Below are 57,671 nucleotides of genomic sequence, written 5' to 3'. Positions count from 1 at the left end.
CCTTGGCCGCGAGACCGAGCGCACCCGCCGCGGGCAGTGCGATGCCGGCCAGTACGGCGCCCGAGAGGACGCTGACACCGAGGAACTTGGCGATCTGCTGACCGATGGACAGCCCTCCGCCCGAGCGCGTGTTTCCCATGGGTGCAGCCTACGTTCTGAATCGCCGGACAGGCGTATATGCCTTGGCCTAAGCTGCACTCAACTGTCACAGCGGCTGTCGCACCGGTGCGGTTTCAGAGGAGATTCCCCCAGTTCTCCATGTTTACCCCTGTTCCCCCTGTTCACCCAGTCCTCTCTGTTCCCCCAGTTCTCTCAGTCTGGTCACTTCCGTCGTCCCCGAATCCGACGGATCCGTGTCCGAATCCGCCTCATGCGTCACCTTGTGCCCGTTGTGACTCAGCTAATGCCTCCCGTTTTGTCGGGTTCATCGCGCATGTCCGCAGCTCACTCCGTCGGGTGATCTGCCGCTTACGCATAGTCCGTTCGGGCCATTCAAGATTGGGCCCCACGGGGGTGTTGCACAGTCGAGACCTTCCGTAACGTCCTCAACTGGCGGCGGTGAATATGCCGCTGCCGCCGTGGGGGAGCCTCGATTCGGGAGAGGACGGCGCCGGCATGGGCTGGGTAACCGACTGGAGTGCGCAGGCGGCCTGTCGCACTACCGATCCGGATGAACTGTTCGTACAAGGAGCGGCGCAGAACAGGGCCAAGGCGGTGTGCACCGGATGTCCGGTGCGGACCGAGTGCCTGGCCGACGCGCTCGACAATCGCGTCGAGTTCGGTGTGTGGGGCGGCATGACCGAGCGGGAGCGACGCGCACTGTTGCGCAGGCGCCCCACGGTCACCTCCTGGCGCCGACTGCTCGAGACCGCACGTATCGAGTACGAGCGCAGCGCGGGAATCCTGCCCGTGGGCGTCGACGTCGACATGGACGTCGACGAGATCGGCGAGCAGGAGCACTACGAGAGTTACGCAGCGGTGGGCTAGCCCACCGCGAGACGCCAGCGAGACGTCAGGCGAGGCGTCAGGCAGCTCCGGTCGGGCGAGTGCCACCGGCCGCGAGTCGGTCTCCGATGTCCCGTAGCCCTGCGAGGTCGTGCACATCGCCGGGCAGGGCGGCTACTTCGGTGACCGCCACCTCGGGGTGGAGCGCGGTGAAGCGGTCGCGGGTGCGCTGCTCGCGCGCCAGCAACTGCATGCGCTCGGCGTGCAACCGCAGCAGGCCTGTGGTCAGGTGCTGGGCGTGCGCGTCAACGGTGTCCGTGCCGTCGGTGCCGTCTGCGCTGTTTGTGCCGTCCACAGAGTGCGCGGGCTCGGGCTCGGGAGATCCACTGGGCGTCTCGGGGGAGTTCTGCACTCCTACCTTCCCGGCGTCCTGATCCACAATGCGGCGTTCGTCAAGATTTTCCGCAGCGGCGAGCGCCCGCTCGGCGGACAGCTGAGCGGCGCCGCTGCCGTGCACGCGATTCAGTACGAGCCCGGCGAGCGGCATCTTCTCGGCGGCCAGCCGCTCGACGAAGTACGCCGCCTCCCGTAGCGCGTCCCGCTCCGGGGCCGCCACCACGAGAAACGCCGTCCCTGGTGCCTGCAGCAGCTGATAGGTGGCGTCCGCGCGGGTGCGGAAACCGCCGAACATGGTGTCCATGGCCGCCACGAAGGTCTGTACGTCGCGCAGGAACTGACCGCCCAGCAGCTTGCCGAGCGTCCCCGTCATCATCGACATACCGACATTGAGGAACTTCATCCCGGCCCGCCCGCCGACCTTCGCCGGAGCCATCAGCACGCGGATGAACTTGCCGTCCAGGAACGACCCGAGGTTCTTCGGCGCGTCCAGGAAGTCCAGCGCGGAACGCGAAGGCGGAGTGTCGACCACGATCAGGTCCCACTCCTCGCGGGACCGCAACTGACCCAGCTTCTCCATCGCCATGTACTCCTGCGTGCCCGCGAACCCGGCCGACAGGGACTGGTAGAAGGGGTTCTCCAGGATCGCCCGGGACCGCTCGGCGTCCGCGTGCGCCTCGACGATCTCGTCGAAGGTGCGCTTCATGTCCAGCATCATGGCGTGCAGTTCACCGGGACCGTCCACGTCCTTGACCCGCCGTGGCGTGTTGTCCAACGAGTCGATGCCCATGGACTGCGCCAGCCTGCGCGCGGGGTCGATGGTGAGGACGACGACCTTGCGGCCGCGCTCCGCCGCGCGCAGTCCCAGCGCCGCCGCGGTGGTGGTCTTGCCCACGCCGCCGGCGCCGCAGCACACCATGATGCGGGTCTCGGGATCGTCTAGCAGCGGGTCGACGTCCAGCGGTACGGCCGGTGTCAGGCTCATCGGCTGGCCCCCTCCTTGGCGTGGTGCGCGTGGCGCGCGTGCTGCGCGAGCTGGGCGTGGTGCGCGAGCCGGGCGTGCTGCGCGTGGTGGTACGCGGTTGGGTGCGCGGGGCGGCTCACAGGTCTTGCCCGCGCGCTCACAGGCCTTGCTTCCGCAGTTCGGCCGCGAGCCGGAACAGCCCCGCCAGGTCGATGCCCTCGGCCAGCAGCTCCAACTCGTGCACGGGAAGCCCCAGCTCAGCCAGCTCAGCCCGCTGCCGACGCTCCAGGGCGACCCGCTCCTCGTAGTCGGCGGCCTGCGCGAGCAGCGGTTCGACCAACTGCTCGGCCCGGCCGCCCTTACGCGCCCCGCCAAGGCCCGCCCGGGAGAGCGCCTTGGCGATGTCCTGGCGGCGTACGTCGGTGGGCACCGGCGCGTCCAGGACGGCGGGGCGCACCATGTTCACCAGGACCCGGCCCGCGGGCAGCCCGGCGGCCTTGAGCTCCGCCATGCCGTCCACCGTCTCCTGGACCGGCATCTCCTCCAGCAGCGTCACCAGATGCACCGCCGTCTCCGGCGACTTGAGCACCCGCATCACGGCCTGCGCCTGATTGTGTATCGGGCCGATCTTCGCCAGCCCGGCCACCTCGTCGTTCACGTTCAGGAAGCGGGTGATGCGGCCGGTCGGCGGGGCGTCCATGACGACGTAGTCGTACGCGAACCGGCCCTGCTTGTCCTTGCGGCGTACGGCCTCGCAGACCTTGCCGGTCAGCAGGACATCCCGTACACCGGGCGCGATCGTGGTGGCGAAGTCGATCGCGCCGATCTTTCTCAGGGCCCGGCCCGCGCCGCCGAGCCGGTAGAACATCTGCAGATAGTCGAGCAGCGCCAGTTCGACGTCGATGGCGAGTGCGTACACCTCCCCGCCGCCGGGAGCGACCGCGACCTTGCGCTCCTCATAGGGCAGCGCTTCGGTTTCGAAGAGCTGCGCGATGCCCTGTCTGCCCTCGACCTCGACCAGCAGGGCGCGTTTGCCCTCGGTCGCGAGGGCGAGCGCGAGGGCGGCGGCGACCGTGGTCTTACCGGTACCGCCCTTGCCGCTGACGACCTGGAGCCTGCTCACGTATGCGAGCCTAACCAGTCGTGCCGTGGGCTACGCATGGGGCTGTCCGTGGCAGGCATTACAGTCGCCGTATGACCAAGTGGGAATACGTGACTGTGCCGCTGCTCGTCCACGCGACCAAGCAGATTCTGGACACCTGGGGCGAGGACGGCTGGGAGCTCGTCCAGGTCGTGCCCGGACCGAACAACCCCGAGCAGCTGGTGGCCTACCTGAAGCGGGAGAAGCAGGCATGAGCGCCGTTGAGGAGAAGCTCGCCGCGCTGGGGCTGACGCTTCCGGAGGTCGTCCCGCCGCTCGCCTCGTACCAGCCCGCCATCCAGTCCGGTGTGTACGTGTACACCTCGGGCCAGCTCCCGATGGTGGACGGCAAACTGCCGGTCACCGGCAAGGTCGGCGCCGAGGTCACCGCCGACGAGGCCAAGGAACTGGCCCGCACCTGCGCGCTGAACGCGCTGGCGGCGGTCAAGTCGGTCGCCGGGGACCTGGACCGTATCGTCCGGGTCGTGAAGGTCGTCGGCTTCGTCGCGTCGGCCGCGGACTTCACCGGCCAGCCGGGTGTCATCAACGGCGCCAGTGAGCTGCTGGGCGAAGCGCTGGGCGACAAGGGCGTGCACGCCCGCAGCGCGGTGGGCGTGGCGGTCCTTCCGCTGGACGCTCCGGTCGAGGTCGAGGTCCAGGTCGAGCTGGCCGAGGTCTGAGCGGCAGCCACGACTGAGCGGCAGCAACGCCTGAGCGGCAGCAACGCCTGAGGGGAGCAGCGCCTGAGGGGCAGCTCCTGAGGGGCAAAGAATGTTGCCCCTCGAACATCAACGCGCCACCGGATAGCCTCCGGCCATGGCTAATGGTCAGTGGTACCCACCGGAGTGGCCCGACCGCATCCGTGCCCTGGCGAACGGCACGCTGCGCCCCGCGCTCCCCAAGCGCGCGGCGACGGTCATGCTGCTGCGGGACGCGGACATGGCGGCGGGCACGGTGGCGGACACGGCGGCGAGCGGACCCGCCGTTCACATGCTGCGCAGACGCGCCTCCATGGCCTTCGCCGGAGGCGCGTACGCCTATCCGGGCGGCGGCGTCGACCCGCGGGACGACGACCACCTGGTCGGCTGGGCGGGCCCGGCGCTCAGCGCCTGGGCCGAGCGCCTCGGCGTCGCGGAGACCGAGGCACAGGCTGTCGTCTGCGCGGCGGTGCGTGAGACGTTCGAGGAGGCGGGTGTACTCCTCGCGGGCCCGACCGCCGACAGCGTCGTCTCGGACATCACCGGCGCCGACTGGGAGGCCGACCGCGAGGCACTGGTGGCCCGCGAGCTCTCCTTCGCCGAGTTCCTGGACCGACGCGGGCTGGTGCTGCGCAGCGACCTGCTGGGTGTGTGGGCGCGCTGGATCACCCCGGAGTTCGAGCCGAAGCGCTACGACACCTGGTTCTTCGTGGCCGCGCTCCCCGAGGGCCAGCGCACCCGCAACGCCTCGACCGAGGCGGACCGTACGGTGTGGATCAGCCCGCAGGACGCCACGGCGGGCTACGACAAGGGCGAGCTGCTGATGATGCCGCCGACGGTCGCGACGCTGCGCCAGCTGCTCCCGTACGCCACCGCCGCCGAAGCCCTCACCGCGTCGGCGGACCGCGACCTGACCCCCGTACTGGCCCAGGCCCGACTGGAGGGCGACGAAGTGGTGCTCAGCTGGCCGGGGCACACGGAGTTCACCAAGCACATCCCCACGGCGGAGGGTTCCCCGTGACCGACGCGGCCGCACTGCCCGGACAGCCGCGCGGCGAGGTCGTCTCGGGCCCCGCCACCGCGCGGGCCGTCAACGTCCTGGCCCCGAACCCGTCCGCGATGACCCTGGACGGCACCAACACCTGGATCGTCGCCGAGCCGGACTCCGATCTCGCGGTGGTCATCGACCCGGGCCCGCTGGACGACGGCCATCTACGGCGCGTGATCGAGACCGCCGAGAAGGCGGGCAAGCGCATCGCGCTGACCCTGCTCACCCACGGTCACCCGGACCACGCGGAAGGGGCCGCCCGCTTCGCCGAACTCACCCGTAGCGACGTCCGCGCCCTCGACCCGGCGCTGCGTCTCGGCGACGAGGGCCTGACGGCGGGCGACGTCATCGATACGGGAGGCGTGGAGCTTCGGGTGGTACCCACGCCGGGGCACACCGCGGACTCTCTCTGCTTCCATCTGCCCGCCGACCAGGCGGTTCTGACGGGCGACACCATTCTCGGGCGCGGTACGACGATGGTGGCGCACCCGGACGGCCGCCTCGGCGACTACCTGGACTCCCTGCGCCGGCTGCGCTCGCTGACCGTGGACGACGGGGTGCGTACGGTGCTGCCGGGCCACGGGCCCGTACTGGATGACGCTCAGGGCGCGGTCGAGTTCTACCTGGCGCACCGGGCGAGTCGGCTCGCCCAGGTCGAGACGGCCGTGGAGTCCGGGTACCGCACGGCGGGTGAGGTCGTCGCGCATGTGTACGCGGACGTGGACCGCTCGCTGTGGCCGGCAGCGGAGCTGTCGGTGCGGGCGCAGCTGGAGTATCTGCGGGAGCACGGCTTGGTCTGAGGCGGGGGCGCGGCCTTGGTCTGAGGCGGGCGCGGCCTGATCTGACTCCTGGTGACGCGCCTGGTGACATGGCTCGTGACATGGCCTCGTGACATGGCTGGGGCCCCACCGACGGGTGGGGCCCCAGCCATGTCACGCATGTCATGTGCGCCGACCGCGTCAGCGCGAGCGCTTGGCGAGCCGCTCCACGTCGAGCAGGATCACGGCGCGTGCCTCCAGGCGGAGCCAGCCGCGGCCCGCGAAGTCGGCCAGGGCCTTGTTGACCGTCTCGCGGGAAGCGCCGACCAGCTGGGCCAGCTCCTCCTGCGTGAGGTCGTGTACGACGTGGATGCCCTCCTCCGACTGCACGCCGAAGCGGCGCGACAGGTCCAGCAGGGCGCGTGCGACGCGGCCGGGGACGTCGGAGAAGACCAGGTCGGACATCTGGTCGTTGGTCCTGCGCAGGCGCCGGGCGACGGCGCGCAGCAGGGCGGTGGCGACCTCCGGCCGGGCGTTGAGCCAGGGCTGCAGGTCGCCGTGGCCGAGGCCGAGCAGCTTGACCTCGGTGAGGGCGCTGGCGGTGGCGGTGCGCGGGCCCGGATCGAAGAGCGAGAGCTCGCCGATCAGCTCGCCGGGGCCGAGGACAGCGAGCATGTTCTCGCGGCCGTCGGGCGACGTGCGGTGGAGCTTCACCTTGCCCTCGGTGACCACGTACAGGCGGTCTCCGGGGTCGCCCTCGTGAAACAGCGCTTCGCTGCGTGCGAGCGTCACCTCACTCATGGAGGCGCGGAGCTCCGCGGCCTGCTCGTCATCGAGCGCCGCGAAGAGCGGGGCGCGCCGCAGAACGTCGTCCACGAGTTCTCTCCTATCGACCTGCATCAAGGGACCGTAGTCCCCATTTTGCCGGACGGTCCAAACAGTGTGATCAGTCACAAGGATGCCGTACGGGTGTCGCATGGCGTGAGACAGGGGGCCCAATCGGGGCCTGTTCTTCGGGGTCCGGGGCGGATGTCGGTGCTCGGCCTTAGGCTGGCCGAGTGTCCAATACCCCGGTGAGAGCACAGGCCATGGGGGCTGTGAAGGTGGCCGAGCGCTGCGATTCCGCTGTGGGCGAACAGGCTCCAACAGGGTCAAAGAATGCCGCGAAACGGACAGGGGGAGTGGCGTGAAACCAGCCGAACAGAGGTCCGGCGAGCCCGCCAAGGCACCCGCACAGAGCACCAAGACCACCAAAGCCAGCAAAGCAAGCAAGCCACCGGCCAAGACCGCGAAGGCACCGGCCAAGGAGTCCGCGAAGGCACCGGCCAAGGAGTCCGCCAAGCCACCGGCCAAGAAGTCCGCCAAGCCACCGGCCAAGAAGTCCGCCAAGCCACCGGCCAAGGAGCCCGCCCGGCCCGCCAAGCCCGCCAAGCCCGAGTCGCGGCTAGCCCTCGTCCGCCGCGCCCGCCGTATCAACCGCGAACTCGCCGAGGTCTACCCCTACGCCCATCCCGAGCTGGACTTCGAGAACCCCTTCCAGCTCCTGCTCGCCACGGTGCTCTCCGCCCAGACCACCGACCTCCGGGTGAACCAGACGACGCCCGCCCTCTTCGCCCGCTACCCCACGCCTGAGGACCTGGCGGCTGCTGATCCGGAGGAGGTCGAGGAGCTGATCAGGCCGACCGGCTTCTTCCGCGCCAAGACCAAGTCGATCATGGGCCTCTCGGCCGCCCTGCGGGACCGCCACGGCGGCGAGGTCCCGGGAAACCTGACGGACCTGGTCAAGCTCCCCGGGGTGGGCCGTAAGACCGCCAATGTCGTCTTGGGTAACGCGTTCGGCGTCCCTGGCGTCACTGTGGATACCCACTTCGGGCGGCTGGTGCGCCGCTGGAAGTGGACCGACGAGGAGGACCCCGAGAAGGTCGAGGCGCTGGTCTGCGAGATCTTCCCGAAGAGTGAGTGGACGATGCTCTCGCACCGGGTGGTCTTCCACGGCCGCCGCGTCTGCCACTCTCGCAAGCCCGCCTGCGGGGCCTGCCCGATCGCGCCGCTCTGCCCTTCCTACGGCGAGGGCGAGACGGACCCCGAGAAGGCCAGGAAGCTGCTGAAGTACGAGATGGGCGGCTATCCGGGGCAGCGCCTGAAGCCCCCCGCCGACTACCCGGGCAAGCCCGCACCGTCCCTGGGGGCCGGGTGAGGACGCCGGAATCCACGCGGCGAAACGCCCGCACCACGCGGAACGTTCCGTGTGCTCCCAGGCGTTGCACTCTCAGGCGTTTCACCCCCCGGCATGAGCCAGGGACGAACGAGGGTGCTTATGACGCGTGCCAGTGAGAAGCAGGATGGTCCGGTCGACGTGCCGGTACGACGTGCCGGGCTACCGCCCTGGCTGGAACCGGTGGCTCGCGCGTCGGAGAGCATCAAGCCCGGGCAGCTCAGCCGCTTTCTGCCGCCCGAGAGCGGAGCTGGGCGGCAGTCGGCCGTACTGATCCTCTTCGGCGAGGGGGACCAGGGGCCCGAGCTGTTGCTTATGGAGCGCGCCAGTTCGCTGCGCTCGCACGCGGGACAGCCTTCCTTCCCCGGTGGCGCCCTCGACCCCGAGGACGGCGACCCGCACGCCTCGGGTCCGCTGCGCGCCGCCCTGCGGGAGGCCGAGGAGGAGACGGGGCTCGACCCGGAGGGCGTGCAGATCTTCGGCGTACTGCCCAAGCTCTACATCCCGGTGAGCGGCTTCGTGGTCACGCCCGTACTGGCCTGGTGGCGGGAGCCCAGCGCGATCGGCGTGGTCGACCCGGGCGAGACGGCCCGGGTCTTCACGGTGCCCGTGGCGCATCTCACGGACCCCGAGCACCGGGTCACCGCCGTACACCCCAGGGGGCACCAAGGTCCCGCATTTCTGGTCGGATCGGCCCTGGTCTGGGGCTTTACGGCCGGGGTGATCGACCGGATTCTGCACTACTCGGGTTGGGAGAGACCCTGGGACCGCTCCCGGCAGGTCCCGCTCGACTGGCACGCGTGACAGGGTGGCCTCCGTGAATGTGCTGGACATCCTGTTGCTGGTCGCCGCCGTGTGGTTCGCGATCGTGGGCTATCGCCAGGGCTTCGTCGTCGGCGTTCTGTCGGTGATCGGGTTCCTGGGCGGTGGTCTGGTCGCCGTGTATCTGCTGCCGGTGCTCTGGGACGCCTTCACGGATTCACCGGAGTTGAGTACGACCGCGGCTGTCGGCGCGGTCGTGGTGGTCATCGTCTGCGCCTCCATCGGCCAGGCCTTCACCACCCACCTCGGCAACAAACTCCGCAGATACATCACCTGGACCCCCGCCAGAGCCCTGGACGCCACCGGTGGCGCCCTGGTCAACGTGGTCGCCATGCTGCTGGTCGCCTGGCTGATCGGCTCCGCGCTGGCCGTCACCACCCTGCCCACGCTCGGCAAGGAGGTACGCAGCTCCAAGGTGCTCCAGGGCGTCTCCCGAGCCCTGCCCGCCCAGGCCGACACCTGGTTCGCGGACTTCAGCTCCATCCTCGCGCGGAACGGCTTCCCCCAGGTCTTCAGCCCGTTCGCCAACGAGCCGATCACCGAAGTCCAGCCCCCCGACCCGGCGCTGGCGAACAGCGAGGTCGCCGCCCGCGCCATGCGCTCCATCGTCAAGGTCACCGGCACGGCCCCGAGCTGCGGCAAGTCCCTGGAAGGCACCGGCTTCGTCTTCGCCGACCGCCGGGTGATGACCAACGCCCATGTCGTCGGCGGTATCGACGAGCCGGTCGTTCAGATAGGCGGCGAGGGCAAGCTGTACGACGGCAAGGTCGTGCTCTACGACTGGGCGCGCGACATCGCCGTCATCGATGTGCCGAACCTGAAAGCACCCCCGCTGAAGTTCGCTGACAAGAGCGCCGTCAGCGGAAACGACGCCATCGTCGCGGGCTTCCCGGAGAACGGCCCGTACGACGTCCGATCCGCCCGCGTCCGCGGCCGTATCAACGCCAACGGCCCGGACATCTACCACCGCGGCACCGTACGCCGCGATGTCTACTCGCTCTACGCGACCGTGCGCCAGGGCAACTCCGGTGGACCGCTGCTCACTCCCGACGGCGAGGTGTACGGCGTGATCTTCGCGAAGTCACTGGATGACCCGGACACCGGCTATGCGCTGACCGTCGAGGAGATCCGCGAGGACATCAGCCTCGGCCGCACGGCGAACCGCCAGGTCGACACTCAGGGCTGTGCCCTGTGACGTCGACCTGTGAGGTCCGAGAGGTCTGAGCGGTCCTGAGAGCGTGTCTCAGGTGCGTGCCTCAGGCGGGTGTCTCAGGCGCGGGTATGCCGCAGCCGCGCCGAGACCCAGCGGGCCCTGCGGCGGAGGATGCGTGGGATGCCCAGCACCCGGGGATCGTGCCCTTGGTGTTGCGGGCCGCCCCTTGGGTGCGGATAGTTCACCGCGGTGGCCGTGCGGCGATTGCGTGCTGCGTCACTGAAGTCGTGCGTCCAGCCCATACCCCGACGTCTGCCCGTGCCCCATGGTCGATAACCGCCCTCAGAGACCCCAATTGGCCTATGCGGCGGGCAAGTGGCCGTTCGGGGAACAGCCGTTCACATCGGGCGTCAGCGGTCGGGTTCGGGGTCCTTCAGCCAGTTGACCAGCTCGGTCGAGAACGCCACCGGGTCCTCCTCGTGCGGGAAGTGCCCCAGCCCGTCGAACAGCCGCCAGCGGTACGGCGCCTCGACGTACTCGCCGGACCCCGCCGCGCTCCGGGTGCGCAGCACCGGGTCGAGCGAACCGTGCAGGTGGAGCGTCGGTACGCGTACCGGCCGCTTCATCCGCCGGTTGAACTGGATGCCGTCCGGCCGGGCCATCGAGCGCACCAGCCACCGGTACGGCTCGATCGAGCAGTGCGCCGTCGAGGGGATGCACATCGCCCGCTGGTACGTCGCCACGGCCTCGTCGTCCGGCAGCCGCGGCCCCGACCAGTCCCGGATCAGCCGACCCGTCAGCGCCCCGTCGTCCGCGACCAGCTGACGCTCCGGCAGCCACGGCCGTTGGAAGCCCCAGATGTACGAGCCCGCTGAGGTCTGCTTGACGTCGGTCAGCATCGCCGCCCGCCAGCGCCGCGGATGCGGCATGGAGGCGACCGCGAGGCGGCGCACCAGCTTCGGCCGCATCACGGCAGCGGTCCATGCCAGATACCCGCCCAGGTCGTGCCCGACGAGCGCGGCGTCCGGCTCGCCCAGCGAACGGATGACCCCGGTGATGTCGAGCGCGAGGTTGGCGGGGTCGTATCCGCGCGGGGTGCGGTCGCTGCCGCCCGTGCCGCGCAGGTCCATCGCCACCGCGCGGAAGCCCGCGTCGGCGAGCGCGGTGAGCTGGTGCCGCCAGGTCCACCAGAACTGCGGGAAGCCGTGCAGCAGCAGTACCAGCGGCCCGTCGCCCGCCTCGGCGATGTGGAAGCGAGCGCCGTTGGCGGCGACGTCCCGGTGGGTCCAGGGTCCGTCGATACGTACGGCCGAGGAGGGCGCCGAGGGGAAGGAATGCGCGGCGGGGTCCGTCATGAGGACGAGCGTGCCACAGGTGTGGTCCCCACCGCCGTGTCGCTGAGTTCATCGCTGGCCACGACGGTGGCCGGGCGGGGATGCGGCTTGACGTTCCCCAGTACGGCGGCCGTCTCCTTGGCCGACGCGGCGGTCTTCTGCGCGCCCTTCCCCTGCTTGGCCTTCTTGGCGAAGATCACGCCGATCAGGGCGAGCAGCCCCGCGACCACCACGTTGGCCGCGAAGGAGAGGAGGAAGCAGACCGACAGATGCCAGCCGCTCCAGGCTTGGATGCCGTACGCGAGCGCGAAGCTCAGCATCGGCAGCGAGAAGATCAGGACCGCGATGGCGGCGACGAACGCGGCGCCGCCCACACCGATGCGCTTGACGTCGGTGCGGAGCTGGGCCTTGGCCAGCGCGATCTCGTCATGGACGAGACCGGACAACTGGTCGGTCGCCGCGGATACCAGCTTTCCGAGGCTGCGGTCTCCGTCTTCGGCTGCGCTCATCGCGGTCCCCTCTTCTCTTCTGCTCTTCCGCGGCCTTCTCTTCTGGGGCCGCCACTGGCATCAGATCATGCCGGACTGTGGCCCCCGACGCCTTCCTGGGCTCGCGCTTCTGCCAGCTTGCGGTGTTCGGCGGCCTTCTTCTCGTAGATCGCGGCCATCCGGAGGTGGTAGTCGGGCTTGTCCATCTCGTAGATGTCCGGAATGCCGTCGGCGTCGTCGTCGCGCTCCTCGTCCGCGACGAGCTTGCGGTACTTGGCGTTACGGATCTTCAGCAGGATGGTCGCCGCTACGGCGGCGACCAGCGAGCCGACCAGGACGGATGCCTTGATCTCCTCGGTCATCGCGGCGTCGTCCTTGAAGGCCAGCTCCCCGATGAGCAGCGAGACCGTGAAGCCGATACCGGCGAGGGTGGAGACCGCGAACACATCGGGCCAGGCGAGGTCCTTGCTGAGCTTGGCCCGGGTGAACCGCACGGTGAGCCACGTACCGCCGAAGATGCCGAAGGACTTGCCGAGGACCAGGCCGAGCACCACACCCAGCGTCTCGGGCCGGGTGAAGACGTCCGACAGCGCTTCGCTGGAGACCGCGACACCGGCCGAGAACAGGGCGAACATCGGCACCGCGAAGCCCGCGGACAGCGGGCGCACCATGTGCTCGATGTGCTCGCCGGGGGACTGGTCCTCGCCCTCGCGGGTGGTGCAGCGCAGCATCAGGCCCATCGCGACACCGGCGATGGTGGCGTGGACGCCGCTGTTGTACATCAGGCCCCAGATGGTGAGGGCCAGCGGGATGTAGATGTACCAGCCGCGCACGCCCTTACGGAGCAGCAGCCAGAAGATGGCAAGGCCAACGACGGCGCCCGCGAGGGCCGCGAAGTTCAACTTGTCACTGAAGAAGACCGCGATGATCAGGATCGCGAAGAGGTCGTCGACGACGGCAAGCGTGAGCAGGAAGGCGCGCAGCGAGGACGGCAGCGAGGTGCCGATCACCGCGAGTACGGCGAGGGCGAAGGCGATGTCGGTGGCGGTCGGGACCGCCCAGCCGCCCAGGGAGCCGCCCCCGGTCACGTTGGTCAGGACGTAGACCAGCGCGGGGATGGCCATACCGCACAGGGCGGCCGCCACCGGCAGGATGGCCGCCTTGGGGTCGCGTAGGTCACCGGCGACCAGCTCGCGCTTGAGTTCGACACCGGCGACGAAGAAGAAGATGGCCAGCAGGCCGTCGGCCGCCCAGTGCTGGATGGACAGGTCCAGATGCAGGAACCCGGGGCCGAAGTGGAAGTCGCGGACCGCCTCGTAGCTCTCCCTGAGCGGGGTGTTCGCCCAGATCAGCGCGGCGATCGCGGCCGCGAGGAGGAGAACGCCGCCGACGGTTTCGGTGCGTAGCAGGTCGGCGATGAAATTCCGCTCACGAAGTGAGGGGCGTCCGAGAGCTTGGTCCTGGTCGCTTTGGGTGTTGCTGGGGGCGGGCGCGGCCACGGGTGGGGACCTCCGGGTCGGTTCGGCAACGGGATCGCTTGCTGCATTGCCGACCAGACTTCCCGGCACACCTTGTGGATCTGTCGCGTCGGCAACACGGGAGCAACCTTTCGAACCCTTGTTGCGTTGTTGACGCGGCCCCACCCTACCGGGTGTGGGCACGGGCTGACCTGGCAATTAGCACTTTATGCGCTAAACGGGCACCCGGCGCGTTGCCGGATGCCCGCCCAGGACGCCTGTGAGGGGCTGTTGGAGATCAGTCCTCGCTGCCCGCGCTCGGCAGTTTCGTCTGGATCAGAGCCATCACCGACGAGTCCGTGAGGGTGGTCACGTCGCCCAGCTCGCGGTTCTCCGCGACATCGCGCAGCAGCCGTCGCATGATCTTGCCGGACCGGGTCTTGGGCAGCTCGGCGACCGGCAGGACGCGATTGGGCTTGGCGATCGGGCCGAGTGTCGCGCCGACGTGGTTGCGCAGCTCGTCGACCAGGCCTTCGGTCTCGGCGGCCGTACCGCGCAGGATGACGAAGGCCACGATGGCCTGACCGGTCGTCTCGTCAGCGGCGCCGACCACCGCGGCCTCGGCGACCGAGGGGTGCGAGACGAGGGCCGACTCGACTTCGGTGGTCGAGATGTTGTGCCCGGAGACCAGCATCACGTCGTCCACGCGGCCGAGCAGCCAGATGTCGCCGTCGTCGTCCTTCTTGGCACCGTCACCTGCGAAGTACTTGCCTTCGAAGCGTGACCAGTAGGTGTCGATGAACCGCTGGTCGTCGCCCCAGATGGTGCGCAGCATGGACGGCCACGGCTCGGTCAGCACCAGGTAGCCGCCACCGCCGTCGGGTACCTCCCGCGCCTCGTCGTCCACCACGGTGGCCGAGATCCCGGGCAGGGCGCGCTGGGCGGACCCTGGCTTGGTCTCGGTCACGCCCGGCAGGGGCGAGATCATCATGGCGCCGGTCTCGGTCTGCCACCAGGTGTCCACGATCGGGCACGTCCCGCCGCCGATGTGCTCGCGGTACCAGATCCAGGCCTCCGGGTTGATCGGCTCGCCGACGGAGCCGAGCACCCTGAGGCTGGAGAGGTCGAACTTCGCGGGGATGTCGTCGCCCCACTTCATGAACGTTCGAATGGCGGTCGGCGCGGTGTAGAGGATGCTGACGCCGTACTTCTGGACGATCTCCCAGAACCGGCCCTGGTGCGGGGTGTCGGGGGTGCCCTCGTACATCACCTGGGTCGCGCCGTTGGCCAGCGGCCCGTAGACGATGTACGAGTGCCCGGTCACCCAGCCGACATCGGCGGTGCACCAGTAGACGTCGGTCTCCGGCTTGAGGTCGAAGACGGCGTGATGGGTGTACGCGGCCTGGGTGAGGTAGCCGCCGGAGGTGTGCAGGATGCCCTTCGGCTTACCCGTGGTGCCCGAGGTGTAGAGGATGAAGAGCGGGTGCTCGGCGTCGAAGGCCTCGGGGGTGTGCTCGGCGCTCTGCCGCTCGGTGATCTCGTGCCACCACACGTCCCGGCCGTCGTCCCAGGTGACGTCCTGGCCCGTGCGACGCACCACCAGGACGTGCTGGACGCGGTCGACGCGCTCGACGGCGGCGTCCACCGCGGGCTTGAGCGCGGCGGGCTTGCCACGGCGGTAGCCGCCGTCCGCGGTGATGACGACCTTGGCGTCGGCGTCCTCGATACGGGTGGCCAGCGCGTCCGCCGAGAAGCCGCCGAAGACGACGGAGTGCGTGGCGCCGACGCGGGCGCAGGCCAGCATCGCCACGGCTGTCTCGGGGATCATCGGCATGTAGATGGCGACCCGGTCGCCCTTGTGTACGCCCAGTTCGGTCAGGGCGCCGGCGGCCTTGCTGACCTCGTCCTTGAGCTCGGCGTACGTGATGCTGCGGCTGTCGCCCGGCTCACCTTCGAAGTGGATGGCGACCCGGTCGCCGTTACCCGCTTCGACATGGCGGTCCACGCAGTTGTACGCGACGTTGAGCTTTCCGTCGGCGAACCACTTGGCGAACGGCGGATTCGACCAGTCGAGGGTCTCGGTCGGCTCGTTCGCCCAGCTCAGCCGCCGCGCCTGCTCGGCCCAGAAGCCGAGCCGGTCAGCCTTGGCCTGTTCATACGCCTGAGCCGTGACGTTGGCGGTCTGGGCCAGCGCGGCGGGCGGCGCGAACCTGCGCTCTTCCTTGAGCAGGTTGGCCAGGCTTTCGTTGCTCACGACATCTCCCTTTCCCAGGGTGTCCGTTGTGTCCCAGACCACAGCTCATCAGACGCGTACCCCCGGTGACAAGGGTCTACGGCAAATTGGTTTAGACCTGTGTGGCTGTCTGGGTTGTCCAAGTGGTGCGGGTTGCGCGCATGGTGCGGCTCCGAAGGCCGGGGCCATACGTTTTCACGGACGGGAAGGGGCGTTGGTTCAGGCTCGCTCCAATGCGGTGGGAGCTACGCGGTCGAAGAGGGGGTCGGTGTCGGCGAGCAGGTAGGCCTGGGCCTCGCCCACATGGAAGTACATGCCGTGGAGCTGGAGCGAACCCTGGGCGAGGCCGTGCGCCACCGCGGGGTGGGAGCGCAGATGCTCCAACTGCTGCAACACGTTGGTCAGGCAGAGCTGCTCGACCGCGTCGGCCGGCTCCCGGCCCGCGATCTGCGCCCAGGAGTGGCTCCTGCTCGCCATCCGCTCCAGGCTGGGCACGCCATGCCGCAGCCAGCGCCGCAGCGGTGTCTGGTCCTCGCCCGGAGGGCTGCTGAGCAACGCCTGCATGGCCCCGCAGCCGGAGTGCCCGCAGATGGTGATCGACTCCACCTTCAGGATGTCCACCGCGTACTCGATCGCCGCCGCCACCGAGTCGTCCCCACTCTCCTGCCCGGGCAGGGGGACGAGATTGCCCACATTGCGCACGACGAAGAGGTCCCCGGGGCCGCTTGAGGTGATCATCGAGGTGACCAGGCGGGAGTCGGCGCAGGTGAGGAAGAGCTGCGAGGGCCGCTGCCCCTCGATGGCGAGCCGCGCCAGCTCGCGGCGGACCAGCGGTGCCGTATCGCGCTGGAACGCGCCGATGCCGCTGGCCAGTTGATGCCTGCGCTGGGGAGCCTCGGCCGGGCGGTCGCAGCGGTGGTTGCGCCAGGGTGTCCAGGGGCGGCAGCAGGTATGGGAGCCGGACGCCGGCTCGGCGATGCGGCTGCCGGAGCGTCCGGTGAGCTCGGCGGTCCCGCCACGCGCGATATGCGACTCCTTCCAGTCCTGAAGGGTCTCGTAGGCCGCGTGGTCCATGAAGGAGCCGTCCAGTTCCACCACGGCGTCACAGCCGTGCGGCACCAGATGCAGTGAGCGGCTCAGCCGGGGCACCGCGAGGAACGTCAACTGCCCTCGCACCCGCACTTGGTGGATGCCGTGCTGTTCGGTGTGGGTGATCCGGGTGCGGGCCAGCCGGTTCAAGGCCACGGCCACGCCCAAGGCCACGCCGATCGCCACGCCTTCCAGGACACCAAGGAAAGCCACCGAGAGTGTGGTGACCGCGTACACCAGGACTTCCCGGTGTCGGGTGACGGTCCGGATATGCGTGAGGGACACCATCTGTACGCCCACGGCCATCACCAGCGCGGCCAGCGCGGCCAGTGGGATCAGATCGAGCACCGGCACCAGCAGCAGCGCGGCGATCACGATCCACAGGCCGTGCAGCATCGTGGAGTTGCGGCTGACGGCGCCCGAGTTCACGTTCGCGGCGCTGCGCACCGCGACCCCGGTGATGGGCAGGCCACCTAGCGCACCGGAGACGACGTTCGCCGCGCCCTGGCCGCGTAGTTCCCGGTCGAGGTCGGCGCGGGGCACGGGTGGTCCCTTGCGTGCGGTGGCCAGCTTGTCCACCGCGACCGCCGACAACAGCGACTCCACGCTGCCGACCAGGGTGATCGTGAGGACGGCCGCGATCAGGCCCAGGGCCGGGCCCTGGGGGAGTCCGACCAGCGCGTGGCTCTGCCACGACGGCAGTTCGACCCGGGGCAACCGCAGCCCGGCCGCCGCGGCCACCGCGGTCGCCGCTGCCACGGCGGCGAGCGGTGCCGGAACCTTCCGTACAGCTCGCCCCGTCGACCCGCGAAGGCGGGGCCAGGCCAGCAGCACCAGTAGCGTCAGCGCGCTCACCGACAGGGCGACCGGGTGCGGATCGGCCAACTGGGCTGGCAGCTCCCGTAGATTGTCGACGACGGAGCTGTGCGGATTGCCGCCCAGCACGATGTGCAGTTGTGCGACGGCGATCGTGACGCCGATACCGGCCAGCATGCCGTGCACGATCGCGGGGCTGACGACCAGCGCGGATCGGGCCACCCGCAGGAAGGACAGGCCCAGTTGGGCGAGTCCGGCGACCACGGTGATGGCGCACGTCGTACGCCAGCCGTACTGCTGGATGAGGTCGGCGGTGACCACGGTGAGCCCGGCCGCGGGACCGCTCACCTGGAGCGGCGCGCCACCTAGGCGACCGGCCACCAGGCCGCCGACGGCGGCGGCGACGAGGCCCGCCTGGAGTGGCGCCCCGGTGGCCAGCGCGATACCGAGGGACAGCGGTAGCGCGATCAGGAAGACGGCGATCGAGGCGGACAGATCAGCTCCCGCGATCCGGAACCTCTTGTGGGGGCGGGTGGGGACGCAGGCGGACATGTTTCCCGTCTCCTCCGACATTCCTGGTTTCTCAACTCATCTCGTAGCTCGGTTCATCAACTCTCAGTAAACAGATCGTAATGGAGAGTAAAGGATCGTGGTGGATTATCGGGGCAAATGGGTCAACAGTTCCCTCGGGAGAGTGAATAGAGCCTTTCTGCGGCTTGTCGCATCTTTGGGGGAGGTGTGGCGTGCGAGGTTGGCGGCGCTGTCCACGGAAACCGACCCGAAGGAAGAGGTGGGCGGATGATGGCCGCCACCAAGAGGCTTGTCGCGGGCGTCACCGTCGCGGTGTGTGCCGTAGCTCTGTCCGCCTGTGGAGGCGGCGGGACCGGCTCCACCGAGGGCGCCCCTGGCCCGAAGAAGGCGCAGCCCGCCCCGGCTCCGGCCGCCCCGAAGAGCGCCTTCCGGCTGATCGGTGACGGCTCCACGGCCTTCACTGGCGCCCAGCCGAACCAGGCCACGCCCCAGAAGCTGAAGCCCGGTCAGAAGCCCCCGCAGTTCGTGGTCTTCTCCTGGGACGGGGCTGGCGAGGACAGCCAGCGGCTCTTCTCGCACTTCCGCAAGGTCGCCAAGGCCAACAACGCGACCATGACGTACTTCCTCAGCGGCGTGTACATGCTGCCCGAGGACAAGAAGAGCCTCTACAACCCGCCACGGCACCCGGTGGGCCGGTCGGACATCGGATTCAACGACAACCAGGGCATCAAGGACACCGTGGAGCAGCTGCGCGGCGCCTGGCTCGAGGGCAACGAGATCGGCACCCACTTCAACGGGCACTTCTGTGGCAAGGGTGGGGTCGGTGAGTGGTCCGTCGAGGAGTGGAAGAGCGAGATCGCCCAGGCCAAGGCTTTTGTGAGCCAGTGGAAGTCCAACACCGGGACCAAGAAGGCCGAGCCGCTTCCCTTTGACTACGACAAAGAGCTGATCGGCGCCCGCACCCCGTGCCTGGAGGGGCAGTCGAACTTCATGCAGGCCGCGCGTGAGCTCGGCTTCCGCTATGACACCAGCGGTGTCAACAGCCAGCTCTGGCCCAAGAAGAAAGACGGGCTCTGGGATCTGTCGCTGCAACTGGTCCCGGTACCTGGCCGGGCCTTCGAGACGTTGACCATGGACTACAACTTCATGGTCAACCAGTCGGGCAGCACCTCGCAGGGCGATCCCTCGAAGCACAAGTACTGGGGGGACCAGATGCGGGACGGGCTGATCCAGGGATTCGAGCGCGCCTACAACGGCAACCGCGCGCCGCTGATCATCGGCAACCACTTCGAGTCCTGGAACGGCGGCACGTACATGCGCGCCATCGAGGAGACCATCGAGCGCGTCTGCAACAAGAGTGACGTGCGGTGCGTGTCCTTCCGCCAACTCGCCGACTGGCTCGATGCCCAGGACCCGAAGGTGCTGGCCAAGATGCGGAAGCTGGGCGTGGGTCAGGCCCCGAAGGGGGGCTGGGCGGACTATCTCTCCACCCAGCCCGCTCCGGCACCCAAGGGGGTCCCGGGCGCCGAGGGTCAAGCCAGCTGAGCAGACCGCTGAGCAGACCGCTGCTCAGGGCCCTGAGCGGGGCCCCGAGTAGAGCCCTGGGCAGGGTCGCCCTGAGCTGAGCCGGAAGCGCCGGTCAGGGCGTCCTCGCGCAGGACGAAGTCGGGGTCGACCTGGCTGGTCAGGTCGGCCCCCGTCCTCGCGTTCCCCCAGCCGGTGGCGTTCTTCAGGTGGAAGTGCACCATCTGGCGGGTGTAGCGCTCCCAGTCACGCTTCTCGTACGAGGAGTCGGCGACGCCGGACATGACCGCGAGCGCCTCCCGGACCGAGGGTTCGAGCAGCTCGAAGCGCGGCGGGCGCCCCTTCTCCATCGCCCGCACCCAGTCGGAGTGCCCGACCGTCACCAGCAGGTCGTCGCCGACCTCCGCACGCAGGAAGTCGACGTCGTCCTGGCCCAGGACTTTGTTGCCGACGACCGCGAGGTCGACGCCGAAGTCCCTGGCGTACTCCTTGTACTGGCGGTAGACGGAGATGCCCTTGCGGGTGGGCTCGGCGACCAGGAAGGTCATGTCGAAGCGGGTGAACATGCCGGAGGCGAACGAGTCCGAGCCCGCCGTCATGTCGACGACGACGAACTCGTCGCGGCCGTCGATCAGGTGGTTCAGGCAGAGTTCGACCGCGCCGACCTTGGAGTGGTAGCAGGAGACACCGAGGTCGGATTCGGTGAAGGGGCCGGTAACCATCAAACGCACAGCGTCGCCGTCGAGTTCCAGCGGGCGCGCACAGGCTTCGTAGACCGGATTGTCCTCGCGGACCCGCAGGAGTCGTGAACCCTCTCCTGGCGGCGTTGTCTTGATCATCGTCTCGGCGGAGGCGATCCGTGGGTTGCTGCCGCGCAGATAGTCCTTGATCAGCGGCAGCTGCGCGCCCATCGCGGGCAGTGCGGCGGCCTGATCGTCGGTGAGGCCGAGCGCGGCGCCCAGGTGCTGGTTGATATCGGCGTCAACCGCGATGACCGGCGATCCGGCGGCGGCGAGGTGGCGGATGAAGAGCGAGGACAGCGTGGTCTTGCCACTGCCGCCCTTCCCGACGAAAGCAGTTTTCATGTTCACCAAGCGTAGCGGAGCGGTCGCTGTGCGCGGTCGGGCGGCGTGAAGAAGACCACTCCTTCGTGGGGTGCGGGCGTGGGGTGCGTAGGGTCGTACTTATGAGTACGACAGCCGATCCCCTCGCCGCGCTGGGTGCGCTCCCGGGCGTGGCCGAGTCCGTGGAGTCCGTACGTAAGGCCGTGGACCGCGTCTACGGGCACCGGATCATGCGCCGCCGCAGCAACGAGATCACCTCTGAGGCCGCGTTGCGCGGCGCACGCGGCTCCGCCGCGCTGTCCGGGGCCGACTGGGCGCTCGAAGAGGTGCGCAGGCGCAGTGACTTCAGCGGTGAGGGCGAGGCGCGTACGGTCGGCGCCGCGCTGCGGCTGACCGCGGAGGCCGGGCAGTTGCTGTCCATCTGGCGGCAGTCGCCGGTCCGCGTGCTGGCGCGGCTGCACCTCGTGGCCGCCGGGTCGCAGGAGGACACCGTGGGGCGGCCGCGCCTGGGCGCCGAGCCGGTGGACGAGCCGCTGGTCCAGCTTCCGCTTCCGGGGGCCGATGAGATGGCGGGGCGCCTGGAGGGGCTCTCCCGGCTGGTGGTCGCGGGCAGTCCCGCGCCAGCGCTGGTGATGGCGGCCGTGGTGCACGGCGAGCTGCTCACGCTGCGGCCCTTCGGCTCGTACAACGGGCTGGTGGCGCGGGCGGCCGAGCGGGTGGTGCTGGTGGGCAGCGGACTCGACCCGAAGTCGATCTGTCCGGCGGAGGCCGGTTACGCGGAGCTCGGGCGGGCTGCCTACGTGGAGGCGCTCGACGGATACGCGTCCGGGACGCCGGAGGGTGTGGCCGCGTGGATCGCGCACTGCGGAAAGGCGGTCGAGCTAGGTGTCAGGGAGTCGACTGCGGTCTGTGAGGCGATGCAGCGGGGAGCGGCGTAGCCGACGCGTCCGCGGCCACGCAGCCACGCGGGGTTGCGTCCGCACAGGGTTGCGGCGGTACCCATATGAGGTACCGCCGCTGGCATGTCCACCCAGTTACCAAGCGTCCTCGAAATAGTGCCCATCAGGTCAGGATCTTTGCCCGTTGCCTGGTGCGCTGGCCCGTAATCGACGGGTCGACGTCGCGTGGGTGCTCGGCTTTCATGCGCGGTCCGTGGGGCCGTGATTGCGTTAAAGGTGTTCCTCTCGGATGTCCTTGGTCTCGCGGGCCGTTGACTCCTTTGTACTCCAGTCCTGGGGGAAGCGAAAGCCCTGGGCCAAGTTCTTTACTTTTAGGTTCAAATACGGGCGAACTGGACCGCTGTTCTTGGGGGCTCGGACGGATACGCGCGCTCAGGCGGGCGCGGCGAGTGCGGCGAGTGCCCGGCGTCGGCTCGCGTACCAGACCAGACCCGCCGTGGCCGCGGCGGCGCCGACGGCGGCGGCCGCCACCAAGGCCGGGCGGGGCGGAACGCGCAGCGACGGTACGCGCTGCTTCAGCCGGACCGGTCGGTGGAAGTCGAGAATCGGCCAGTCCCGCGCGAGCGCCTCGCGGCGCAGGGCGCGATCGGGGTTGACCGCGTGCGGGTGGCCGACCGCCTCGAGCATCGGCAGGTCGGTGGCCGAGTCGCTGTAGGCGTAGCAGCGTTGCAGGTCGTACCCCTCGGACGTGGCGAGCTCTCGGACCGCCTCGGCCTTGGTCGGGCCGTAGGCGTAGTACTCCACCTCACCCGTGAAGCAGCCGTCGTCGCCCACGACCATGCGGGTGGCCACCACACGGTCGGCGCCAAGGAGTTCACCGATCGGCTCGACCACCTCAGCGCCCGAGGTGGACACGATCACCACATCGCGCCCGGCGGTGTGGTGGCCTTCGATGAGCGACGCGGCCTCGTCGTAGATGATCGGATCGATGATGTCGTGCAGTGTCTCGGCGACGATCTCCTTGACCTGCTGGACGTTCCAGCCGCGGCAGAGCGCGGAGAGGTACTCGCGCATGCGCTCCATCTGATCGTGGTCGGCGGCGCCCGAGAGGAACACGAACTGGGCATATGCGGTACGCAAGACCGCTCTCCGGTTGATCAGTCCCCCCTGATAGAAGGACTTGCCGAACGTGAGAGTGCTCGACTTCGCAATGACCGTCTTGTCCAGGTCAAAGAAGGCCGCTGTGCGGGGCGAGGAGTGAGGCAGGGAGTGGTTTTCCACGAGCCGAGCATAGGCGCCCACCATTCGGCGTAAGCTGTGGCGTGTGGGTTTGCCTGAGAAGCCTCTCGGGTACACCATGGAAGTCACGGATCGTTCGCGACCGTGCTACCCCGGTCTGGCTCCTCCCCCCCCGAGTCGGACCGTGGAAGACGACCCCCGCTCTCCCCCCCGGCGGGGGTCGTCGCATGTCCGGGCCCGTATGGGCCCTTCTTTTTTTGCCGTGGTTCCCGTTCGTTGTCCGGGTTCCCGTCGGGGCGGCGCCTCCCCTCACACCCTTGGGCTCGTCACGGTACGTAGTCGTCGCGCTGCTCTGTGAAAGACCGGCCTATGTCACCGGTATGGGTGAGCAAGTTATCCACACCTTCCTTGTTGTCCCCAGATTTTGACCAAGATCCACACGTTTTCGGGGTTCCGTCCATGGTGATTCCGGACCGCGAAGTCCATGGCCCGTTCACGGCCGTGGTCCTGTTCGCGGTCGGGTTCACGCCATGTTCTCGGCCAGGTTCCGGGGACGTGGGATTCGGATGTTCACGACGAGGCCCGGAGTAAGAGGTCCGGGGTAAGAGGGGGCGGGGGATCGTGACGGGATCGATCACGAGTACGCGGCCGTCGGCTGACGCGGAGCAGCGCGGCGGGCCACTGATCGTCACGGAGGACGCGGAGCTGCTCGACGACCTGCTGCGGCTGTGCGCGGCGGCGGGCGCGCGGCCCGAGGTGCATCACGGGGTGCCGGAGCGCAGAGGCAGTTGGGAGGACGCCCCGCTGGTACTGGTCGGGGATGACGCGGCGGCTCGGGTGCGCGGGGCCATGCGCAGACGGGGGGTGTGTCTGGTCGGACGGGACCAGGACGATCCGGATGTCTGGCAGCGGGCGGTGGAGATCGGGGCTGACCATGTGCTGCGGCTGCCCGACGCCGAGCAGTGGCTGGTGGACCGGATCGCCGATGTGGCGGAGGGCGTGGGGCGGCAGGCGCTGACCGTCGGCGTGATCGGCGGGCGTGGCGGAGCCGGGGCCTCGACACTGGCCTGCGCGCTGGCGGTGACCGCGGCCAGGTCCGGGCGGCGCACGATGCTCATCGACGCCGATCCGCTGGGCGGCGGGGTCGATGTGCTGCTCGGTGGAGAGGCCGCCGGGGGACTGAGATGGCCCGCCTTCGCGCAGTCGCGTGGACGGCTCGGAAGCAGCGCGCTTGAGGAGTCGCTGCCCGAACTGCACGCGTTGCGTGTCCTCAGCTGGGACCGCGGTGCCTCGGTGGTGGTGCCGCCCGGTGCGATGCGGGCCGTGCTCGCCGCGGCGCGCAGGCGTGGCGGGGTGGTTGTGGTGGATCTGCCGCGCCGGGTCGATGAAGGAGTCGCCGAGGCGCTGGCTCAGCTCGACCTCGGTCTCCTCGTGGTGCCCGCGGAGCTGCGCGCGGTCGCGGCGGCCGGGCGGGTGGCAGCGGCGGCGGGCATGGTCCTGCGGGATCTGCGCGCCGTGGTGCGCGGCCCCTTCGCGGATGGTCTCGACGCGGCGGAGGTGGCCCGGCTGCTTGACCTGCCACTCGCTGGTGAAGTGCCAAAGGAGCCCGGCCTGCTGGGTTCCGACACACTGCCCGCCGGGACCGGGCGCGGTCCACTGTCCCGGTTCTGTACGGCCTTCTGGAGCCGGGTCTCGGTGGAGGCCGGGTCATGAGCGTCGGGGTGCGGGGGAGCGACGGACTGCTGGACGGGGTGCGGCAGTGGCTCGCGGAGAGCGACGCCGAGCCGACCCCGGCCGGTGTGGCCCAGGCGCTGCGGGCGCAGGGCCATGTGCTTGGTGACTCGGAACTGCTCGGAGTAGTCCGTGAATTGCGCTCGGAACTGGTGGGCAGCGGACCGCTGGAACCGCTGCTCGCTGACCCCGAGGTGACCGATGTGCTGGTCTCGGCGCCGGACCGGGTCTGGGTGGACCGGGGGCGCGGCCTGGAACTGACCCAGGTGGCGTTCGAGGACGCCGGAGCGGTGCGGCGGCTCGCTCAGCGGCTCGCGGCGGTCGCCGGGCGCCGACTGGACGACGCACGGCCCTGGGTGGACGCACGGCTGCCGGACGGCACCCGGCTGCACGCCGTACTGCCGCCGGTGGCTGTCGGCTCGACCTGCCTCTCGTTGCGGGTGGTGCGGCCACGGGCGTTCTCCCTGCCGGAGCTGCTCGCCGCAAGGACGGTGCCACCTGGCGGAGACCGGGTGCTGCGTGCGCTGGTTGAGGCGCGGGCGTCGTTCTTGATCAGTGGAGGAACGGGGTCCGGCAAGACGACGTTGCTCAGTGCTCTGCTGGGTTTGGTGGGCCCTGAGGAGCGGATCGTGCTGGCTGAGGACTCCGCCGAGCTGCGGCCTGACCATCCCCATGTGGTGCGGCTTGAGACCAGGCCCGCCAATCAGGAGGGCGCGGGCCGGGTGACCTTGCGGGACCTGGTGCGGCAGGCGTTGCGGATGCGGCCGGACCGGTTGGTGGTGGGTGAGGTGCGGGGCGCTGAGGTTCTGCACTTGTTGGCCGCGCTTAATACGGGCCATGAGGGAGGCTGCGGCACGGTTCACGCCAATACGGCGGCGGATGTTCCGGCGCGCCTGGAGGCACTGGGGACGGCGGCGGGCCTGGACCGGGCGGCGCTGCACAGTCAGGTGGCGGCGGCGCTGTCGGTGGTCCTCCACCTCGTACGGGACCGGGCGGGCTGCCGCCGGATCGCCGAGGTGGACGTGCTGGAACGGGACGCCTCGGGTCTCGTCGTGGCCGTTCCCGCGCTTCGGTGGGGCGCGGAGGGGTTTGTGCGCGGGCGGGGCTGGGAGCGGCTGCGGGGGCTTCTCGGGGGTGCCTGGTGACGGCGGGCGAGGTGGCGGCGGGGGCTCCGGCGTACGCCGCCGCGGTCTGTGCGGGGATGGCGGCGGTCTGGCTGACGGTGGGGCAGGACCGGGGGGTGCGGCGGGCGCGGCTGGTGGTCGCGGGTGGCCCGCTGCGGCCGGACCCGGTTCCTGAGTGGCGGCGGGGGCTGGCCTGGATTCGGGCCCGGGCGCGGCGTGAGTGGTGGTGCCTGGTGGTGGGGTTGGTGATCGCCGTCCTGGGGGAGTCGGTGGTGCCGCTGGTCTTGGCGGTGATGGGGGTGCTGTTGGCGGGGCGGGCGCTGCGGGCCAGCGAGCGGCGACGGGAGCGGGAGGCGCGGGCTGATGCGGTGATCGCGCTGTGCGGGGCGCTGGCCGGGGAGGTGCGGGCGGGGCGCCAGCCTGGTGCCGCGCTCATGGTCGCCGCTCGTGACTCGGGTGGGCTGGGTGCGGCTGAGGCGGCGGTGCTGGCCGCGGCGCGGTTCGGCGGGGATGTGCCCGGTGCGTTGTGCGAGGCGGCTCGCGAACCCGGGGCGGACGGCTTGCTGGGGCTCGCAGCGTGCTGGCGGGTCGCGGTCGATCGAGGCGCGGGACTCGCGACGGGGCTCGGCCGCCTCGAAGGGGCTCTGCGGGCCGAGCGCGATCAGCGCGCCGATCTGCACGCCCAGTTGGCCGGAGCGCGGTCCACCGCGGTGTTGCTCGCGGTGCTTCCCGTGGTGGGTCTGGCGATGGGCACGGCGCTGGGTGCCGACCCGCTGGGCGTACTGCTGCATACGCCCGCGGGTCTGGGATGCCTGCTGGTGGGCGGAGTGCTGGAGGGGCTGGGGGTGTGGTGGGTGATGCGGATTGTGCGCGGGGCGCAGCGGGCGTAGGCGGCACAGGGGCCGGTGGACGGGAATGTGGCGGATCAGATGCGGACGGAAGGGATGGAGAGGGATGGAGGTGGCGGAGAGGTGGCTGGTGCGGAAGTTGTCCACAGGTTGGGGATAGTGGCGCCTTTGGTGCTCGCCGTAGCTGGGGTGCTGTGGGCGGTGGTGGTCGGGCGACGCGAGCGGAAGGCGCGGCTGAGACTGCTGCGGATCTTCGGTGGGGAGAGCCGGACACGGCGATGGCCGCGGTGGCAGGGAGCCCTGCGGGGCTGGCTGCCGGTGGCTGGTGCGGTCTGCGCCGGGTACGCACTGGTGGGTGGTGTCGCCGGGGCCGTGCTCGGGGCGGTCGCGGGCTATGCCGCGTGGCGCTGGCGGCGACGGCAGAACGCGGACGGCTCCGCGAACAGCGCCGAAACCTCGGAGCAACTGCCGCTTGCCGCAGATCTGCTGACGGCATGTATCGCGGCCGGAGCAGGTCCGGTGGCGGCGGCCGAGGCGGTGGGGGACTCGCTGCGGGGGCCGGTTGGCGGGCGGCTGGGACGAGCGGCGGCAGAGCTGCGGCTTGGGGGAGAACCCGAACGGGCCTGGCGGCGGCTGGGCGAGATACCGGGCGCCGGGCCGTTGGCCCGCTGCCTGGAACGGGCGGGTTCATCCGGAGCCCCTGCCGCCGAACAGATGGCCCTGCTGGCGGCTGAGTGCCGCGCCGCGTGGGCGCGTACAGCCACGGCGCGGGCACGTCGGGCGGCGGTGGTGATCGCCGCGCCGGTGGGGCTGTGCTTTCTGCCCGCGTTTCTCGCGGTCGGGATCGTGCCGGTGGTGATCGGTCTGGCGGGCGGGCTGGTGAACAGCGACTGATGTGAGAACTGGCGTGAGGAACGGGAGAGGGCGAGGGAGTCACATGAGGTACGTCAGGCGGGTACGGGCCCGGATGCGGGCGAACGACGCGGGGATGACGACATCGGAGTACGCGCTGGGGACGGTCGCGGCCTGCGGCTTCGCGGCGCTGCTCTATCGGGTGGTGACGAGCGACGGAGTGCGGGCGGCGCTGGAAGGGGTCATCGGGAAGGCGCTCGGTGTCCAGTTCTGAGGTGTCCAGTTCGGAGCGGGGCGGTGACGGCGGCTATGTGACCGCCGAGGCGGCCGCGGTGATCCCGGCCCTGGTGCTGCTCGGGATGGCGATGGTATGGGCGCTGATGGCCGCGTCCGCGCAGATCCAGTGTGTGGACGCGGCCAGGGCCGGGGCGCGCGCGGCGGCCCGGCAGGAGCCGCCGAGCGCGGCGGTGGCGGCGGCCGAGCAGGCGGCGCCGCGTGGGGCGCGGGTCACGGTACGCAGGGAGGGGGATCTGGTGCGGGTGTCGGTCTCGGTGGACTCACCGGGGCCGGGGGCGCTCTCGGTGGCGTTGCGGTCCGAGGCGGTGGCGCTGGCGGAGGACAGTGTGGGGGCGGACGCATGAGAGTGAGCGACGACCGTGGGTCGGCGACGGTGTGGGTGGTCGTGGTGGCGGGCGCGCTGAGCGTGGTCTTCGGCGCGGTGCTGCTGCTCGGCCAGGCGGTGCTGGCCCGCCACCGGGCGGGTGGTGCCGCTGACCTGGCGGTGCTGGCCGCGGCGGACCACGCGCTGCGGGGCGAGGGCCGCGCGTGCGCCGTGGCCGCGCGGGTGGCCCGGGCGCAGGGCGTCGACGTGCTGCGGTGCACGGTTCAGGGAGAGATCGCCGATGTGACGGTGCGGGCGCGGGCGGGGCCGTTTGGCTCGGCGGTGCGCTCGCGGGCGGGGCCCGCTACGTCGACCGTACCGGCACGGGAGGCCCGGCCTGACGCGGCGGTGGCCCGCTGGGTCAGGGCGGTGTCTGGCGGGGCGGTGCCCCCTTGAGCAGCTCGGTGAGGAGGCGTACGGCGCCGCGCTTGTGCAGGGGGTCGTTGCCGTTGCCGCACTTCGGGGACTGGATGCAGGACGGGCAGCCCGCCTCGCACTCACAGGCGGCGATGGCCTCACGGGTCGCGGTCAGCCAGTCGGCCGCGGTGTGGAAGGCCCGTTCGGCGAAGCCAGCGCCGCCCGGCTGGCCGTCGTACACGAAGACCGTGGGCAGCAACGTGTCCGGATGGAGCGGTATGGATACGCCGCCGATATCCCAGCGGTCACAGGTAGCGAAGAGCGGCAGCATCCCGATGGAGGCGTGTTCGGCTGCGTGCAGGGCGCCGCCCAGTTGCTCCGGGTTGACCCGGGCGGCGTCGAGCTGGTCCTCGGTGACGGTCCACCAGACGGCACGGGTGCGCAGGGTCCGGGGTGGCAGATCCAGCTTGGACTCACCGAGCACCTCCCCGGAGATGAGCTTTCGGCGAAGGAAGGAGACGACCTGGTTGGTGACCTCGACGGAGCCGTAGCAGAGGCGGCCGTCGCCCCAGGGGACCTCGACGTCGGTCTCCAGGACGGAGATGGCGGTGGTGTCGCGGGCAGTGGTCGAGTACGGAGGGTTGGCCTGCTCGACCAGCGCGACCGAGTCTTCGAGGTCCAGCCGCTGCACCAGATAGGTGCGGCCCTGGTGGAGGTGGACCGCGCCGTCGTGCACGGCCGTGTGCGCGGCGGAGGCGTCGACGGTGCCGAGCAGCCGTCCGGTTCCGGCCTCGACGACCTGGATCGGGCGGCCCTCCTCGCCACGGATGCCGGTGAGGTCGGCGGCGCGTTCGCGGCGGGTCCAGTGCCAGGCCCTGGTGCGGCGGCGCAGCAGCCCCGCGGCCTCGAGTTGCGGCAGGAGTTCGGCGGTGGTGGGGCCGAAGAGAGCCAGGTCATCGTCGGTCAGGGGGAGCTCCGCGGCGGCCGCGCACAGGTGCGGCGCCAGGACGTACGGGTTGTCGGGGTCGAGGACGGTGGATTCCACGGGCTGCTGGAAGAGCGCTTCGGGGTGGTGGACGAGATACGTGTCCAGCGGGTCGTCCCGGGCGACGAGGATCGCCAGAGCCCCGTGGCCCGAGCGCCCGGCGCGGCCCGCCTGCTGCCAGAGCGAGGCCCGGGTCCCGGGGTAGCCCGCGATCACGACGGCGTCCAGGCCGGAGACGTCCATGCCGAGCTCGAGTGCGGTGGTGGCGGCGAGGCCGAGGAGCTCGCCGGAGTGCAGGGCGCGTTCCAGGGCGCGGCGTTCCTGGGGGAGGTAGCCGCCACGGTAGGCGGCCACCCGGTGCACCAGCGACCGGTCGACCTCGGCCAGCCGCTCCTGGGCGATCACCGAGATCAGTTCGGCGCCCCTGCGGGACCGTACGAACGCGACCGAACGCACTCCCTGCACGGTCAGGTCCGTCAGCAGGTCGGCGGTCTCGGCGGTGGCGGTACGGCGGACGGGGGCGCCCTTCTCGCCGTGCAGTTCCGTGAGCGGCGGCTCCCAGAGGGCGAAGACCAGCTCGCCCCGCGGTGAGGCGTCGTCGGCCACCTCCGCCACGGGCAGGCCGGTGAGTCGGCCGGCCGCGACAGAGGGATCGGCCGCGGTGGCCGAGGCCAGCAGGAACACCGGGTCCGCGCCATAGCGGGCGCAGAGTCGGCGTAGCCGGCGCAGTACCTGGGCGACGTGTGAGCCGAAGACGCCGCGGTAGGTGTGGCACTCGTCGATGACGACATAGCGCAGGGCGCGAAGGAAGGAGGACCAGCGAGGGTGTGCGGGGAGGATGCCGCCGTGCAGCATGTCCGGATTGGTCAGGACGTAGTTGGCGTACTGACGTACCCATTCGCGTTCCTCGACGGGGGTGTCCCCGTCGTAGACCGCGGGCCTGATGGCGTGCCCCAGGGGGTCCGTCAGCTCCTTCACGGCCCGGCACTGGTCGGCGGCCAGTGCCTTGGTCGGGGCCAGATAGAGCGCTGTCGCGCCTCGCCCGTTCGGCGCCTCGGAACCGTTGAGCAGCGACGTCAGGACCGGCATCAGATACGCGAGGGACTTGCCGGACGCGGTGCCGGTGGCGACGACCACGGACTGGCCGTCCAGGGCATGCTCGGCGGCGCGTGCCTGGTGGGCCCAGGGGTGCTCGATGCCCCGCTTCTGGACGGCGGCGATGACCTCGGAACGGATGCGGTCGGGCCAGACGGCATGGCGACCCGCCCGCGGGGGCAAGTGCTCCGTATGAGTGATGCGCGAAGCGCGGCCCGCACCCGCGGTCAGCCCGTCCAGGACCGCGCCCGGGGAGCGACGCTCGCGGTCGCCTGCCGGGGTGTGCTCGGTGCGCTGATTCTTGGCCATCGGCACCGAGTGTGTCACTGGCGTGACGGACAATGGTCCCAAGGCGTCGTGCACACACGCCGTTAAGTGATTGAATGCCATCGCGGCTGGCGATCCCCCAGGCCTGAAGCTCAGGCAGCACGGGGCGATTGTTCGATAGCAAGGTGCTGGAGGATCAGTGGACCTGTCCCTGTCGACCGAGACCGTGGGCGATCGCACGATCGTCAGGGTCGGTGGCGAAATCGATGTATATACCGCGCCCAAGCTGCGGGAGCAGCTGGTCGAGTTGGTGAACGACGGGAGCTTCCATCTTGTCGTCGACATGGAGGGTGTCGACTTCCTCGACTCCACCGGACTCGGCGTGCTGGTGGGCGGCCTGAAGCGAGTGCGCGCCCACGAGGGCTCGCTGCGCCTGGTCTGTAACCAGGAGCGCATTCTGAAAATCTTCCGCATCACCGGCCTCACCAAGGTGTTCCCGATTCACACCTCGGTCGAGGAAGCGGTGTCGGCTACCGACTGACGGCCGGGCCCCGGGCCAGTGGCCCGGGGCGGCAGAAGCAGGGGGTACCGGGTCATTGGCCCGGCCCCTTGGAAGCACGCTCGCATGTCCAAGGGGGATGCATGGCCACCGTGGAACTCCGCTTCAGCGCGCTGCCTGAGCACGTCAGAACCGCCCGCCTGGTGGCGGCTGCGGTGGCGCGCCGCGCCGGGGTGGACGAGGCCGTTCTCGACGAGGTCAGACTCGCTGTCGGAGAGGCCTGCACCCGTGCCGTCGGGCTGCACCAGAGCCACGGCGTGCAGGCTCCGGTGCGGGTCGTCCTGGTCGAGGAGGAGAAGCAGTTCTCCATCGAGGTCGGCGACGAGGCGCCGCACGGCAAGGGCACCGGCGGTGCCGTGGGGCAGCCGTCGCTGGCGCTGGCCGACGAGGCGGAGCCTGAGGGCGAGGACGCGATGGGGCTCGCCGTGATCAGTGGCCTCGTCGACGACATGGAGGTCACCGCCGACGAGACTGGCGGCCTGATCAAGATGAGCTGGCCGACGGCGCCCGCGACGCTGCTGCCCTAACTCCGTTCCCACCGGTCGCGTTCGTCCCACCGGTCGCGTCCGTGTGCCGGACCTCGTCCGTACCTCTGAAGGCCCTGTTGAACAGGGCCTTTTTTGCTGCCCGTACGTCAAACGATCAAGCGTCAATGCTTTTGAGGCATTAGCTCTTTCAGGTTCGATCTTTGGGTGCGATCATTTGCTGAGGAGCAAGGGAAGGCCAATTCTGCTTGCGGCGTACTGTTTTGATCAGGTCAAGCTCCCTACAATCCGTCCACATCTTGAGCTCAGCCCCAGCGTCAAGGAGGACGAATGGCGGGGCTTTCTACCCCTCATCAGTTTGACCACCCCTCAACCTTCGCAGCCGCAGTTCTGACCGACGACAACCGCCTCATCGTGATCGTCATCGGGGCGGTCGCGCTCGCCGCGCTCGTCGTCGCCGGTGTCCTGGTACGCCAGGTGCTCGCGGCGGGCGAGGGCACCGAGAAAATGAAGGAGATCGCGGCAGCGGTCCAGGAAGGCGCGAACGCCTACCTGTCCCGGCAGTTGCGCACCCTCGGCGTATTCGCCGTAGTGGTGTTCTTCCTGCTCATGCTGCTGCCCGCGGACGACTGGAATCAGCGTGCCGGACGTTCGATCTTCTTCTTGATCGGCGCGCTCTTCTCGGCGGCCACCGGCTATATCGGCATGTGGCTAGCGGTCCGTAGCAATGTGCGTGTGGCGGCGGCCGCCCGCGAAGCAACCCCTGCCGAAGGCGAACCGGCAAAGGACCTCACCGAGGTCTCGCACAAAGCCATGAAGATCGCTTTCCGCACAGGCGGCGTCGTCGGCATGTTCACGGTGGGGCTCGGTCTGCTGGGCGCCTCCTGTGTGGTGCTCGTCTACGCGGCCGACGCCCCGAAGGTCTTGGAGGGCTTCGGTCTCGGCGCGGCGCTCATCGCGATGTTCATGCGTGTCGGTGGCGGCATCTTCACCAAGGCCGCCGACGTCGGCGCCGACCTGGTCGGCAAGGTCGAGCAGGGCATTCCGGAGGACGATCCGCGTAATGCCGCGACCATCGCCGACAACGTGGGCGACAACGTCGGCGACTGCGCCGGTATGGCGGCGGATCTCTTCGAGTCGTACGCCGTCACGCTGGTCGCCGCGCTGATCCTCGGCAAGGTCGCCTTCGGTGACGCCGGGCTCGCCTTCCCGCTGATCGTTCCCGCGATCGGTGTGGTCACCGCGATGATCGGCATCTTCGCGGTGGCGCCACGCCGCGCCGACCGCAGCGGCATGTCCGCGATCAACCGCGGGTTCTTCATCTCCGCGGTGACCTCCCTGGTCCTGGTCGCGGGCGCGGTCTACGCGTACCTGCCCGCCACGTACGCCGAGCTGGAGGGCGTCACCGACGCGGCGATCCAGGCCAAGAGCGGTGATCCACGGATCCTCGCGGTCGTCGCCGTCGCCATCGGTATCGTCATGGCCGCGGTGATCCAGCAACTGACCGGGTACTTCACCGAGACCACCCGGCGCCCCGTCAAGGACGTCGGCAAGTCCTCGCTGACCGGTCCGGCCACCGTCGTACTCGCGGGTATCTCACTGGGTCTCGAATCGGCCGTCTACACCGCGCTGCTGATCGGGCTCGGCGTGTACGGCGCGTTCCTGCTCGGCGGTACGTCGATCATGCTGGCGCTCTTCGCCGTGGCGCTGGCCGGTACCGGGCTGCTCACCACGGTCGGCGTGATCGTCGCCATGGACACCTTCGGCCCGGTCTCCGACAACGCCCAGGGCATCGCCGAGATGTCTGGCGACGTCGAGGGCGCGGGTGCCCAGGTGCTCACCGACCTGGACGCCGTCGGCAACACCACCAAGGCCATCACCAAGGGCATCGCCATCGCCACCGCGGTCCTCGCGGCGGCGGCGCTCTTCGGCTCGTACCGCGATGCCATCGCCACGGCGGTCAGCGACGTGGGGGCCAAGGCCACCGAGATGAACCTGAGCATGGACATCTCACAGCCCAACAACCTGGTGGGCCTGGTGCTGGGCGCCGCGGTCGTCTTCCTCTTCTCGGGTCTCGCGATCAACGCGGTCTCGCGGTCCGCGGGAGCCGTGGTCTTCGAGGTGCGGCGGCAGTTCCGCGAGCACCCCGGGATCATGGACTACACCGAGAAGCCGGAGTACGGGCGCGTCGTCGACATCTGCACCAAGGACGCGCTGCGCGAACTGGCCACGCCAGGCCTGCTCGCCGTGCTGACGCCGATCGCGGTCGGCTTCTCGCTCGGCGTCGGCGCGCTCGCCTCGTTCCTGGCGGGCGCGATCGCCACGGGTCTGCTGATGGCGGTCTTCCTGGCCAACTCCGGCGGCGCGTGGGACAACGCCAAGAAGATGGTCGAGGACGGCAAGCATGGCGGCAAGGGCAGTGAGGCCCATGCCGCGACCGTCATCGGCGACACCGTGGGGGACCCGTTCAAGGACACCGCGGGCCCCGCGATCAACCCCCTGCTGAAGGTGATGAACCTGGTGGCGCTGCTCATCGCGCCCGCGGTCGTCCAGTTCAGCTACGGCGACGACGCGAGTGCCGCCGTACGGGCCACCATCGCGATTCTCGCGATCGTGATCATCGCCGGGGCGGTCTACGTCTCCAAGCGGCGCGGGATCACCGTGGGCGACGAGGGAAACTCCGAACGGGCTGAGTCAGTGTCGGTGGTGGCTTCCTGACCCTGGTCAGTCACACAGCCCAACAGTCGGGCGGGCGGCGCTCTTTGATGCGCCGCCCGCCCTTCTGTTGTTACGTAGCGCTCCTCAGCCTTGGTGCAAATGGCTTGAATGGCGTACAAACCGGACCTCGGGCGCAAGGCTGTCGCCCATCTGGCGTGTAAGTTCCGGGGCCGAGAGCCATGGAAGGGACCAATCCGGTGAACAAGAAGCTCGCAGCCGCACTGTCCGGCGGTGCGGTACTGGTACTGGCCTTGTCGGGGTGCACCAGCGACGACAACGACAACGAACTCGACGACTGGGCGAGTTCGCTGTGCGGTCAGATCCAGCCGCAGCTGGAGAAGAGCGTGAAGGCGCAACACACCATCGTCTCGACCGCCGCTGACGGTAAGCCAGCGGAGATCCAGAAGGCCGACTCGGAGGCCTTCCAAGCCATTTCCGAAGCGGACAAGGCCATCGCCAGCGCGCTGGACAAGGCCGGACCGCCCCCGGTCGACGATGGCGAGAAGATCCAGCAGGACGCCATCAAGGACCTGAACGCCGCGTCGAAGTCGTACGCGGACCTGAAGAAGAAGATCGACGGCCTGGACACCGATGACGATTCGCCGGAGGGGCTGAAGGCGTTCTCCGAGGGCCTGTCGGAGATCGCGGACGACCTGGGCGAGATCCAGAAGAACGGCGACGGGGCCATGAAGGACCTGCTCGCCGGAGACGTCGGCGAGGCGATCGGCAAGCAGGAAGACTGCAGGGTAGAGACCCCCACGCCTAGCCCCGCCGCCTCCTGACAGCCCACAGCAACAGCCCGCGGCAACAGCCCGCAGCGGTTGTGCCCGCTGCGCCGAATGGCCGCCACGCGCGCGTGGCGGCCATTCGGCGTGGGGATGGGGTCAGGACCGGGCAACGGGGAGGACAATGGGCCCGTGAGTACGCCGACCCCGCCCAACCTGCCCACGCCCGACCGCGCCGACGGCACCGCCCGGCTGCGGGCAGCCCTCCTCGCCGCTGACTTCACGGCCGACGGACTGCTCGACCTACTCGGCGCCTCCGCGTACGCCGCGCTCGCCCGCAGCGAGACGGTGCCCGCCCTGCGGGCCACCCGCGGCGAAGGACCGCTGGACACGCTCGTACGCCTCTTCCTGCTGCAACAGCCTGTCGCCCACGCGCGCGTGGCGGTCGTTCTGCCGGTCGACGCGTGTCTGGCGGACGGCTGGCTCGTCCCCGCCGGCGCCGACAACCTGTGCGCGACCGTGGACGTACGGCCGTACGGCGGGCCCGACGGCGAGGACTGGTTCATCGTCTCCGACCTGGGGTGCGCGGTCGGTGGCGCCGGAGGCATCGGCGGCCGGGGCCAGCAGGTGGACCCCGACGTCGTGCTCGGCGTGGGCGGCGCCTCCACCACACTGGCCGGGATCACGGTGCGTACGCCGGTGCAGAGCGCCCTGGACCTCGGGACCGGGTCCGGTATCCAGGCGCTGCACGCCGCCCAGCACGCGACCCGGGTGACCGCGACCGACCCCAACCCCCGGGCCCTGCACATCACCCGGCTCACGCTGGCGCTCTCCGGCGCCCCGGAGCCGGTGGTGAAGCAGGGCTCGCTCTTCGAACCGGTGGGTGACGAGACGTACGACCAGATCGTCTCGAACCCCCCGTTCGTCATCTCGCCCGCCCGTCTCCCACCACCGCCCTTGTCCGGAGCGCTTCGCGCCACCCCCCCTTTTGCTCGGCTCACCTACCGCGACGGTGGAATGCGTGGGGACGATCTGTGCCGCTCGCTCGTTCAGCAGGCAGGGGAGCGGTTGAACGAAGGGGGGTACGCGCAGTTCCTCGCCAACTGGCAGCACGTGGAGGGCGAGGAGTGGCAGGACCGGCTGCGTTCCTGGGTGCCCCGCGGTTGCGACGCCTGGATCGTGCAGCGCGAGGTGCAGGACATCACCCAGTACGCCGAGCTGTGGCTGCGTGACGCGGGGGACCACCGCGAGGACCCCACCGAGTACGCGGCCCGGTACGACGCCTGGCTGGACGAGTTCGAGGCCCGCAAGACGAAGGCCGTCGGCTTCGGCTGGATCACGCTCAGGAAGACCGCCGCTCCTGAGCCGTCCGTCACAGTCGAGGAATGGCCGCACCCCGTCGAACAGCCGCTCGGCGAGGTCGTGCGCGCCCACTTCGCCCGCCAGGACTACCTGCGCGCGCATGACGACGCCGCGCTGCTCGCCGGACACTTCAAGCTGGCGGCCGAGGTCGTGCAGGAGCAGGTCGGGCTGCCCGGCGCGGAGGACCCCGAGCACGTCGTGCTGCGCCAGAACCGCGGCATGCGCCGCGCCACCAAGGTCGACACCGTGGGGGCGGGCTTCGCCGGGGTGTGCGACGGCAGCCTGACCGCGGGCCGCATCCTGGACGCCATCGCCCAGCTGGTCGGCGAGGACCCGGTGGGTCTGCGCGACCGCTCGCCCGCGCAGATCCGGCTCCTGGTCGAGCAGGGCTTCCTGGAGCCGGTCGAGCCCGGTGCGGGAATCGGGGACGGTACGGAGCCGCTGCGGCTCTGAGCCCCGGGCCTCCGGGCCACCGGGCCCCTGAGTCCCTGGAGGCGCTGGGGCTGGCGCTGGGGCTGGGTCGCTCGCGACGCGCGGCTCGTCGCAGTTCTCAGTTCACCCAGGGTTCGCGCGGCGGATGCCCAGGCGTGTCAGCCTCCGCCTGCTGGGACTCTGGGGGCTGGAAGGAAGGACGCGGTATGGGGACGGGCCTGGAGAGCGGACCCGCGATTTTCGCGGGAGTGGTGTTCGCGCTGTTCGGGGCCGGGCTGCTGCTGTGGACCGGCGTACGGGTGCTGCATCGCGCGCCCGTCGCACAGGGCGTGAACCCGGTCGCGTCCGTGGCGTTCGCCACGCTCACCGGCGCGGTGGCGCTGCTAATCGGGGTGTGGTGCTTCACCCGCCTGTGAGGTGCGAATCCGGCCCGGAATCGGACCCGATCCGGCCGACAACCGAATCCGGCCGACAGGCGTGAGGTCACGCTCCGCGTCGGCGCGAAACAACCGGGTGGGCACTCCGGGCGGCAGGAACGGCGAAAGTCGGGTTACCGTTCGAGTGGCCGTTGCGGGCTTTTCCCGTTTGACACGGGGGCGGGATGTACCGTCACACTCCGCAGCGTCAGCGTACGAGCCACACTGAACGCAAGGCACCCAGCGTCGACCGGAGAGAAGAGCAACGTTGTCCCCGACCAGCGACACCGCACCGGGCGGCCGCCGCCTCGTCATCGTCGAGTCGCCCGCCAAGGCGAAGACGATCAAGGGCTACCTAGGTCCTGGCTATGTCGTCGAAGCGAGCGTCGGGCACATCCGCGACCTCCCCAACGGCGCGGCCGAGGTCCCCGAGAAGTACACCGGCGAGGTGCGCCGCCTCGGCGTGGACGTCGAACATGACTTCCAGCCCATCTATGTCGTCAACGCCGACAAGAAGGCGCAGGTCAAAAAGCTCAAGGACCTGCTGAAGGACTCCGACGAACTCCTCCTCGCCACCGATGAGGACCGCGAGGGCGAGGCCATCGCCTGGCATCTGCTTGAGGTCCTCAAGCCCAAGGTCCCGGTCAAGCGGATGGTGTTCCACGAGATCACCAAGAGCGCGATCCAGGGCGCCGTCGCCAACCCGCGCGAGCTCAACAAGCGCATGGTCGACGCCCAGGAGACCCGCCGCATCCTCGACCGCCTCTACGGCTACGAGGTCTCGCCGGTCCTGTGGAAGAAGGTCATGCCGCGGCTGTCCGCGGGCCGTGTCCAGTCCGTCGCCACCCGGCTCGTCGTCGAGCGTGAGCGCGAGCGCATCGCCTTCCGCTCCGCCGAGTACTGGGACCTGACCGGCACCTTCGGGACCGGCCGCGCCGGAGACGCCAGCGACCCGTCCCAGCTGATCGCCAAGCTCACCACCGTCGACGGCAAGCGCGTCGCCCAGGGCCGCGACTTCAACTCCGTCGGCCAGCTCAAGTCCGACACGCTCCAGCTCGACGAGGCGAACGCCCGCGCGCTGGCCGCCGCCCTCGCCGACAGCCAGTTCGCGGTCCGCTCGGTCGAGTCCAAGCCGTACCGCCGCTCGCCGTACGCGCCCTTCCGTACGACCACGCTCCAGCAGGAGGCCTCGCGCAAGCTGGGCTTTGGCGCGAAGGCCACCATGCAGGTGGCGCAGAAGCTGTACGAGAACGGCTTCATCACCTACATGCGTACGGACTCCACGACCCTGTCCGACACGGCGGTCTCAGCCGCCCGTGCGCAGGTCACGCAGCTGTACGGCGCCGACTACCTGCCGGACAAGCCGCGCACGTACGCCGGGAAGGTCAAGAACGCGCAGGAGGCGCACGAGGCGATCCGCCCGTCAGGGGACCGTTTCCGCACGCCCGCTGAGACCGGCCTGACCGGCGACCAGTTCCGGCTCTACGAGCTGATCTGGAAGCGGACCGTCGCCTCCCAGATGAAGGACGCGGTCGGTAACTCCGTCACCGTGAAGATCGGCGGCCGGGCGAGCGACGGCCGGGACGTCGAGTTCAGCGCGTCCGGCAAGACGATCACCTTCCACGGCTTCCTCAAGGCGTACGTCGAAGGCGCCGACGACCCGAACGCCGAGCTGGACGACCGCGAGCGCAGGCTGCCGCAGGTCGCCGAGGGCGACGCGCTGTCCGCCGAGGCGATGTCGGTGGACGGGCACGCCACCAAGCCGCCCGCCCGCTACACTGAGGCATCCCTGGTCAAGGAGCTCGAAGAGCGCGAGATCGGCCGCCCGTCGACGTACGCGTCGATCATCGGGACGATCCTGGACCGTGGCTACGTCTTCAAGAAGGGCACCGCGCTGGTCCCCTCCTTCCTGTCGTTCGCCGTGGTCAACCTGTTGGAGAAGCACTTCGGCCGCCTGGTCGACTACAGCTTCACCGCCAAGATGGAGGACGACCTCGACCGCATCGCGCGCGGCGAGGCGCAGGCCGTGCCGTGGCTGCGGCGCTTCTACTTCGGCGAGGCCGGTGAGGCTTCGGGCGCGGGTTCGGCATCCGACGCGGGGAACGGCGACGGCGACCACCTCGGCGGTCTGAAGGAACTCGTCACCGACCTGGGCGCGATCGACGCCCGTGAGGTCTCCTCATTCCCCGTCGGCGACGACATCATGCTGCGCGTCGGGCGCTACGGCCCGTACGTGGAGCGCGGCGAGAAGGACGCCGAGGGCCACCAGCGCGCCGACGTCCCGGACGACCTGCCCCCGGACGAGCTGACCGTCGAGTACGCCGAGGAGCTGCTGGCCAAGCCGAGCGGCGACTTCGCGCTCGGCACCGACCCGGCGACCGGCCACGAGATCGTCGCCAAGGACGGCCGGTACGGCCCGTACGTCACCGAGATCCTGCCCGAGGGCACGCCGAAGACCGGTAAGAACGCGGTCAAGCCGCGTACGGCCTCGCTCTTCAAGTCCATGTCCCTGGACACGGTCACGCTCGAGGACGCGCTGAAGCTGATGTCGCTGCCGCGCGTGGTGGGCACGGACGCCGAGGGTGTCGAGATCACCGCGCAGAACGGCCGGTACGGCCCGTATCTGAAGAAGGGCACGGACTCGCGGTCCCTGGAGACCGAGGATCAGCTCTTCACGATCACCGTGGACGAGGCGCTGGCGATCTACGCCCAGCCGAAGCAGCGCGGGCGGGCCGCCGCCAAGCCGCCGCTGAAGGAGCTGGGTACGGACCCGGTCAGCGAGAAGCCGGTGGTCGTCAAGGACGGGCGGTTCGGGGCGTACGTCACCGACGGCGAGACGAACGCGACGCTTCGGGCGGCCGACAGCGTCGAGGACATCACGCCGGAGCGCGGGTACGAGTTGCTCGCGGAGAAGCGGGCGAAGGGGCCGGCGAAGAAGACCGCCAAGAAGGCGGCGAAGAAGGCTCCGGCGAAGAAGACGGCCGCGAAGACGGCTGCGAAGACGGCTGCGAAGAAGACCGTGGCCAAGAAGACGACGGCCGCGGCGAAGAAGGCTCCCGCGAAGAAGGCACCCGCCAAGAAGGCGGCGCCGAAGAAGGCCGCGTCCGAGGACTGATCCGACGACGACCGCCCCCACACCGTGGGGGCGGTCGTATGTTCGGGTAGGCCTCCGGGGAGTGCGCGCGTCCGGATAGGCTGGCTGAATGACCCGAGCAGAGCAGCCCCCGGTCGAGCCCAGCGACGCCGACGACGCCCTGGTCGCAGATTCCCGCGAGCGCGCCGTCCGCGCGCTCCTGCGCTGCCCGCCGCTGAAGCGGCTGTGGAGCGCCCACCTCGTGGGCAGCGTCGGTGACGGGCTCGCGGTCCTGGTCCTGGTCGTGCTGTCCATGCAGGCGGCCGCGGCGCAGGGCGCGTTCGGCGGTGGGCTGCGGGGCATGGCCCTGGCGGTCGCGGTCGTGTTCGGGGTGCGCATCCTGGCGACGGTGCTCTTCGGAGCCGTACTCCTGGGCCCGCTGACGTCCCTGACGTCGCAGAGCGGCCCGCTCGACCGGCGCTGGACCATGGTCGCCTCGGATGGCGTACGGGCCGCGCTGCTGATCGTCGCGCCGCTGTGGATCGACTGGACGCCGACCAGCGCCCTGGCGATCCTGCTGGTCACGGTGTTCGTGGCCGGTGTCGCCGAGCGCCTGTGGACGGTGGCCCGGGAGACCGCGGCGCCCGCGCTGCTGCCCGCGCCGCCGATCGAGGGGGCCGCCGTACGGCCGCTGCCGGACCAGATGGCGGCGCTGCGGCGGCTGTCGCTGCGTACGTCGTTCGTGTCGTTGCCGATCGCGGCGTTCGGGCTGATCGCTGTCACTCTGGTGAGCAATCTGCTGGGTGCCGGTCTCGTCTGGTTCGAGCTGCACCAAGTGGCGCTCGCCTCGTATGTCGCCGCGGGGCTCTTCGCCGCGTCCCTGTCAGTCGCGTACTTCCTTGAGCTGCCGGACGTCTCGACGCCACGCGCGCGTAGCCCGCTGGAGGGCCTGCGTCGCCCCAAGACGGGTGACGGTGTGGACAAGGGGCGCACTGGCGCCGTTCCGCTGCTTGTGCTCGCCTGCGCGAGCGTCGCGGGGGCTGTCGCCGCCGCGGTCGCGGTCTCCGTGCTGCACGCCGTGGATCTCTCGGGCGGTCCGGTGTACTTCGGACTGCTGGTCCTCGCGCTCACCGGCGGCGTGGGCGTCGGCATCCGTACGGCGCCGTCCGTGCTGCCCGCGTTCTCCCGCCGTCGGCTGCTGGCGCTGTCGATCGCGCTGACGGGCCTCGCGCTGCTCACCGCGGGTCTGGTGGCCGATCCGACCTCCGTCCTGCTGATCGTCACCCTCGCGGGCGTGGCGGCGGGTGTCGCCGCGAACACCGGGCACGCGCTCCTCGACCAGGAGGTCGAGGACTTCCGCAAGGCGCGGACCACCGAGCACCTGCACGCGGTCGTACGGGTCGCCGTCGCGCTCGGCCTGCTGGCCGCTCCGGTGCTGGCCGCGCTGATCGGAGAGCACCGGCTGGTCAGCGGGAAGTTCGTGTTCGCACACGGCGGAGCCGCCTTCACTCTGATGCTCGTCGGCGCGCTGCTGCTGCCGGTGGCCGCTCTGGTGCTCGCGCGTACCGACGACCGCTCCGGGGTGCCGCTGCGCCGCGATCTGAGCGACGCGCTGCGAGGCGGCGACCCGGCGCAGGCGACGTCGGCCACCGGGTTCTTCATCGCGCTGGAGGGCGGCGACGGCGCCGGGAAGTCCACCCAGGCCGCAGCGATCGCGGAGTGGATTCGCGGCAAGGGCCACGAGGTCGTGGTGACCCGTGAGCCGGGTGCGACCCCGGTCGGCAAGCGACTGCGGTCGATCTTGCTCGACGTGTCGTCGGCCGGTCTCTCGCACCGTGCGGAGGCGCTGCTGTACGCGGCGGACCGGGCCGAGCATGTGGACACGGTGGTGCGGCCCGCGCTGGAGCGTGGAGCGGTCGTCGTCTCGGATCGCTACATCGATTCGTCCGTGGCCTACCAGGGAGCGGGGCGCGACCTGTCGCCGACCGAGATCGCACGGATCTCGCGGTGGGCGACGGACGGTCTGGTACCCCATCTGACGGTGCTGCTGGACGTGTCACCCGAGGCCGCCAGAGAGCGCTTCACCGAGGCACCGGACCGCCTCGAGTCCGAGCCCGCCGAGTTCCACGCGCGCGTACGGGCTGGTTTCCTCACCCTGGCGGCGGCCGATCCGGGGCGCTACCTGGTGGTCGACGCGGGTCAGGAGCCGGAGGCCGTGACCACGGTCGTACGGCACCGGCTCGACCAGCTGCTGCCGCTCTCCGAGGCCGAGAAGAAGGCCCAGGAAGAGGCCCGTAAGGCGGCCGAGGAGGAGGCGCGGCGACGCGCCGAGGAAGAAGCCGCGCGCAAGGCCGAGGAGGAGCGCCTGGAGCGGGAGCGCCAGGAGCAGCTGGCGAAGCTGCGCGCCGAGGAGGAAGAGCGCAAGCGGCGCGAACTCGAAGAGGCGCGGCGCCGGGAGGCCGAGCGGCAGGCTGAGGAGGCGCGGCAGCGCGCCGAGGAGGCACGGCGGCTGGCCGAGGAGGAGCGGGCCAGGCGGCTGGCCGAGGAGCAGGCTCGGGAGGCTGAGGAGGAGCGGCGTCGGCGGGCGGCTGAGGAGGAGGCGCGGCTGCACGCGGAAGCGGAGGCGCGGCGGCTTGAACGACAGCGCAAGGCGGAGGAGGCGCTGCTGCGGGCTGAGGCTGCTCGGCGGGCGGCGGCCGCGGAGAGCACTGTGCCCAAGGCTGGTGCTGAGGCGGATAGTGAGCTGACGGTGCCTACGCCCGTGGTGAAGCCCGAGGACCGGGCTCCGGGCAACGAGGTCACGGCCGAGCTGCCACAGATCGACCCGGAGGCCGGCGGGGAGCCGCGTCGGCGGCCGCGCTCGGACTGGGCGGAGGAGACTCCGCTCGACGACCTTCCCACGCTGGCCGACGAACTGCTCGGTTCGCGGACCGAGGACAACGGCGGCAACGGCGACGGCGACGGCAACGGCGACAGCCGTGGCAAGGGCGCTGGACGCCGGTAGCGGCTCCTGGCGCGCACCCCTTACCGCCTCATGGTCGTCGACTGTCAGTGCTGTCGACGACAATGAGGCGGCAGGGAAAGCAGGACCGTAAAACGGTAGATCCGCGGGGACCGTGGAACCGCGGGGACCGTAGCGAGGAGGCGTGGCCCATGCCCGTATGGGACGACCTGGTCGGCCAGGAGCGCGTCGCGGAGCAGCTCGACGCCGCCGCGCGGGACGCCGACACCCTCGTCACGGCGACGGCGGAGGGCACCCCGCCCCCTGAGGCGTCGAAGATGACGCACGCGTGGCTGTTCACGGGCCCGCCCGGCTCGGGCCGCTCCACCGCGGCCAGGGCGTTCGCCGCCGCGCTGCAGTGCGTCAGCCCGGACCGCAAGCTGGGCGGTGCCCCCGGATGCGGGTTCTGCGACGGCTGTCATACGAGCCTGATCGGCACGCACGCCGACGTCGAGGTCGTACGGACCGACCTGCTCAGCATCGGCGTCAAGGAGACCCGGGAGCTGGTGCGCCGCGCTCAGCTCTCGCCCGCCGTGGGCCGCTGGCAGGTCATCGTCCTGGAGGACGCTGACCGCCTGACGGAAGGCGCGGGGAACGTCCTGCTCAAGGCGGTGGAGGAGCCCGCTCCGCGTACCGTCTGGCTGCTCTGCGCGCCCTCCTTGGAGGACGTGCTGCCCACCATCCGCTCGCGCTGTCGGCATCTGACCCTGCGGACGCCGCCGGTGGAGGCCGTGGCGGACGTCCTGGTGCGGCGTGACGGCATCGAGCCCGAGGCCGCCGCGGCCGCGGCCCGCGCCACCCAAGGCCACATCGGTCGAGCGCGGCGGCTCGCGACCGACGAGCGGGCGCGTGCGCGGCGGGCCGCCGTGTTGAAGATGCCCCTTCGGGTGGACGAGATCGGGGGCTGCCTGAGGGCGGCCCAGGAGTTGATCGACGCCGCGGGGGAGGACGCCAAGCAGGTCGCCGACGAGGTGGACGGCAAGGAGACCGAGGAGCTGAGGGCGGCGCTCGGTGGCCAGTCGGGCGGCCGGATGCCGCGTGGCACCGCGGGGGCGATGAAGGAGCTGGAGGACAGGCAGAAGCGGCGCAAGACGCGCAGCCAGCGCGACAGCCTCGATCTGGCCCTGATCGACCTGACGGGCTTCTACCGGGATGTGCTGGCGCTCCAGCTGGGCTCGCGGGTCCCGCTGGCCAACGTCGAGCTGCGGGACGCCTTGGAGCGGATCGCCCGGGCCTCGGCACCCGAGGCGACGCTGCGCCGGGTCGAGGCGATCGCCGCCTGCCGCGAGGCGCTGGACCGGAACGTCGCGCCGCTGCTCGCGGTGGAGGCGATGGCGGTGGCACTCCGCGCAGGGTGATCACCAGGGCGCCACGTCACTCATACGGGCCATCATAGTTACGCACTGTACTCATCGCCTGTGCTGAGAGTTACGCTCGGTGAATGGACATCAGGCGCCACACCTTCCGCGCCGCGGGCGCCCTGCTCGCGGCGGCCGCACTGCTGGCCGCGGGCTGCTCGTCGGGGAGTTCTTCGTCGAACAGCTCGGGGTCCACGTCGGCCAGCGCCGTCCCCGAAGGCCTGGACGGGTACTACGAGCAGCGGCTGAGCTGGCGCGAGTGCGGAGTGCCGGACTTCGACTGCGCGACGCTGAAGGTCCCCCTGGACTACGAACGTCCCGACGACGGTGACATCAAACTCGCCGTCGCCCGCAAGGAGGCCACCGGCCCCGGAAAGCGCATCGGCTCCTTGCAGGTCAACCCTGGCGGGCCCGGTGGGTCGGCGATCCAGTACCTCCAGGCGTACGCGGCCTTCGGCTACCCGGAGCCGGTCCGCGCGCGGTACGACATGGTCGCGGTCGATCCGCGCGGTGTGGCCCGCAGCGAGCCCGTCGAGTGTCTCGACGGGAAGCGGATGGACGCCTACACACAGGTGGACGTCACTCCCGACGACGCGCGCGAGACCAGGAAACTCACCCAGTCCTTCAAGGATTTCGCGGCGGGCTGCGAGCGCGAGTCGGGCACGATCCTCCCGCATGTCTCGACGGTCGAGGCGGCCCGCGACATGGACGTACTACGCGCCGCCCTCGGCGACAAGAAGCTCCAGTACGTCGGCGCCTCGTATGGCACCTTCCTCGGCGCGACCTACGCCGAGCTCTTCCCGCAGCGGACCGGCCGCCTGGTCCTGGACGGCGCGATGGACCCGTCACTCTCCGCTCTCCAACTGAACCTCGACCAGACAGCCGGGTTCGAGACCGCCTTCCAGTCCTTCGCGAAGGACTGCGTAGCCCGCTCCGACTGCCCGCTCGGCACTGGTAGCCCCCAGGCTGCTGGCCAGCGCCTGACAGACTTCTTCCGCCAGCTCGACCGGACCCCCGTACCCACGGGCGAGGCCCGGCCGCTCGGCGAGAGCCTCGCTACAACGGGCGTCATCGCCGCGATGTACGACGAGAGCGCCTGGCCACAGCTACGCGACGCGCTGACCGCGGCGATGACGGACAACGACGGCGCGGGCCTCCTCTCGCTCGCGGACACCTACTACGAGCGGAGCCCCGACGGCGAGTACGCGAACCTGATGTTCGCCAACGCCGCGGTGAACTGCCTCGACCTGCCCCCCGCCGTCACCTCCCCCGAAGAGGTCGCCGAAGCACTCCCCGACTTCACCAAGGCCTCCCCCGTATTCGGCGAAACCCTCGCCTGGTCCTCCCTGACCTGCGCGTACTGGCCGGTGAAGCCCACCGGCGAGCCGCACCGCACAGAGGCGAAAGGCGCCGCCCCGATCGTCGTCGTCGGCACCACCCGCGACCCCGCCACCCCGTACAAGTGGGCCCAGGCCCTGGCCGCTCAGCTCACCTCAGGCACTCTCCTCACCTACGACGGCGACGGCCACACCGCCTACGGCCGCGGCAGCCCCTGCATCGACACCGCCATCAACCGCTACCTCCTCCAGGGCACCCCTCCCGCCAACAACACCAAGTGCTGACCCCACACCACCACCGCCCCCGAACCCGGTCCGAGGCACCCCGAACAACCCTGTAGACTTGGCGCCGCTGCTGATGCGAACCTCTCCCTGCGCGAGGGACATTTCCGCAGCTTGCCGCCTTAGCTCAGTTGGCCAGAGCAACGCACTCGTAATGCGTAGGTCTCGGGTTCGAATCCCGAAGGCGGCTCGGAATTACCCCAGGACTCACTCGCCGTGACCTGGGGTTTTTTCATGCCCGGGCGGTGCGCGCCGCATGCTGGGAACGCCGTGGGAACGGCTTGCGTGAGCGCTCGGCCGACCGGCCGATCGGCTCGGCACCAGATCGGCGAGGCGCGCCCGTCAGCGAAGGCCCGTGCTCATTCACCAGCTGGGGCCGAGGACCAGCGGGGCACCCTCGGTCGTCATCAGGGCGTCGAACTCTTCCCGTGTCAGGCAGACATCCAAGTGGGCCAAGCTGGACTCAATCGGACGGCGTGGGCGAGGGCCGCTCGCCGAACCACTGCTCGGCGCCGTAGGCCTCGAATCGTTCTGCCTCGATGAAGCCCAGCTTCGCGGCGAGGCGTATCGAGCGGACGTTGGCGGTCTGGGTGGCGAGCACTACTGGTTCGCCGGGAAGTGCGGCGCCGAACCAGTTGAGTGCCGCGGCGCACGCCTCGGCGGCGTATCCGCGTCCCCACGCCTGTGGCAGGAACAGGTAGCCGAGTTCGGCCCTTCCGGCAGCCTGAGGGAGGTGTCCCGATTCTCTGGTGAGCGTGATCTGGCCGATCATCGCTCCGTCGACATCGACTATGAAAAGGCCGGGGCGCCGACTGGGCGCCGCTGGCATCTCGCGCTCGAGCTCGTCACGCGGTCGAGGGCCACCGAGATACGTGCTCACCTCTGGTGAGGCCAGCAGCTCGATGACCGCCGCACGGTCCCGGGCGTCGGGCTCACGGAGCGCGAGCCGCTCGGTCCTGATCGGGGCAGGTGGCCAGGCGACGGGGCCGAGGTCGGTCATGTCGGTCAGCTAATCAGCGGGTTCGGCAGCGATCAAGACTCGGCCGACCGATGAACCCACTGATCCGGGATCCCACCCTCAGATACGAGGGGCGGGATACGAGTGGTTCGGCGAGGTGCAACCGTTCTCTGACGCGCACCGCTGTACGACGCGATGATGCTCGGCGATTGGGCTCGGCGCTCAGAACACGGGTAGGGCGGCGAGTGTCGTGCCGTCCAGGAGGAACACGCGGTTCGCGTCGGCTGTGAGCCAGTAGCGGTCGGGGGTCTTGATGGTGGGGAAGGCCCACGACGGTCGCATCTCGGGGGAGAGGTCGATGACGGTGATGCCTGCCCGATCCCGCTTCTCGTTGACGGCGACCGACCAGAGGCCGCTGCCTTGCACGACCAGAGGGCTGGCCGCATCACATTCGAGGAAGCCGTTGGAGGACCAGTTGGTCGGCTTTCCGGTCCGCAGGTTCAGTTGGAGGGGGAAGATGACTTCGGACGCGTAGACGACGTTGCCGTGGATGGTTGGCGGGCCCCAGAAGGGCGGATCGCCGTTCGGTAGCTTCGGGCTCGTGGTCGACCAGCGCTGCTTACCGTTGATGAGGTCGTGAGCGGTGAGCTGCTTGCCGCTTACGCACAGGGTGCGTCCTGACTGGGCGAGGTGGGCTCGGCCGGTGTCGGCCATTCGGCGGTGGGACCATGCCCTGCGGCCGTCGGCCGAGTCGAGGGCGATGACGGCTCCGTCCGCCGCCGCGATGACCAGTCGGCCGTGGGCCGCCAGGCCGCGCGACGCGGCCTTCCTGCCGAGGTCGGCGTCTACGTCGACGGTCCAGCGGATCTTGGCATCGGACCGGCTGATGCTGCGCACGCGCCCGTCCTTGGTGATCAGGTAGACGGCTTCGTCGTCGGCGGCGAGCAGGGAGGCGGCCTTCGCGGGAGACGTCCACTTGGGTTCGCCGGTCGAGGCGACGAAGGTGACGAGGGTGCCGTCCCGGTCGACCGTCGCCACCAACTGGTCGGAGAGGGACAGGTAGCGGCCGGTGGCCACCGTGTTGGGCGCCGACCAGCGGAGTGTGCCGTCGACGACGCTGCGCGCGGCGATGCCGCCTTTCGGTGCTCCGACGATGAGGACGTCACGTACGGGCAGGGGCGCGGGTGTGTCCTCCGAGAGCGCCGAGGCAACGGTCCAGAGTGGCTTGGGAGCGTTGCCGAGTACGTAGTCGCCCTTCTCCGAGTTCAGAACGTGGGCCTTCGGCGTCGGTACGGCCGGGGGAATGTCGAAGGGGCCGCGCCTGGCACGGTCCGCGTTCCGTTTCCACCACGCGGCGGCCCCGCCGCCGACGGCGAGCACGGATGCGCCCGCTCCGAGGCCTGTCAGCAGGCGTCGGCGTGAGACGGAGCGCGGTACGGCCTGGCCCGGCACTGTGGTCAGCCGGTGAAGACTGTGCGCGCGGGTCGTGATGTCCTGTGCGACCGGGCCCTGCCGCCAGGCGCGTTCGGCGCCCCGGGGCGGGGCGGACGCCTGCAGGATCTGGTCCGGCGACGGTCGATAGGCGGGGTCCTTGGCGAGGCACGGGGCGATCAGCGGCTGGAGCGCGGGCGGTACGAGGTCCAGGCGCGGCTCGCCGTGGACCACCTCGTACTGTACGGCGGCGACGTGTGAACCCCCGTACGCGTGCTGACCGCTTGACGCGAACACCAGGACCGCGCCCAGGGAGAAGACGTCGGCCGGTGGACCGACGCGCTGCCCGAGTACCTGCTCGGGCGCTCCGTAGCCGGGTGTGGCCGGGACCTGGCCCGTGGCGGTGAGCGTGAGGCCATGCTCGGGACGGGCGATGCCGAAGTCGATGACGCGCGGGCCCGCCGCGGTGAGCACGATGTTGGCGGGCTTCAGGTCGCGGTGGACGAGACCGGTGGCGTGGATGTCCCGGAGCGCGTGGCCGAGCGCCGCTGCCAGGGCCCGTACCGTCGGCTCGTCGAACGGCCCGTGGGAGCGGACGGCATCCGCGAGTGTCGGGCCGGTCAGGAATTCCGTGGCGATCCACGGACGTCCGCCCTCCGTTTGGGCGTCGAGGACGCGGGCCACGGATTCGCTGGTGACGGCCCCGGCCATCTGAGCCTCGCGGACGAAGCGGCTCGTGAGGTTCGCGTCGTGCGTCAGGTGGGGGTGCAGCACCTTCACCGCGGCGACCTGCCCCTCGCCGTCCTGACCGACGTAGACCTTACCCATCCCGCCTTCGCCGAGCACGGCGAGGATGCGGTACGGGCCCAGTCGGATCGGGTCTCCGGATTCCAGGGGCTTCATGGTGTGTGGGGCCTTCTGTGAGCTCAGTTGAGGGGGTAGGCGGCCGTGTGCTCGTCGCCAACGGCGATGAGCCGCCTGGCGGAGGCGTGGGCGAAGTACCGCGCCGGGGCGGCTTTGACGCTACGGGTCACGGTGCCGGTCCGGATGTCCACGGCCACCAGTGCCGACGAAGCCTTGTTCTGCGCGTATACGGACGCGATCCCGACCACGGGCGGGGCGCCGAGGTCCTCGGTCGTGACCGCGCGGCTCTTCTCGGCCCACCGCAGGGTGCCGTTCGTGGCGTCGAGCGCGACGATGCCGCGGTTCTCCTCCACCGCGTACACCACACCGTCCTTGGTGGCCGGGGGACTGAACCGCGCCTGCGGAGTCTTTCCTTCGAAGCGCCAGGCTTCCTTGCCGTCGGCCAGGCCGAGGGCGACCAGTTCATCAGCGGACGGGTACACATGCCTGCTGTCCACCGCCAGATGCGCCCGGCTGAAACCGGGCTGCTCGCCGTCGAGCGGCCGGTTCCACAGCGCTTCGCCCGTCAGGGCGTTGCGGACGACGAGGCGTAGTGCGCCGTCCGCGGACTGCTGGACAAGGACCAGGTACTCGCCCACGGCCTTGGCGGACAGGAAGTGCAGACGTTCGGATTCGTCCGGTCGGGCCGGGAGCGGGACCTCCCAGAGTTTCTTGCCCGAACGGATGCCGATGCCCAGCAGGAACCACGACTGGGCCTTGTCGAATCCGGATTCCGTACGGGGTCCTCGCCCTCCTGTCAGGTAGACGGCATCGCCTGTCGCGCAGAGCACTTGGGTTCCGTCGAGGATCGCTCTCAGGTCCTTGAGCTCACTGAACGGGGCGTTGATCTCTCCCGTGGTCAGGTCGACCGTGGAAACGCTGAGCGGATCGCTCTCATCGAGGGTGTGGTCGGCGGCGTAGACCTGCTTGCCGTCCGTAGCGGTTCGGCGCAGGAAATAGACCTCGGGGTCCGACCACTTCACCGCTCCTGTCGCGGGATTCAAGCCTTGTACGCCGAACTCTCCCGCGACGAGCAGCCCGTCCAGAATGAGCGGCACCGGAGGAATCTGAGGCTCGACCGAGCTCGTCGCCACCTGCCAGAGCAGGTCGAACGCGGGCTGTTTCGAAGAGGTGGCGGCGGGCGGCTTCGGGTCGGTGGTGTCGCCGCCGTCCAGACTGTCCAGCCACGCCCAGGCGCCGCCCGAGGCCACTGCCGCTCCGAGTGCGGAACTCCCCCCGAGGGCGAGGAGCTTGCGACGGGACAGGCCGGACAAGCCGGACAGGCGCGAGGTGGCGGACCTGGGGGCGCCCGGGAAGGCTTCGGCGAGGGCGTCTTCCGGCGGGGCCGGGAGGCGGCGGGGCCGGGCATGCCAGACGTCGCCCGCGCGGCGGGCGATCTCCATGAGCAGGGGCTCGGGGAGACGGCTGGCGAAGTCGCCGTGTCCAGGATGAAGTTGGGTGGCGAGGTCGGTGGTGGTGGGGCGGTCGGCTGGGTTCTTGCTGAGGCATTGGGTCAGGATCGGGAGCAGGGCCGGGGGCACTCCGGTGAGGTCCGGGCTGGCGTAGCGGACACGGTAGATGAGGTCGGCGTGCTGGCCAGCGCCGAAGGGCCCGTGGCCGGTGGCCGCGTGGACGAGGACGCCAGCGAGTGCGAAGACGTCCCCCGCGGCGGTGTGTTCCTGGCCGGTCGCCTGCTCGGGGGACATGAAGGCCGGCGTGCCCGCGGCGGTACCGGTGCGGGTGAGGCGGTCGTCGCCGATGGCGCGGGCGATGCCGAAGTCGATGACTTTGGGACCGTCTGCCGTGACCATGATGTTGGAGGGTTTGAGGTCGCGGTGGACGACGTCCGAGGCATGGAGTTGGGCCAGAGCCGCACACAGCAGGGCTCCTAGCGCGCGTACCGCGGGCTCGGGGAGCGGCCCCGCGAAGGAGACGGCGTCGCCGAGGGGCGGGCCGAGCACGTACTCGGTGGCCATCCAGGGGGTTTCGGCGAGCGGATCGGCGTCGAAGACGCGGGCGCCGTGGATGGGGCCGATGACGCGGGCCGCGTCCACCTCAAGGCGGAAGCGGGTGCGCATGGCGGTGTCGGTCGCGATGTGGGGATGCAGCGTCTTCAGTGCTGCCGTACGGCCTGTGACCGAGCGGGCGAGGTAGACGGTGCCCATGCCGCCGCTGCCCAGGCGCGCGATGAGGCGGTAGCCGCCGAGCTGGTGCGGGTCGTCATGGGTGAGTGGGGAGAGCATGGCCGTCAGTCCAGGGCAGCAGGAACGGGGACTTCAGGAACGGGCACCTCGGGGACGGGCACTTCGGCCGCCAGGACCTGTGCCGACTGGCGCGCGAGCGCGGCGACCAACGATGCCGGCAGGGGGATCGGGGCGGCCGTGTCCAGAACGGTGGCTTGATGCCCCGTCGAAGGCGCGGTCGGCTCCAGGTGGGTGAGGACTTGGTCCGCCCGCGGACGCCGCACCGGGTCACGGGCGAGGCACGTCGTGATCAATCCACGGAGGGACGAGGGGAGTTCGTCGCGTTCGGGCACGGTATGGCCGGTTGCCGCGTAGGCGAGTACGGACCCCAGGGCGTATACGTCGCCCAGCGGGCGTGGCCGTCCACCGGTCGCTTGTTCCGGGGCGAGACTGCCGGAGTCGAGGCCCGGCAGGCCAGCGCGCTGCTCGCCGTCCGGGGCGGCGGCCCGTACCGCACCGAAGCAGCTCAGACGGGGTCCTTCCGTGGTGAGCAGTACGGCGGCGGGGGACAGGCCCGCGTGCGTGACGCCAAGGTTGTGGGCGGTCGCCAGCGTCCGGGCGAGGGCCGCGCCCAGGGCCCGTACGAACGGCTCGGGCAGCGGACCGCCGTGCGCTCGCAGGGCGGCGGGGAGTGGGAGGGCGGGGGCGTACGGCGCCGTCCACCAGGGGAGGTCCGCTGTGCCGCCGACTTCCTCGACGGGCAGGAATCCCGGTATCGAGAGCCGACGGGCACTCTCCGCCTCGATCGCCCAGCGGGTCGGGTCGACGTTGGCGCGTGGGAGGCAGCCCAGGAACGTGCGGTCGCCGTCGGCGCCGCGGGCGATGAAGCGGCGTGCGGGAACGGCCTGTTCGTACTCCGCGTCGAGCCGGGCGAGGGTGACGTGGGGCCCGATCCGGGGAGGGTCGTCCTGGCGCAGTGGCTCCATGCGCACCCCCGCTCCGTGATCGTCCAGGTCAAGCCTACTCAAGCGCCATCGCGGGGACGGCGGCAGGTATGGCAGGAAGAGGAGACTGCTCCCGGTTTTGCTGGTTTGGCAGCAGGGGTGGGTTGAGTTCGGGCACATTCGGTGCATGACTGGTTACGAGGACAGGGTGCCCGCCTATCTCACCTTTCGGGTTGGTCCGCAGGACGGGCCCATTGCCGCCTTCGCGGATCAGGAAGCGTGGCAGGCGCGGGAGCGCTACCCGGACTTGATGGGGGTGGCGCTGGGGGAGTTCTTTCATGCGCGGGAGCACGAGGCGGGTGGGTGGGAGCTGTCTGAGTACGGTTCCGATACGCCGCAGGGGGCCAGGGATTCCTTGGGGTCGCGTTTTCGTGGGCGCGCGAAGGAAGCCGAGGACGCCGGTGACGCGAAGGCGCGGAAGGCGTGGATGGCGGCGGCGCTGCGGATGGACCGCGAGGTGGTCGACGAGGTCGGCGTGCGGGGTGAGCGGTTTCGGATTGTGCGGGCCTCGCGGTTCATTCGGATGGGACGCAGCGGGCCTGAGCCGCCCCGGCCATCCGACCCCGATCCGGGGGAGGTCGGCGAGGCGTATCAAGTGCGCTCGCGGACCAAGGGGTTCGTCGTCGATCCGTACACCAGCACCGGGCTGTCCGACGGGCTGCTGAAGCTCGATCTCGTGCGGTTCATGGGGACTGCCCCTGGTGCGCCGTCAGAGGTGCGCGAGGACGCGCGGCGTGCCGTCGAGCGGTTCCCGGGTGGTGTGTTGCTGCCCGCGGTGTTCATGGTTTCTGAGCGGGTGGACGGGCAGTGGAGGTCGCACAACCCGGGGGCGACGGCTGCCACACCGCAGGGGGCCCGGGACAGTCTGGCCAGCTGGTTGCGTGTCATGGGGCCGTTCACGTTGAAGCTCTCGGAGGCGGAGCGAGCGGAGTACGCGCGAGCCGCCGATGGGTTGGACGCGAAGCGCGGCAACAGTCTGAGTGTGGACGGGAGCCGGTTTCGGATCACTCGCGTCGAGCGGCTCGTCCGGGTCGGTCCCGATGGTCCGGAGGGGCCACGTCCCAGTGACTTCGATCCGGAACCTCCGGTCGAGGTCCAGGTGCGTCAGCTCAAGGAGCAGGGGTTGTGGAAGGACGACGAAGAGGGCGAGGGCGAGCCCGTTGAACTTGATGAGCGTGCCCTTGAGTTGAAGGCTTTGTGGGAGCAGGAGGAGGTCCGGCGGGCGGCGGCCAGAGAGCGCAGGGGGGACGAGGGGCGTAGTACTCCGTGAAGTCCGTGCCCGCGGCCGCGCCCATGTGCTGGCTGGCCGTGTCGGCAGCATCCATCGATTCATGCCGTGTGACAGAGAAGGGGATTGTCGTGATTGTGTTGGGATGTAACGGTTTTAGTCGTATATCGGAATTCTTTGCCGAGCATTTCGGTGCGGTTGGTAGCGAGAGGCACTACGTCATCGGTCACGACGCGGGTGCGTCGCTCCTGGTGGATGGCGAGCTGGTCGCTGCCGTGGAGGAAGAGCGGTTCAACCGGGAGAAGAAGACCACCGACTTTCCGTTCAACTCGGTGAAATGGTGCCTTGAGCATGCAGGGTTGCAGTTCTCTGACATTGACCTCATTGCCATCCCTTGGGACTTCTCCGTTGAGCTCGTGGATATGGTGCTGTCCGGCATCAGGTCCTCGCCGATGGAGTCCTCGGCGAAGCTGGATCTCATCAGTCGCATTGAAGGACTGTTCAGTGAAGTCGTCAGTCACGAGGCGATCCTTGCCGACTTCGCCTCGCGCACCGGGTTCACTCCCGATCCAGACAAGGTGGTGTTCGTACCGCATCACATCGCGCACGCGACGACTGGATACTACTTGGCGGGAATGAAGGACAGCGCGTTTCTTATCAGTGACGGTCGCGCCGAAGTGTGCTCGTCGCTGATGGGGGAAATCCGGGATGGCCGGATTCGCGTCTTCGACGAGTCGACCATCGGTGCGGACTACTCGATCGGGCTGCTGTTCGGTGCGATTACGCGATATCTGGGATTCGTGCCCAACAGTGACGAGTACAAGGTCATGGGTCTGTCCGGGTTCGCCGAGCCTCCGGTGCCGAACCCGTTCCTCGAGCACATCGTCCAACTGCACGAGGACGGGCGTTACAGCTTCTGTATGCCTCTCGATACGGATAACTCTCGCAATTTCGATCCCCTCTTCGAGCAGTATTTCGGCCCTGTGCGGGACACTCTCGAGTACAAGGCCCGGGTGGCCGCCGCGGCACAGGAGATGCTGAACGCCGTCACGAGCCACCAGCTCCGCGCGCTGGAAGCCAAGACGGACCTGAATCACCTGCTGTTCGAAGGCGGCGTGGCGTTGAACTGCCTCAACAACACCCCGCTGTTCGAGGGGTCGCGGTTCGACGACATGGACGTGAGTTTCGGTGCCAGCGATACGGGCATCGTCATCGGCGCCGCCGCCTATGCCTGGATCAATCACCCGGACAATGTCGGGAAGGAGGAGAAGGCCGCGGTGCCGGTCACTCCGTATCTCGGACCGGAATACGACGACTCGGCGATCGAGGAGGCCCTGCGGGAGTTCGGCGGTCGGATGGAATGGCGCAGGCTGAGTGACGACGAGGTTGTCGGTGAGGTGGCGAAACTGCTCACCGAGAAGGTCGTCATCGGCTGGTTCGAGGGCCGGATCGAGCATGGCCCCCGGGCGTTGGGGCACCGCAGCATCCTTGCCAACCCGAACTTCCCGGATATCAAGGACGTCATCAATACCCGGGTCAAGCACCGCGAACCGTTCCGTCCGTTCGCGCCGATCGTGCTGGAGTCGGACGCTCCGAAGGTCTTCGAAATGGGGCGCAAAGTCCGTTCGCCGTACATGACCTTCGTCTTCCCGGTGCGGCCGGAGTTCCGCGACGTGCTCCCGGGCGCGACCCATGTGGACGGTACCTCCAGGGTGCAGACCATCACCGATCAGGACACTCCGCGGCTGGCAGCTCTGTTGCGCCAGTTCACCGCACTGACCGACGTTCCCTGTTTGCTCAACACCTCGTTCAACGTGGCGGGCGAGCCGATCGTGTGTAGCCCGGCCGACGCGTTGAACTGCTTCCTGGGCACGGGGATTGACTACCTCATGCTCGGCAACCACCTCGTCACCAAGGTCGCCCCTCACCCCGCCGCCTGACATTCGCTCGCAGGGCGGACGTCAGACACCGGATATCGGACATCAGGTCGTACGGCGGTGACCGTGCTGGGCCGCGACGGGCGCCCCGAGCGGGCCTCCGGTCGTGCGCCCAGCCGCACGATGTCGCCGCCGATCTGTCTCGATCTTGCCGTTCCGCTGGGTGCGCTGTTGCCGGGGTGAATCAGTGGGGTTACGGAGCGCTGCCTTTCAGACGAATCTACAAGGCGACTCCTGCGGCCAGCCAATACCTTCATGGTTTCGGTGACTGACCCCGGCCTGGGGCGGACGGGTGTACTTACGCCAATCCGAGTGAACAGCGCGTGAACCAGCCAGTCGACGTACTGCGGTCCGCTGGCTGGAAACGAACGACCCGATTACGAAGAAGAGAGCCGTCAATGGACTTCCTTCGCCCCGCCAGCTGGGAGGAGGCGCTTGCCGTGAAGGCAGCGCATCCCACGGCTGTGCCGATTGCGGGTGGCACCGATGTGATGGTCGAGATCAACTTTGATCATCGGCGTCCTGAGTACCTGCTGGACCTGAACCGGATCAGTGAGCTCGGTGAGTGGACGGTCGGCGAGGAGAAGGTCGCGCTGGGGCCGTCTGTCCCGTACACGAAGATCATGGAGAATCTGCGCTCTGAGCTGCCGGGGCTGGCGCTGGCGTCGCACACGGTGGCGTCTCCGCAGATCCGTAACCGTGGCGGGGTGGGCGGGAACCTGGGCTGTGCCTCGCCCGCGGGTGACGCGCATCCGGCGCTGCTGGCGTCGGGGGCCGATGTGGAGGTCGAGTCGCAGGCGCGTGGTGCGCGGCTGATCGCGATCGATGACTTCTACAAGGGTGTGAAGCGCAATGCGCTGGAGCCCGACGAGCTGATCAAGGCTGTGCACATTCCGAGGGCGGATGGGCCGCAGCAGTTCTCCAAGGTCGGTACGCGTAACGCGATGGTGATCGCGGTGTGCGCGTTCGGTCTGGCGCTGCATCCGCGGACGCGTTCGGTGCGTACGGGGATCGGTTCGGCGGCGCCGACGCCGGTGCGGGCGACGGCGGCGGAGGAGTTTTTGAACGCGGCGCTGGAGGAGGGTGGCTTCTGGGACAACGGGAAGATCATCACTCCGTCCATCGCGAAGCAGTTCGCCCAGCTGGCGTCCGGGGCCTGTAACCCGATCGACGATGTGCGGGGCAGTGCCAGCTACCGCCGTCACGCGGTGGGTGTGATGGCCCGCCGGACGTTGATGTGGACCTGGGAGTCCTACCGCGGTGGCAATGGCCGCGGCGCTGTCGAAGGAGCTGCGTAACCATGCGCGTCAATTTCACGGTCAATGGCCGTAAGCAGGAAGCCGACGATGTGTGGGAGGGCGAGTCCCTGCTGTACGTGCTGCGTGAGCGGATGGGCCTGCCGGGTTCGAAGAACGCCTGTGAGCAGGGTGAGTGCGGCTCGTGCACGGTGCGTCTGGACGGTGTGCCGGTGTGTTCGTGTCTGGTCGCGGCCGGTCAGGCCGAGGGCCGCGAGGTCGTCACGGTCGAGGGCCTGGCGGACTTCGCC

Annotated in this window: 48 protein-coding genes and 1 tRNA gene (1 of these 49 running past the window's edge); 32 read left to right on the top strand and 17 right to left on the bottom strand. The window is 69.9% G+C overall.

Annotated features, from left to right (window positions below; translation table 11 throughout):
- Window positions 1–139, bottom strand: partial view of a transglycosylase domain-containing protein gene (locus GCN81_RS17800; RefSeq protein WP_156725632.1) — the 5' end (the start) only. It extends 2,213 nt beyond the left edge of the window; 139 of the gene's 2,352 nt are visible here — the first part of the coding sequence; its start codon is at window positions 137–139; the stop codon falls past the left edge of the window.
- 476 nt (window positions 140–615) lie between these two features.
- Between GCN81_RS17800 and GCN81_RS17795 the strand changes: the two genes are divergently transcribed.
- On the top strand, window positions 616–987 hold the full coding sequence (locus GCN81_RS17795; RefSeq protein ID WP_197287687.1) for a WhiB family transcriptional regulator: 372 nt from the start codon (window positions 616–618) through the stop codon (window positions 985–987).
- A 37-nt stretch (window positions 988–1,024) separates the two neighbouring features.
- On the opposite strand, the gene GCN81_RS17790 is transcribed toward GCN81_RS17795, so the two are convergent.
- A complete protein-coding gene (locus GCN81_RS17790; RefSeq protein WP_156725631.1) occupies window positions 1,025–2,326 on the bottom strand; it encodes an ArsA family ATPase in 1,302 nt (433 codons plus the stop codon).
- Window positions 2,327–2,462: 136 nt separating this feature from the next.
- Window positions 2,463–3,428, bottom strand: coding sequence for an ArsA family ATPase (locus tag GCN81_RS17785; RefSeq protein ID WP_156725630.1), 966 nt, complete (start codon window positions 3,426–3,428; stop codon window positions 2,463–2,465).
- Window positions 3,429–3,499: 71 nt separating this feature from the next.
- On the opposite strand from GCN81_RS17785, the gene GCN81_RS17780 reads away from it, so the two are divergent.
- The 4 genes from GCN81_RS17780 to GCN81_RS17765 all read left to right on the top strand — a co-directional run bounded on the left by GCN81_RS17780 (window position 3,500) and on the right by GCN81_RS17765 (window position 5,991).
- Window positions 3,500–3,661, top strand: a complete 162-nt coding sequence (locus GCN81_RS17780) for a DUF4177 domain-containing protein (protein ID WP_003981536.1) — start codon at window positions 3,500–3,502, stop codon at window positions 3,659–3,661.
- Complete coding sequence (locus tag GCN81_RS17775; RefSeq protein ID WP_156725629.1) at window positions 3,658–4,125, top strand: RidA family protein; 468 nt, start codon at window positions 3,658–3,660, stop codon at window positions 4,123–4,125. Before GCN81_RS17780 ends, GCN81_RS17775 begins: the two co-directional genes overlap by 4 nt.
- Window positions 4,126–4,261: 136 nt before the next feature.
- Entirely contained in the window at window positions 4,262–5,164 is a 903-nt protein-coding gene (locus GCN81_RS17770) for an NUDIX hydrolase (protein ID WP_156725628.1), read from the top strand.
- A complete protein-coding gene (locus GCN81_RS17765; protein WP_156725627.1) occupies window positions 5,161–5,991 on the top strand; it encodes an MBL fold metallo-hydrolase in 831 nt (276 codons plus the stop codon). The genes GCN81_RS17770 and GCN81_RS17765 overlap by 4 nt, the downstream gene beginning before the upstream one ends.
- Window positions 5,992–6,150: 159 nt before the next feature.
- Here the strand turns inward: GCN81_RS17765 and GCN81_RS17760 are convergent, their stop codons facing one another.
- Window positions 6,151–6,825: a Crp/Fnr family transcriptional regulator gene (locus GCN81_RS17760; RefSeq protein WP_156725626.1), complete on the bottom strand. Its 675-nt coding sequence runs from the start codon at window positions 6,823–6,825 to the stop codon at window positions 6,151–6,153.
- A 310-nt stretch (window positions 6,826–7,135) separates the two neighbouring features.
- On the opposite strand from GCN81_RS17760, the gene nth reads away from it, so the two are divergent.
- The 3 genes from nth (at window position 7,136) to GCN81_RS17745 (ending at window position 10,181) form a co-directional block, all read left to right on the top strand.
- Window positions 7,136–8,146, top strand: coding sequence for an endonuclease III (nth, locus tag GCN81_RS17755; RefSeq protein WP_156725625.1), 1,011 nt, complete (start codon window positions 7,136–7,138; stop codon window positions 8,144–8,146).
- Between the two features lie 120 nt (window positions 8,147–8,266).
- Window positions 8,267–8,968 (top strand): NUDIX hydrolase, encoded by a 702-nt coding sequence (locus GCN81_RS17750; RefSeq protein ID WP_156725624.1) that lies wholly within the window; start codon window positions 8,267–8,269, stop codon window positions 8,966–8,968.
- Window positions 8,969–8,981: 13 nt separating this feature from the next.
- Window positions 8,982–10,181, top strand: coding sequence for a MarP family serine protease (locus GCN81_RS17745; RefSeq protein ID WP_156725623.1), 1,200 nt, complete (start codon window positions 8,982–8,984; stop codon window positions 10,179–10,181).
- A gap of 74 nt (window positions 10,182–10,255) precedes the next feature.
- Here the strand turns inward: GCN81_RS17745 and GCN81_RS32410 are convergent, their stop codons facing one another.
- The 6 genes from GCN81_RS32410 to GCN81_RS17715 all read right to left on the bottom strand — a co-directional run bounded on the left by GCN81_RS32410 (window position 10,256) and on the right by GCN81_RS17715 (window position 18,108).
- A complete protein-coding gene (locus tag GCN81_RS32410) occupies window positions 10,256–10,441 on the bottom strand; it encodes a hypothetical protein (RefSeq protein WP_156725622.1) in 186 nt (61 codons plus the stop codon).
- 108 nt (window positions 10,442–10,549) lie between these two features.
- Window positions 10,550–11,494 carry an alpha/beta fold hydrolase gene (locus GCN81_RS17735; RefSeq protein ID WP_156725621.1) on the bottom strand — a complete coding sequence of 315 codons (945 nt, stop codon included), beginning with the start codon at window positions 11,492–11,494 and terminating at the stop codon, window positions 10,550–10,552.
- Entirely contained in the window at window positions 11,491–11,982 is a 492-nt protein-coding gene (locus GCN81_RS17730; RefSeq protein ID WP_156725620.1) for a phage holin family protein, read from the bottom strand. The genes GCN81_RS17735 and GCN81_RS17730 overlap by 4 nt, the downstream gene beginning before the upstream one ends.
- A gap of 65 nt (window positions 11,983–12,047) precedes the next feature.
- On the bottom strand, window positions 12,048–13,460 hold the full coding sequence (gene nhaA, locus GCN81_RS17725) for a Na+/H+ antiporter NhaA (RefSeq protein WP_156725619.1): 1,413 nt from the start codon (window positions 13,458–13,460) through the stop codon (window positions 12,048–12,050).
- A gap of 256 nt (window positions 13,461–13,716) precedes the next feature.
- Complete coding sequence (acs, locus tag GCN81_RS17720) at window positions 13,717–15,714, bottom strand: acetate--CoA ligase (protein WP_156725618.1); 1,998 nt, start codon at window positions 15,712–15,714, stop codon at window positions 13,717–13,719.
- Window positions 15,715–15,870: 156 nt separating this feature from the next.
- Window positions 15,871–18,108, bottom strand: a complete 2,238-nt coding sequence (locus GCN81_RS17715; protein WP_231626797.1) for a bifunctional SulP family inorganic anion transporter/carbonic anhydrase — start codon at window positions 18,106–18,108, stop codon at window positions 15,871–15,873.
- A gap of 249 nt (window positions 18,109–18,357) precedes the next feature.
- Between GCN81_RS17715 and GCN81_RS17710 the strand changes: the two genes are divergently transcribed.
- Window positions 18,358–19,632 carry a polysaccharide deacetylase family protein gene (locus GCN81_RS17710; RefSeq protein WP_156725763.1) on the top strand — a complete coding sequence of 425 codons (1,275 nt, stop codon included), beginning with the start codon at window positions 18,358–18,360 and terminating at the stop codon, window positions 19,630–19,632.
- Here the strand turns inward: GCN81_RS17710 and GCN81_RS17705 are convergent.
- Window positions 19,620–20,696 (bottom strand): ATP-binding protein, encoded by a 1,077-nt coding sequence (locus GCN81_RS17705; protein WP_156725616.1) that lies wholly within the window; start codon window positions 20,694–20,696, stop codon window positions 19,620–19,622. The genes GCN81_RS17710 and GCN81_RS17705 overlap by 13 nt on opposite strands.
- A gap of 101 nt (window positions 20,697–20,797) precedes the next feature.
- On the opposite strand from GCN81_RS17705, the gene GCN81_RS17700 reads away from it, so the two are divergent.
- The gene (locus tag GCN81_RS17700; RefSeq protein ID WP_156725615.1) at window positions 20,798–21,613 is read left to right on the top strand and encodes a Fic family protein; all 816 of its coding nucleotides are present in this window, start codon (window positions 20,798–20,800) and stop codon (window positions 21,611–21,613) included.
- A gap of 393 nt (window positions 21,614–22,006) precedes the next feature.
- Here the strand turns inward: GCN81_RS17700 and GCN81_RS17695 are convergent, their stop codons facing one another.
- The gene (locus GCN81_RS17695) at window positions 22,007–22,879 is read right to left on the bottom strand and encodes an HAD family hydrolase (RefSeq protein ID WP_156725614.1); all 873 of its coding nucleotides are present in this window, start codon (window positions 22,877–22,879) and stop codon (window positions 22,007–22,009) included.
- Window positions 22,880–23,434: 555 nt separating this feature from the next.
- Here GCN81_RS17695 and ssd point away from each other — a divergent pair.
- The 7 genes from ssd to GCN81_RS17660 are packed head-to-tail and all read left to right on the top strand — an operon-like array spanning window position 23,435 to window position 28,425.
- Window positions 23,435–24,526: a septum site-determining protein Ssd gene (gene ssd / locus GCN81_RS17690; protein WP_156725613.1), complete on the top strand. Its 1,092-nt coding sequence runs from the start codon at window positions 23,435–23,437 to the stop codon at window positions 24,524–24,526.
- Window positions 24,523–25,689: a TadA family conjugal transfer-associated ATPase gene (locus tag GCN81_RS17685; RefSeq protein ID WP_156725612.1), complete on the top strand. Its 1,167-nt coding sequence runs from the start codon at window positions 24,523–24,525 to the stop codon at window positions 25,687–25,689. The genes ssd and GCN81_RS17685 overlap by 4 nt, the downstream gene beginning before the upstream one ends.
- The gene (locus tag GCN81_RS17680; RefSeq protein ID WP_231626823.1) at window positions 25,683–26,558 is read left to right on the top strand and encodes a type II secretion system F family protein; all 876 of its coding nucleotides are present in this window, start codon (window positions 25,683–25,685) and stop codon (window positions 26,556–26,558) included. The genes GCN81_RS17685 and GCN81_RS17680 overlap by 7 nt, the downstream gene beginning before the upstream one ends.
- A 54-nt stretch (window positions 26,559–26,612) precedes the next feature.
- On the top strand, window positions 26,613–27,410 hold the full coding sequence (locus GCN81_RS17675) for a type II secretion system F family protein (protein ID WP_156725611.1): 798 nt from the start codon (window positions 26,613–26,615) through the stop codon (window positions 27,408–27,410).
- 43 nt (window positions 27,411–27,453) lie between these two features.
- Window positions 27,454–27,642 carry a DUF4244 domain-containing protein gene (locus tag GCN81_RS17670; RefSeq protein ID WP_156725610.1) on the top strand — a complete coding sequence of 63 codons (189 nt, stop codon included), beginning with the start codon at window positions 27,454–27,456 and terminating at the stop codon, window positions 27,640–27,642.
- Window position 27,643: 1 nt separating this feature from the next.
- On the top strand, window positions 27,644–28,009 hold the full coding sequence (locus GCN81_RS17665) for a TadE family type IV pilus minor pilin (RefSeq protein ID WP_231626795.1): 366 nt from the start codon (window positions 27,644–27,646) through the stop codon (window positions 28,007–28,009).
- Window positions 28,006–28,425, top strand: coding sequence for an Rv3654c family TadE-like protein (locus GCN81_RS17660; protein ID WP_156725608.1), 420 nt, complete (start codon window positions 28,006–28,008; stop codon window positions 28,423–28,425). The genes GCN81_RS17665 and GCN81_RS17660 overlap by 4 nt, the downstream gene beginning before the upstream one ends.
- On the opposite strand, the gene GCN81_RS17655 is transcribed toward GCN81_RS17660, so the two are convergent.
- Window positions 28,391–30,856: a DEAD/DEAH box helicase gene (locus tag GCN81_RS17655; RefSeq protein WP_197287685.1), complete on the bottom strand. Its 2,466-nt coding sequence runs from the start codon at window positions 30,854–30,856 to the stop codon at window positions 28,391–28,393. The two genes, GCN81_RS17660 and GCN81_RS17655, sit on opposite strands and share 35 nt — an antisense overlap.
- Window positions 30,857–30,932: 76 nt before the next feature.
- On the opposite strand from GCN81_RS17655, the gene bldG reads away from it, so the two are divergent.
- The 11 genes from bldG (at window position 30,933) to GCN81_RS17600 (ending at window position 46,671) form a co-directional block, all read left to right on the top strand.
- Window positions 30,933–31,274: an anti-sigma factor antagonist BldG gene (gene bldG, locus GCN81_RS17650; protein ID WP_156725607.1), complete on the top strand. Its 342-nt coding sequence runs from the start codon at window positions 30,933–30,935 to the stop codon at window positions 31,272–31,274.
- Window positions 31,275–31,375: 101 nt separating this feature from the next.
- Window positions 31,376–31,819, top strand: a complete 444-nt coding sequence (locus GCN81_RS17645; RefSeq protein WP_156725606.1) for an ATP-binding protein — start codon at window positions 31,376–31,378, stop codon at window positions 31,817–31,819.
- 288 nt (window positions 31,820–32,107) lie between these two features.
- Window positions 32,108–34,495 (top strand): sodium-translocating pyrophosphatase, encoded by a 2,388-nt coding sequence (locus GCN81_RS17640; RefSeq protein WP_156725605.1) that lies wholly within the window; start codon window positions 32,108–32,110, stop codon window positions 34,493–34,495.
- A gap of 197 nt (window positions 34,496–34,692) precedes the next feature.
- Entirely contained in the window at window positions 34,693–35,277 is a 585-nt protein-coding gene (locus GCN81_RS17635) for a small secreted protein (RefSeq protein ID WP_156725604.1), read from the top strand.
- A gap of 135 nt (window positions 35,278–35,412) precedes the next feature.
- On the top strand, window positions 35,413–37,035 hold the full coding sequence (locus GCN81_RS17630) for a DUF7059 domain-containing protein (protein WP_456115049.1): 1,623 nt from the start codon (window positions 35,413–35,415) through the stop codon (window positions 37,033–37,035).
- 197 nt (window positions 37,036–37,232) lie between these two features.
- Window positions 37,233–37,430 carry a hypothetical protein gene (locus GCN81_RS17625; RefSeq protein WP_197287693.1) on the top strand — a complete coding sequence of 66 codons (198 nt, stop codon included), beginning with the start codon at window positions 37,233–37,235 and terminating at the stop codon, window positions 37,428–37,430.
- A gap of 268 nt (window positions 37,431–37,698) precedes the next feature.
- The gene (gene topA, locus GCN81_RS17620; RefSeq protein ID WP_156725601.1) at window positions 37,699–40,545 is read left to right on the top strand and encodes a type I DNA topoisomerase; all 2,847 of its coding nucleotides are present in this window, start codon (window positions 37,699–37,701) and stop codon (window positions 40,543–40,545) included.
- A gap of 88 nt (window positions 40,546–40,633) precedes the next feature.
- Window positions 40,634–43,507, top strand: coding sequence for a dTMP kinase (tmk, locus tag GCN81_RS17615; protein ID WP_156725600.1), 2,874 nt, complete (start codon window positions 40,634–40,636; stop codon window positions 43,505–43,507).
- A gap of 149 nt (window positions 43,508–43,656) precedes the next feature.
- Entirely contained in the window at window positions 43,657–44,862 is a 1,206-nt protein-coding gene (locus GCN81_RS17610) for a DNA polymerase III subunit delta' (protein ID WP_156725599.1), read from the top strand.
- Window positions 44,863–44,945: 83 nt separating this feature from the next.
- The gene (locus GCN81_RS17605; protein WP_156725598.1) at window positions 44,946–46,484 is read left to right on the top strand and encodes an alpha/beta hydrolase; all 1,539 of its coding nucleotides are present in this window, start codon (window positions 44,946–44,948) and stop codon (window positions 46,482–46,484) included.
- A gap of 113 nt (window positions 46,485–46,597) precedes the next feature.
- Window positions 46,598–46,671 (top strand) — tRNA-Thr (locus GCN81_RS17600).
- Between the two features lie 273 nt (window positions 46,672–46,944).
- On the opposite strand, the gene GCN81_RS17595 is transcribed toward GCN81_RS17600, so the two are convergent.
- From GCN81_RS17595 to GCN81_RS17580, 4 genes are all read right to left on the bottom strand, one after another.
- The gene (locus GCN81_RS17595) at window positions 46,945–47,481 is read right to left on the bottom strand and encodes a GNAT family N-acetyltransferase (protein ID WP_156725597.1); all 537 of its coding nucleotides are present in this window, start codon (window positions 47,479–47,481) and stop codon (window positions 46,945–46,947) included.
- A 180-nt stretch (window positions 47,482–47,661) separates the two neighbouring features.
- Window positions 47,662–49,773, bottom strand: coding sequence for a serine/threonine-protein kinase (locus tag GCN81_RS17590; RefSeq protein ID WP_156725596.1), 2,112 nt, complete (start codon window positions 49,771–49,773; stop codon window positions 47,662–47,664).
- Between the two features lie 23 nt (window positions 49,774–49,796).
- Entirely contained in the window at window positions 49,797–52,016 is a 2,220-nt protein-coding gene (locus tag GCN81_RS17585; protein ID WP_156725595.1) for a protein kinase domain-containing protein, read from the bottom strand.
- A gap of 5 nt (window positions 52,017–52,021) precedes the next feature.
- On the bottom strand, window positions 52,022–52,942 hold the full coding sequence (locus tag GCN81_RS17580) for a protein kinase family protein (protein ID WP_156725594.1): 921 nt from the start codon (window positions 52,940–52,942) through the stop codon (window positions 52,022–52,024).
- 145 nt (window positions 52,943–53,087) lie between these two features.
- On the opposite strand from GCN81_RS17580, the gene GCN81_RS17575 reads away from it, so the two are divergent.
- The 4 genes from GCN81_RS17575 to GCN81_RS17560 all read left to right on the top strand — a co-directional run.
- Complete coding sequence (locus GCN81_RS17575; RefSeq protein WP_156725593.1) at window positions 53,088–54,230, top strand: DUF5954 family protein; 1,143 nt, start codon at window positions 53,088–53,090, stop codon at window positions 54,228–54,230.
- Window positions 54,231–54,319: 89 nt separating this feature from the next.
- Window positions 54,320–56,128: a carbamoyltransferase family protein gene (locus GCN81_RS17570; RefSeq protein ID WP_156725760.1), complete on the top strand. Its 1,809-nt coding sequence runs from the start codon at window positions 54,320–54,322 to the stop codon at window positions 56,126–56,128.
- A gap of 395 nt (window positions 56,129–56,523) precedes the next feature.
- Window positions 56,524–57,423, top strand: a complete 900-nt coding sequence (locus tag GCN81_RS17565) for an FAD binding domain-containing protein (RefSeq protein WP_156725394.1) — start codon at window positions 56,524–56,526, stop codon at window positions 57,421–57,423.
- Window positions 57,369–57,671: (2Fe-2S)-binding protein (locus GCN81_RS17560; RefSeq protein WP_407697982.1), on the top strand; the 303-nt coding region annotated here is incomplete at its 3' end. The genes GCN81_RS17565 and GCN81_RS17560, both read left to right, overlap by 55 nt.

Source organism: Streptomyces apocyni, from assembly GCF_009739465.1.
GTDB lineage: Bacteria > Actinomycetota > Actinomycetes > Streptomycetales > Streptomycetaceae > Streptomyces > Streptomyces apocyni.
The sequence above is the reverse complement of the archived record's forward strand: the minus strand, read 5'-3'. Positions and strand labels throughout refer to the sequence as shown.

Coding starts and splice junctions, on each gene's coding strand:
- GCN81_RS17655 (WP_197287685.1), bottom strand. CDS start 30,856: ATGGCATTCAATCACTTAACGGCGTGTGTGCACGACGCCTTGGGACCA.
- GCN81_RS17770 (WP_156725628.1), top strand. CDS start 4,262: ATGGCTAATGGTCAGTGGTACCCACCGGAGTGGCCCGACCGCATCCGT.
- GCN81_RS17730 (WP_156725620.1), bottom strand. CDS start 11,982: ATGAGCGCAGCCGAAGACGGAGACCGCAGCCTCGGAAAGCTGGTATCC.
- GCN81_RS17580 (WP_156725594.1), bottom strand. CDS start 52,942: ATGGAGCCACTGCGCCAGGACGACCCTCCCCGGATCGGGCCCCACGTC.
- GCN81_RS17585 (WP_156725595.1), bottom strand. CDS start 52,016: ATGCTCTCCCCACTCACCCATGACGACCCGCACCAGCTCGGCGGCTAC.
- GCN81_RS17705 (WP_156725616.1), bottom strand. CDS start 20,696: ATGAAAACTGCTTTCGTCGGGAAGGGCGGCAGTGGCAAGACCACGCTG.
- GCN81_RS17640 (WP_156725605.1), top strand. CDS start 32,108: ATGGCGGGGCTTTCTACCCCTCATCAGTTTGACCACCCCTCAACCTTC.
- GCN81_RS17645 (WP_156725606.1), top strand. CDS start 31,376: ATGGCCACCGTGGAACTCCGCTTCAGCGCGCTGCCTGAGCACGTCAGA.
- GCN81_RS17775 (WP_156725629.1), top strand. CDS start 3,658: ATGAGCGCCGTTGAGGAGAAGCTCGCCGCGCTGGGGCTGACGCTTCCG.
- GCN81_RS17675 (WP_156725611.1), top strand. CDS start 26,613: ATGGAGAGGGATGGAGGTGGCGGAGAGGTGGCTGGTGCGGAAGTTGTC.
- GCN81_RS17715 (WP_231626797.1), bottom strand. CDS start 18,108: ATGTCCGCCTGCGTCCCCACCCGCCCCCACAAGAGGTTCCGGATCGCG.
- GCN81_RS32410 (WP_156725622.1), bottom strand. CDS start 10,441: ATGGGCTGGACGCACGACTTCAGTGACGCAGCACGCAATCGCCGCACG.
- GCN81_RS17790 (WP_156725631.1), bottom strand. CDS start 2,326: ATGAGCCTGACACCGGCCGTACCGCTGGACGTCGACCCGCTGCTAGAC.
- GCN81_RS17610 (WP_156725599.1), top strand. CDS start 43,657: ATGCCCGTATGGGACGACCTGGTCGGCCAGGAGCGCGTCGCGGAGCAG.
- GCN81_RS17750 (WP_156725624.1), top strand. CDS start 8,267: ATGACGCGTGCCAGTGAGAAGCAGGATGGTCCGGTCGACGTGCCGGTA.
- GCN81_RS17795 (WP_197287687.1), top strand. CDS start 616: ATGGGCTGGGTAACCGACTGGAGTGCGCAGGCGGCCTGTCGCACTACC.
- GCN81_RS17565 (WP_156725394.1), top strand. CDS start 56,524: ATGGACTTCCTTCGCCCCGCCAGCTGGGAGGAGGCGCTTGCCGTGAAG.
- GCN81_RS17595 (WP_156725597.1), bottom strand. CDS start 47,481: ATGACCGACCTCGGCCCCGTCGCCTGGCCACCTGCCCCGATCAGGACC.
- GCN81_RS17670 (WP_156725610.1), top strand. CDS start 27,454: ATGAGGTACGTCAGGCGGGTACGGGCCCGGATGCGGGCGAACGACGCG.
- GCN81_RS17590 (WP_156725596.1), bottom strand. CDS start 49,773: ATGAAGCCCCTGGAATCCGGAGACCCGATCCGACTGGGCCCGTACCGC.
- GCN81_RS17695 (WP_156725614.1), bottom strand. CDS start 22,879: ATGGTGGGCGCCTATGCTCGGCTCGTGGAAAACCACTCCCTGCCTCAC.
- GCN81_RS17660 (WP_156725608.1), top strand. CDS start 28,006: ATGAGAGTGAGCGACGACCGTGGGTCGGCGACGGTGTGGGTGGTCGTG.
- GCN81_RS17700 (WP_156725615.1), top strand. CDS start 20,798: ATGAGTACGACAGCCGATCCCCTCGCCGCGCTGGGTGCGCTCCCGGGC.
- GCN81_RS17685 (WP_156725612.1), top strand. CDS start 24,523: ATGAGCGTCGGGGTGCGGGGGAGCGACGGACTGCTGGACGGGGTGCGG.
- tmk (WP_156725600.1), top strand. CDS start 40,634: ATGACCCGAGCAGAGCAGCCCCCGGTCGAGCCCAGCGACGCCGACGAC.
- GCN81_RS17735 (WP_156725621.1), bottom strand. CDS start 11,494: ATGACGGACCCCGCCGCGCATTCCTTCCCCTCGGCGCCCTCCTCGGCC.
- GCN81_RS17575 (WP_156725593.1), top strand. CDS start 53,088: ATGACTGGTTACGAGGACAGGGTGCCCGCCTATCTCACCTTTCGGGTT.
- GCN81_RS17780 (WP_003981536.1), top strand. CDS start 3,500: ATGACCAAGTGGGAATACGTGACTGTGCCGCTGCTCGTCCACGCGACC.
- GCN81_RS17605 (WP_156725598.1), top strand. CDS start 44,946: ATGGACATCAGGCGCCACACCTTCCGCGCCGCGGGCGCCCTGCTCGCG.
- GCN81_RS17710 (WP_156725763.1), top strand. CDS start 18,358: ATGGCCGCCACCAAGAGGCTTGTCGCGGGCGTCACCGTCGCGGTGTGT.